Source organism: Rhodococcus sp. SGAir0479 (assembly GCF_005484805.1).
Classification (GTDB): domain Bacteria; phylum Actinomycetota; class Actinomycetes; order Mycobacteriales; family Mycobacteriaceae; genus Prescottella.
In genome coordinates this window covers 2804081-2860479 of sequence record NZ_CP039432.1, presented here as the reverse complement: position 1 = coordinate 2860479, position 56399 = coordinate 2804081, and the positions used below count along the sequence as shown (strand labels likewise).

The following is a 56399-nucleotide window of genomic DNA, read 5'->3' as shown; positions in this document are numbered from 1 at the left end:
ACGATCTTCCCGCGCAGGTCGGTGGGGGCCGGCGGGCCCGTCAGCCCGTCGGTGAACTGCCGCAACCAGGTCCGCCGGGCGGGGCGGGGCACTGAGCCCAACGGGATGTTCGACTGCACCGCAGGAAGATCCGTGGCCGTCGTGGGGGTGAGGCGGCGCCGCGGAACGATCGTCGCCGGCGCCGAACGGTAGGCCCAGTTGGGCACGACCCCGTCGGAGGTCTTGACGGGCTCGCCGATGAGGTGGCCGGCCTTGCCGACGCCGTTCGAGCCCAGCGCGACGGCGGCGAGCGCGTCCCGTGCCTGCGCCATCGTGGGCCGGCGCGCCGGGTCGGGCTCGAGCATGTGCAGCAGGGTGTCGGTCAGCGGACCGCCGAGGCTCGGGCGGTAGATCTCCGCGGCCGCGACGCGGTGCAGCAGCGCGATGGGATCGCTGTCGAGTCCGAACGGTGGTTGCCCCTCGACCACGGTGTAGAGGGTCGCGCCGAGCGAGAACACGTCGCTCGCCTCGGTGGGGTCGTCACCGCGGGCCACCTCGGGTGCGAAGTAGGCGGGGGTGCCGGTGACGACGCCGGTCTTCCCGCTGGGAGCGTCCCCCTTGGCGCGCGCGATGCCGAAGTCGCTGATCTTCACGACGCCGAGGGCGGCACCGCGATCGGCGACGAGGATGTTGCCGGGCTTGATGTCGCGGTGGAGGATGCCGGCCGCGTGCGCCTCGGTGAGAGCGGCCGCGATCTGCGCCCCGATCTGCGCGACCTCGAGCGGGGGCAGGGTGTCGACGAAATTCATGGCCTCGGCGAGGCTGCGGGACGGCAGGTACTCCATCACCAGCCACGGCTCCCCGGACTCGACCGCGACGTCGTACATCGCGATGGCGTGCTCGTGGGACAGCTGCGCGGCGTTGCGGCCCTCGCGCAGGACCCGCCGCCGGGTCTCCCGGGCGTCGGCCTCGGCCATCCCGGTGGTCGAGGTGACCTGTTTCACGGCCACCTGGCGGTCGAGGAGGGTGTCGTGGGCCAGCCACACCGCACCCATGCCGCCGCCACCGAGCTTGGAGCGCAGCCGATACCTGCCTGCCATCAGGTAGTCGGGCCCGATCGCCGCGTGGCTGCGTCGGCCCGGACGGGTGCGTTCCTGCTCTGTCACACGTTCGAGGTTAGTGGATCGGCGGGGCCCGTCTTGACGAGCTGAGCCGGGCGAGCTTTACTGGAAGGGATTCGAAAGCGTGTTCGAATCACTGTCGTATGTCGCGTCTTCCCCGCGCGTGTCGAGATCGAAGAAGAACACCGCGTGCAGCCGGGGAGCAGAGATGACCGAACCAGCCCGAGCGTCCACCCCGTCGACGGCCCCGACGGCCCCGACGGCCCCGACGGCCGAGTCCGCTCCACTGTCCGGACTGACGCGGCAGCAGCGGCTGGACTACCTGCGCCGACGGATCGCGGGAGTGCCGGCGCGCGGCGAGGCGGTCGCCGGACGGGCACCCCGGGATGAGGCCGCCACCGCGGAGTCGGTGTTGCCGGTCCCGGCGCCGGTGGCCGCGCTGCTGCCGCGGGGTGGGCTCTCGCGAGGGTCGGTGGTGTCCGTCTCCGGAGCGACGTCGCTGCTGCTGGGACTGCTGGCGGCGGTGACCGAATCGGGCGGGCACGCCGCGGTGATCGGTCATCCCCGACTCGGGGTGCTCGCGGCCACCGAGATGGGCGCGCAGTTGCAGCGGCTGGCCTTCGTGCCGGACCCCGGCCCGGATCCGGTGGAGGTCGCCGCCGTGCTGCTCGACGGCATGGACCTCGTGGTGCTCGGGCTCGGTGGGATCTCGGTGTCGCCGTCGCGGGCCCGGGCCGTGGTCGCGCGGGCCCGCAGCAAGCAGTCGACGCTGGTGGTGACCGACGGGCACTGGGGCGGGGCCGAGATGCGGCTGGAGGCCCGGGTGCAGGGTTACGGCGGGGTGGCCCGCGGCGCCACCGGCGGCGGGGGCCGGTTGCGTTCGGTCCGGCTGGCGGTCCGCGCCCAGGGCCGGTCGTTCCAGCCGCGGAGCGCGTGTCTGGACGTCCGGTCGGCCTGCGGGCGGGTCGAGTGGGTGCCCGAGGCCGTGGCGCTCACGTCGGCGGCGGCGGCCCGATGAGTGCCCGGGTGCTGGCGGTGTGGTGTCCGGACTGGCCCGCGGTGGCGGCCGCGGCCGCGGCGGATCTGCCGGCCACCCATCCGGTGGCGGTGTTGCACGCGAACAGGGTGGTCACGTGTTCGACGACGGCGCGGGCCGCGGGGGTGCGGCGGGGACTGCGTCGACGGGAGGCGCAGGCGCGCTGCCCGGAACTGCATGTGGCGCAGTCCGATCCGGAACGTGATGCCCGATCGTTCGAGGCCGTGGTCGCGGCGGTGGACGACGTGGTGCCCGGGGTGGAGATCCTGCGACCCGGACTGCTGGTGCTGGGGGCGCGGGGTGCGAGCCGCTACTTCGGTTCGGAGGAGGCGGCGGCCGAACGACTCGTCGACGTGGTGGCCGCGGCCGGGGTCGAGTGTCAGATCGGCGTCGCCGACGAGCTGTCCACTGCGGTGATCGCGGCCCGGCGCGCAGCATTGGTACCGGCCGGGGAGGGGGCGTCGTTCCTGGCCCCGCTGGCCATCGCGGAACTCGCGGCCGAGCCCAGCCTGGCGGCGGCGGGCCGCCGCGACCTGGTCGATCTGCTGCGCCGCCTCGGGCTGCGCACCGTCGGGGCCTTCGCCGCGCTCTCGGCGGTCGACGTGGCCTCGCGGTTCGGTACCGACGCCGTCCTCGCGCACCGCGCCGCCCGCGGTGAATCGGAACGTCCGCCGTCGGCCCGCGTCCTGCTCCCGGAGTTGGAGGTGGAACAGCAGTGCGATCCGCCGATCGATCGTGTCGATGCGGCGGCCTTCGCGGGCCGCGCCATGGCGGAACGGTTGCACGCGAAGCTGTCCGGTGCGGGTGTGGCGTGCACACGGTTGCAGGTGTCGGCGGGCACCGGCAACGGGGAGCGGCTCACGCGGGTGTGGCGGTGCGCCGAGCCGTTGACTCCGGAGGGCACCGCCGACCGGGTGCGATGGCAACTGGACGGGTGGCTCACCGGGCGCAGCGAGTCCCGGCCCACGGCCGGGATCACCGTGCTGCGTCTCGAGCCGGTCGAAGTGGTGGCGGCCGGCGCCTTGCAACTGGGGCTGTGGGGCGGTGTCGGGGAGGGAGACGAACGGGCCCGTAGGGCCCTGGTCCGGGTCCAGGGCCTCCTCGGTGGGGAAGCGGTCCAGGTGGGAGTCCTCAGTGGCGGACGGGGGCCGATGGAGCGGATCACCCTGGTGCCCTTGGGAGACGAGTTGGTGCCGGCCGCCGACCCCGCGGCGCCGTGGCCGGGGCGGTTGCCGGAACCGGCGCCGTCGACGGTGTTGCCGAACACCCCGGCGGTGTCGCTCGAGGACCACTCGGGCGGTGGGGTGGGCGTCACCGAACGAGGGGAGTTCACCGCCGCGCCGGTGCGGCTTCGGTGGGGGAGCCGGGAATGGGAGGTGCAGGGCTGGGCGGGGCCGTGGCCGGTGGACGAGCGCTGGTGGGACACCGCGACCGCGCGGGACGCCTCACGGGTGCAGGTCCTGCTCGCCGAATCGCGGGCCTTGCTGCTGATCTGTGAGGGAGGAAGGTGGGGAGTGGAAGGCATCTACGAATGACTGCGATCGAACCTTGCCAGATACCCATAGGGGGTATAGGTTCGACCCTATGAACCCACACGGAGAAGCAGTTCACGATCACCACGTGGCGGACACTCCCGGTCACCACGCGGAACATGCCGGTGACCATGCCGGTCACGAGGGGCACACCGGGCATCAGGGGCACACCGGTCATCAGGGGCACGGGGACCACGTCGCCCAGTTCCGGCAGCTCTTCTGGATCATGCTGGTTCTGTCGGTCCCGGTCGTCGGCGCGAGCATGATGTTCGCCGACCTCGTCGGCTACACGCTGCCGGAAAACGCTGCCGTGGAATGGATTTCACCGATCCTCGGCACGGTCATGTTCGTGTGGGGCGGGCGCCCGTTCCTGACCGGGGCGGTGAGCGAACTCCGGGCCCGGCAACCCGGCATGATGCTGCTCATCGCGCTGGCGATCACGGTGGCCTTCGTCTCGTCGTGGGGAGCGAGCCTGGGGGTACTCGGGCACGATCTGGACTTCTGGTGGGAACTGGCGCTCCTCATCGTGATCATGCTGCTCGGCCACTGGATCGAGATGCGGTCGCTGGGACAGGCGTCGAGCGCGCTGGACTCGCTCGCAGCACTGCTCCCGGACGAGGCCGAGCGGATCGGCGACGACGGGGCGCTCACGACCGTCGCCACCACCGACCTGGTGACCGGCGACGTCGTCATGGTCCGGCCGGGTGGGCGGATCCCGGCCGACGGCCGCATCGTCGAGGGCGCCGGCGACCTGGACGAATCGATGATCACCGGCGAGTCGCGCACCGTCCGCCGCGAGCTCGGCGATCCCGTGGTGGCGGGCACCGTGTCGACCGACTCCGCGCTGCGTGTCGAGATCACCGCGGTCGGCGAGGACACCGCGCTGGCCGGCATCCGACGACTGGTCGCCGAGGCGCAGAACTCGTCGTCGCGCGCCCAGGTGCTCGCCGACCGCGCCGCCGCGCTGCTGTTCTGGTTCGCGCTCGGCGCCGCGATCGTCACGCTGCTGGTGTGGTCGATCTTCGGAACGCCGGACGACGCGATCACCCGCACCATCACCGTCCTCGTCATCGCCTGCCCGCACGCACTGGGTCTGGCGATTCCCCTCGTCGTGTCGATCGCCACCGAACGTGCGGCCCGGGCCGGGGTGCTCGTCACCGATCGGCGGGCGCTCGAGGCCATGCGCACCGTCGACACCGTGCTGTTCGACAAGACCGGCACGCTCACCAAGGGCGAGCCCGCGGTGGTCGCGGCCGAGACCGTGCCGGGAGTGGGCGAGGACACGCTCGTCGCGCTCGCGGCGGCCGTCGAACGCGACAGCGAGCACCCCCTCGGCCGGGCGATCGTGGCCGCCGCCGAACACCGCGAACTACGCATTCCGCAGGCCGCCGCATTCCAGGCCCGTAACGGCGTCGGGGTCACCGCGACCGTCGACGGCACCGAGATCAGTGTCGGCGGTCCCGGCATGCTCGACAGCCACGGCGCCTCCGCGCTGCCGGCGTCCGAACGGTGGGCGGCGCAGGGATCGACCGTGCTGCACGTGCTGCGCGACGGTGCGGTGATCGGGGCGCTCGCGCTGGCCGACGAGATCCGGCCCGAGTCCCGGGACGCGATCGCGGCGCTGCACGCGCGCGGTGTCCGCGTGGTGATGTTGACCGGTGACGCGTACGCCGTCGCCCGGGCGGTCGGCGACGACCTCGGCATCGACGACGTGATCGCCGGTGTGCTGCCGCAGGACAAGGGCGCGAAGGTTCAGGAACTGCAGTCGGCGGGACGGACCGTCGCGATGGTCGGCGACGGGGTGAACGATGCGCCCGCACTCGCGCAGGCCGACGTCGGCATCGCGATCGGGGCGGGTACCGACGTGGCCATCGCATCGGCCGGTGTCGTGCTGGTCAGCGACGATCCGCGCGCGGTCGTGTCGGTGATCGAGCTCTCCCGCGCGACGTACCGGAAGATGGTGCAGAACCTGGCGTGGGCCGCGGGCTACAACGTGATCTCGGTACCGCTCGCGGCGGGTGTGCTCGCCCCCGTCGGGTTCGTACTGCCGATGGAGATCGGCGCGATCCTGATGTCGGCGTCGACGGTGGTGGTGGCGGTCAACGCGCAGTTGCTGCGCCGGCTGCACCTCGAGCCGCAGCGGGTGACCCGCGCGGCCGTCGAACGCGAGCACGACTACGCTCGGTGACCGTGCAGTTCACCGAGACGACAGTCACCCGCAGCGGTCACACGATCTCCTTCCGTGACAGCGGCGTCGCCGCATCCGCGGTGGCAACCGAAGCGGTGCAGTCGATTCCGGTGATCCTGGTGCACGGCATGGGCGGCGACAACCGCACGTGGGACCGGTTCGCACGCTCGATCACCGCCCGTGGGCGCCGCGTGCTGGCGGTGGACCTGCGGGGCCACGGGCGCAGTGCGCGCGCCCAGTCCTACCAGTTCGGTGAATTCGGTGACGACGTGCTGGGGCTGTGCGAGGACCTCGGTTTCGACCGGGTCGACCTCGTCGGGCATTCGCTCGGCGGGCACGCGGTCTCGTTGGTGGCGCAGGAGCGCCCGGCGCTGGTCCGTCGCCTCGTGCTCGAGGAGGCGCCGCTGCCGCTACGCCCGGGTGACCCGGTGCCCAACTTCGGCGGCCGGCTGCCGTCGCCGGTGGAGCTGTGGCACGCGGCCACCAGCATGCTCCGCAGCCCCCGCGCCGTGTGGGCGTTCGACCGGTCCATGACGGCGTCGGCGCTCACCCAGTTCCACGAGCCCAACCCGCTGTGGTGGCAGCGGCTCGCGGACATCGAGGCGAAGACCCTGATCCTGCGCGGCGGCCCCACCGGCATGGTCGACCCGCGGCTGCTCGAGGTGGCGGTCGCGGCCATCCCGGACTGCGAGGTGGTCTCGTTCGCGTGCGGCCACAGCATCCACCGCGACCGGTTCCGGGACTTCGAATCGACGGTGCTGCCCTTCCTGATGGCGCCCTGAACCGCGCTGCGACGTGGCAGTATGCGGAACATGGGTTCTCGGGTGGATTCTGTTCGCGCGAACGCCGAGCTCGTCGCCTGGTCGGCGGCCTTCGTTGTCTCGCAGGCCAACATCATGCGTGTGCTCGGACCCGTCGGCGTCCGGGTACTGATGACGCAGACGGCCACGTCGGCCCAGGCGTACCGGGCGGTGCTCGACCGGATGGACGCGGGGGAGATCGAACGCTATCGCAGCCACTTCTACCCGGACTTCCTGCACCCGATCGTCTACGCGGCGACGTTGCGGGCCGGGGCGCGACGGCTCGACGCGCTCGCACCTCTGTCTCCCGCCGCCAAGCGGGTGCTGTCGGCCGCCCCGGTCGTCGCGGCCGCCGGCGACTACGTCGAGAACGTCGCCGGTCTGTATCTGCTCGATCACCGGTACCGCATCACCGACCGCACCGTCCGCCTCACCACTGCAGTCAGCACCACCAAGTGGGTGCTCGGGCTCGGTGCCCTGGCCTACCTCGTCCGCGGTTTCCTGCGCGCGGGAAAGCAGGGATGACGTGGCGGACGACCTGCCGGTGCAGTACTTCGCGGACCAGTCCGAGTTCCGGGAGTGGTTGCGCGCCAACGTGTCGTCTTCACCCGGGGTGTGGGTGAAGCTCGCGAAGAAGGGATCTCCGCACACATCGGTCACCTATGCCGAGGCGGTGGAGGTGGCGTTGTGCTTCGGTTGGATCGACAGTCAGGCCCGACGACTCGACGACGACTTCCGGGTGCAGCGGTTCACGCCCCGCCGCGCCCGCAGCCCGTGGTCCAAGCGCAACCGCGAGGCGGTGGAAGCGCTCCTCGCGCGCGGAGCGATGGAGCCGTCCGGACTGTCGGCGGTGGAGGCCGCCAAGGCCGACGGACGGTGGGAGCGCGCCTACGCGGGGCCCAAGGACGCGCAGGTGCCGCAGGACCTGCGCGAGGCGCTGGCGGCGAACCCTGCCGCGGAGGCCTTCTTCACCACCCTGGACAGCCGCAACCGGTTCGCGGCGCTGTACCGCATCCAGGACGCCAAGCGTCCCGAGACCCGCGCCCGCCGGATCGCGACCTTCGTGGCGCAGTTCGCCGAGGGCCGGAAGTTCTACGAATGAGGGTCGGGACACAATGGCGGGGTGAGTGAATCGCCTTCCCGGACCGACCCCGCCACGTGCTCGGTACTCTCCGCGGCCGAACCGCTGCCCGGCACCGCCGCGCACGTCACCGGGTGGGTGTGCGTCGAGTTCCCCGGGGCGTGGGGCAGGGACGTGCTCGACGGCACCGCACTGGGCACCGAACTCGCGGAGGCCCTCGCCGAGCGCGCCGATGCGGCGGGCGTCCGCATCATGTTCATTCGCCGTCCGGGACGCACCGAGCAGACCGGGGAAGCCCGCACGGTGCTACTGGCCAACTCCGATCCCGCACACGCGTGGTGCGAACGGTTCGAGATCGACGACGTTGCCGGCCTGCTGGGCCTCGACTTCGCGGTGCTCGCCGGCTCCGCCCCCGGGCTGGGCGAACGGGTGGACGGCCCGATCGTGCTCGTCTGCGCGCACGGCAAGCGGGACCGGTGCTGTGCGGTGCTGGGGCGTCTCGTGGCGGCAGCACTGGCCGCCGAGTTCGCCGACGACGTCTGGGAGTGCTCGCACACCGGCGGACACCGGTTCGCGCCCTCGATGATTCTGCTGCCGAGTGGGTACACCTACGGCCGGCTCGATCCCGACGAGAGCGTGCGCGCCGTGCAGGCCGCCGCGCGCGCAGAGGTGTACCTGCCCGGACTGCGCGGGCGCAGCTACTGGGGGCCGGGCGGACAGGTCGCCGAGGTGGCGGTGCGTCAGGACGTGCGTGCCGGAATCGACGACCTCACCGTCGACGACTCCGAGGGCGGTCCGGTGGTGGTCCATCGTGACGGCCGGCGCTGGCAGGTCGGCCTCACGCGCCGGGAACTGGAGCCGCGGCCGGCCAGTTGCGGCGCCGCCGCCAAGGCGGTCCGGCCGGTGGTCGCGGTCGACGTACGAGAGCTCCCCGCCGAGATTCCGGCGGGGAGCTCCGTGTAGCCCTGGTTCGGGGGACTGCCTCCGGCGATCCGTTCAGGGTCAGCTCGAGCGCTCCACGCGCGCCGCGGGACGCGTGTGCGGCGAGCCGATGGGCGTCACCTTCCGGGGCGCGCCCGTCCGTTCCTCGATTCCGAAATTGTTGTCGAGGAACGATTCCGCCGAATCGTCGAGGATGTTCATCCACTCGTCGTGCAGCGGGGGAGCGACCGTCCCGGTGAGCGTCGAAACGTAACTGCAGTTCCGGTAACCCATGATGTCGTTCTTCTTGTCCTTCTTCCACTTCTTGAACAGCTCGCCCTGTTTCTCGACGTGGAATTCGGGATAGTCGGTGCGATCCACCAGGTCCCGAATGTAGGCCGCCTGGAAATCGATCTCCTCGACGGCGGTACGCAGTTTTTCCTCCCGTGCGCGCCACGACTCGATGTCCCGTTCGCGCGTTTCGTGGTCGGGCAATTCGATGCGTCCGAGAATCACGTCGCGGGCGTACCAGGCCTGAGCGTCGAACATGTTGAATGTGAAGTACTGGTCCTGCATTCCCAGGAACAGCAGCTGCGAATTCGCCTGGGAGACGACACCCTTGTACATGCCCCGCGGGTAGAGCCGGTTGTTCGTCCGCAACGTCAACTCGTCGGGCAGGAACGGGAAGTGGTGCCGGTAGCCGGTGCACAGGACGATGGCATCGACCTCGCGCTCGCTGCCGTCCTGGAACCGGACGGTGTTGCCGTCGATCTCGGTGAGCAACGGCACCTCCGAGAAGCCCGCGGGCCAGTCGTGACCCATCGGGTTCGAGCGGTAGCTGAAGGTGATCTCGGCGGCGCCGTACTTGAAGCACTGCGTGCCGATGTCCTCGGCGGAATAGCTGCTGCCGACGAGCAGGAGGCGCTTACCTGTGAATTCCCGCGCATCGCGGAAGTCGTGCGCGTGCAGGACACGGCCCGGAAAGTCCTCGATACCGTCGAAATGCGGCACGTTGGGGGTCGAGAAATGTCCGGTCGCGACCACCACGTGGTCGAACAACTCGGTTTCGAGCACACCCCTGCGGTGGTCCGCCACGGTCACCGCGAAGCGGCCCGGGGTGCCGTCCTCGGTGGGGACGTATTCGACCCACCGGACGGCGGTGTCGAAGCGGATGTACTTGCGGACGTCGTCCTGGTCCACTCGTCCCATGATGTAGTCGTGCAGCACGGCACGCGGTGGGTACGACGGAATCGGTCGGCCGAAATGTTCTTCGAAAGAATAGTCGGCGAACTCGAGGCATTCCTTCGGCCCGTTCGACCAGAGGAAGCGGTACATGCTTCCGTGTACCGGTTCGCCGTGTTGATCGAGACCCGTGCGCCACGTGTAGTTCCACATGCCGCCCAGATCGCTCTGCTTTTCGTAACAAACAATTTCGGGCATCGACCCAAGACCTGATTTACGCGCCGACTCGAATGCCCTCAGCTGTGCGAGGCCACTCGGACCGGCTCCCAAAATCGCGATCCTTGGCGTCAAAGTTTTCTCCCTATTTTCGTTGGTCCCTCCTATCTTGCTTAGCACAGCGAAAGACGGTTTGGCCAATTCGCGGACCCTCCGCGAATGGAGATTCTGTGTGATCCAGCGTCCGAAACAGGGCGCTTCACCAGTGCAAACGCGTCACCAGTGCGCGCCGGGGACGAGCCGGGTCAGACGACGGCCGAGACGGGCCGCGGAAGCGATCGGACCGGTCGGCTTCGGGGCGGGGGAGGACGGCTGAGGCGCGGGTTCGTCCACCGGGTCGGCCTCACCGCGCGCCGCCGGGGAATCGGGAAAGGCGTGATACATCTGCGACAGTGCCCGGTCCTTGAGCCGCGGCGCGAAGATACCGCCGAATTCGGCGAGAGTCCCCACGGGGACGTCGATCCGTTTGGGCTTTTCGATGAGGGCCCGCACCACCATCGCGGCCGCTTTCTCGGGGCTGGCGGCGGGGCCCGCGTTGTACTGGCCGGTGGGCGCGATCATCGGGGTCCGGACGAGCGGCATGTGGATGGTGGTGAACGTGATGCCGTCCGACAGTGTCTCGGCCGCGGCGACGTCCGCGAAGGCGTCGAGTGCGGACTTGCTCGCGACGTAGGCCGCGAAGCGGGGGGTGCGGGCCTGCACACCCGCGGTGCTGATGTCGACGATGTGACCGAATCGGCGTTCGCGCATGTGCGGCAGCAGCGCCAGCACCATCCGCACGGCGCCGAAGTAGTTCACCGCCATGGTGCGCTCGAAGTCGTGCAGCCGGTCGGTCGAGCGGTACAGCCCGCGTCGGATGGAGCGGCCCGCATTGTTGACGAGCATGTCCACGTGGCCGTGTTCGGTGAGGATCGACTTCACGGTGCGGTCGACGGCCTCGCCGTCGGTGACATCGCACTGATAGGCGTACGCCGACCCGCCGGCCCCGCGGATCAGGGACACCACCGCATCGAGTTCGTCGGCGCGGCGGGCGAGGAGCAGCACCGTCGCGCCCTTGGCTGCGGTGGCGATCGCGGCCGCCCGGCCGATCCCCGACGACGCGCCGGTGATGACGACGTGCCGACGCACGAGCGGTCCCGCGGGGTCGTCGCGACGGGCACGGTCCGGGTCGAGGTTATCCCGCCAGTACGCCCACAGCTTGTCCGCGTAGGACCGGAACGACGGTACGGCAATACCGCTGTCCTGCAGTGCTTCCCGTGTTCGGTCCGCGGTGAACCGGGTCGGCAGCGTGAGGTGGTCGAGCAGCACCGGCGGGATCCCCATCCGGCGGAGGGCGACGTCTCGCACCCCCCGCAGGCGGGCCGGTGGAGACAGCAGCGGTGCGGCCACCGCTCGCGGCAGATCAGCGACCGGGGTGGGAGCGTGCGCGGCCTCGGCGAGCGCCGCGAAGATCTCGCGGACCGGCTGGGCGGCGGGCGAGACGAGGTGGAACGTCCGACCGTCGAGGCCCGGCCGCAGCATCAGTTCCACGATCGCGGCGGCGACGAAATCCACGGGCACCACGTTGGTGTAGCCGAGTTTCGGGACGGCGATCGGCAGTGCGGACGGCAACGTCGCGAGCGCGGCCAGCGCGGGAAAGAAGTAGTAGGGGCCGTCCACCTTGTCCATCTCGCCGGTCACCGAACTGCCCACGACCGCCGCCGGCCGGTAGACGCGCCACTGCCCGCCGGACCGGCGCACCAGTCGTTCGGCCTCGAACTTGGTGCGGTGATACGGCGTCGGGAACCCTTGGCCCAGGTCGAAGTCGTCCTCGGTGAACCGGCCGCGATGATCGCCCGCCACCGCGATCGACGAGACATGGTGCAGCGTCGCGCCCAGGCGGTCGGTGAGGCCGATCACCGCGCGCGTGCCGTCGACGTTGGTCGACGCCTGCTCGTCACCCGCGGTGAGGTCGTAGACCGCGCCGAGATGCAGCACGTGGTCGGCGGCCGGGGGCGCGGTCTCGAGTCCCAGGTCCGGTTCGGTGAGGTCGCCGACGAGGGCGTGGACCCGGTCGCGGTCCGGCCAGCGATCGGCCAGACGCTCGAACTTCGACAGCGATGCGGGCCGAACCAGGACGTGCACCTGCGCCGACGGGTCCCGCTCGAGTAACCGTTCGATCGTGTGTCTGCCGAGGAATCCTGTGCCGCCCGTGACGATGTACGTGGCCATACCTCCGGAACTTACTCTGAAGTAAGGAGTGCCACCAGGGGTACGGGAACCTCAGTGCCCGAGGCCGACGCGCTCGTGCACCCGCCGCATCCAGGCCGGGGCCCACCAGTTGGCCTCGCCCATGAGTTTCACCAGCGACGGCACCAGCAGCATGCGCACCACCGTCGCGTCGATGATCAACGCGAGAATCATGCCGACGCCGAGGAACCGCATGATCGACAGCCCCGACACGGTGAAGGCGCCGGTGACGACGATGAGCAGCATCGCCGCCGCCGTGACCACGCGGCCGGTGCGCTCGGCGCCCACCCGGACGGCCTCTTCCGTGGTGGCGCCGGCGGCCCGGGCCTCCACCATGCGTGACATCAGGAACACCTCGTAGTCGGTGGACAGTCCGAACACCACCGCGAGGATGAGCACCACGAACGTGGCCTCGAGCGGTGCCGGGGTGACGCCGAGGAGTTCGGCACCGTGCCCCTCCTGGAACATCCAGGTGAGGACACCGAACGTCGCGGCGAGGCTCAGTCCCGCCATCGCGACGGCCTTGACCGGCAGCACCACCGACCCGAACGCCAGGAACATCAGCACCAACGTCGAGACCACCATGATCGCGATCATCGCGGGCAACCAGCGCACGATCGCGGCATTGCCGTCGTCGACGGACGCCTGACCACCGCCGACGAGCAGCCCCGTGCCGGACGGGGCGTCGATCGCCCGCAGGCCCTGCACGGCGTCACCGGCCGCTGCGCCGTCGACACCCTCCGCGTAGAGCGCCTGGATCGCGGTGACGTCGTTCTTCGTCGCGAGGACCACAGCCTGGGAGATGCCGTCCACCTGCCCGGCCGCCGCGACGACCTTCGACAGGTCGCCCGGCGAGGCGGGCGCCCCGTCCGGGCCGCGCAGCACCAGCGTCGCGCCCTCGCCGGTCGACGGGAACTCGGTCGCGAGTGTCTCGGTGGCGATGCGGGCCGGATCGTCACCGGGCAGCGCGGTGTAGGTGATCTCCCCGAGCGTCGCCTTCGTCAACGGCGCGGCGAGCACGAGCAGTCCGGCGGTGATGCCGACCGCGACGACCGCCGGTCGCGCCATCACCTTGGTGACGACTGCGCCCCAGAAGCGCCGGGCCCGTTCCTCGCCGCGCTGCGCCGCGCCCTTGCGCCACGACAGCGCGTCGATGCGGCGTCCGAGGATCGCCAGCAATGCCGGCAGGGCGGTCAGCGACAGCACCGCCGCACCCGTCACGGCCGCGATGGCACCGAACCCGAGCGAGCGGATCACCGCCTGCGGGAACACCAGCATGCCGGCGAACGCGCACACCAACAGCAGGCCCGAGAACATGACGGTGCGTCCCGCGGTGAGCACCGTGCGGCGGGCCGCGTCGGCGGGCGCGGATCCCGCCGCCAGCTCCTCCCGGAAGCGGCTCACGATGAACAGGCCGTAGTCGATCGCCAACCCCAGGCCGATGAGCGATGCGACGTTGAGCGCGAAGGAACTGACCTCGGTGACGTCGGTGAGCAGACGCAGGATGCCCAGTGAACTGAGGACCGAGAGCAGGCCGACGAACACCGGGACCGCGGCCGCGGCCAGTCCGCCGAAGACGAACACCAACAGCACCAGCGTGATCGGGATCGCGATGGCCTCGGCGCGCACCAGATCGGCCTGCAGCCGATTGCTGAGGGAGACGCCCACCACGGCCCCGCCCGCGAACTCGGTTTCCACGCCGTCGATCTCGAGCTTCGGCAGGAGATCGCCGAAGTTGGCGACGGTCACGTCCGCGTCGGGTGAGAGCACGATCGACGCGGCCACTTTCGTCCCGTCGTTCGAGAGCAGCAACTGTTTCGCCGGCGGGACGGCGGTCCAGTACGACGTCACCGACTGGGTCGGCACGTCGGACGCGAACCGGTCGAGTGTCTCGGTGACGACCGGCTCCAATTCGGCGAGGGTCTGCCCCGTGGGCACCGTGTAGAGCGCGACGATGTCGGGGTCCTGCCGGCCGAAGTTGTCGTCGACGATCCGCGACACCTCGGCCGACTCGCTGCCCGGATCGGTGTAGCCGCCCTGGCTGAGTTTGGAGAACACCCCGGTGCCCCAGACTCCGGCCACCACGGCGGCGATCAGGACGACCGCCAGAACCCACCATTTGCGTGCAACGACGATCGAGGACCAGCGTGTCATTTCCGCGACTCTAGCGACCTGCCCGGCCCGTCATCTCGGTCCATGGGCACCGCCCGTCGATCCCCTGCGGCGTCCACTGAGACGATCGTGGGCATGGATGACGTTCGAGTGTGCTTCGTCGGTGACTCCTTCGTTGCGGGAGTAGGCGATTCCGAGTTCCTCGGCTGGACGGGCCGACTCGCGGCGGGTGTCTCGGAGACGGCGCTGACGGCGTACAACCTCGGGGTGCGACGACAGACGTCGAGCGACATCCGGGGCCGATGGCGGAACGAGTGCGCGCAGCGCCTGCCCGCGGATGTCGACCGGCGCGTGGTGTTCTCGTTCGGCGTCAACGACACGACCGTCGAGGGTGACGGGCCGCGTGTCGACCCGGAGGTGTCCGTGGAGAACCTCGCCGCGATCCTCGCGGAGTGCGCGGCGAGCGGTTGGCGGGCACTGGTCGTGGGACCGCCGCCGATCGACGACGTGGACCAGAACGCCCGCACGGCCGCGCTCGACCGCCGGTTCGCCGCGGTCTGCCGGTCTGCCGGAGTCGCGTACGTCCCGGTCGTGGACGCCCTGGTCGCCGACCCGGTCTGGATGCAGCAGGTGCGGGACGGGGACGGAGCCCACCCGGACAGCGGTGGTTACCGGGCGCTCGCGGAACTGGTCCGCCCCACGTGGGAGAAGTGGACGGCCCACCCCGCATCGCCCGAACGCGAAGCGGCTGCCCCTCGCACTCCGGAGTCGTAGAGCCGCCACTGCTCGGCCGGGAGATGCGCGCGTTGACCCTGCCGCACACGCGTGGCACACTCGAACACGAGTTCGAAAGATGCGTCTTCCCCTCCGCGTCTTCCTGTACGCGCGGGCGTCTGTCCTGCGGGAAGGTGACTGCTGGATGGGTTGGGGCAACGGTCCGCCGACGTGGGCGGAGATGGAGCGGGTGCTGTCCGGGCGCCCGGGACGCGACGGCCAGTTCCCGGGCGACGGCGGCGACAGCCCGGCTTGGTCCCGCAAGCGTGGCGCGTACCTCGCGGAGGGCGCCGCGCGCCCGGTCGGCGTCACCGTGCCCTACGCGGAACTGCACACCCACTCGTCCTTCAGCTTCCTCGACGGCGCCAGCTCGCCCGAGGAACTGGTGGAGGAGGCGGTGCGTCTGGGGCTCGACGCCGTCGCTCTGACCGACCACGACGGGATGTACGGCGTGGTCCGGTTCGCCGAGGCGGCGAAGGAACTGGGCATGCGAACGGTGTTCGGGGCCGAATTGTCGCTCGGCGGCGCCCCGCGCACCGGCACACCCGACCCCGACGGCGCGCACCTCCTCGTACTCGCCCGGGGGCAGGAGGGTTACCGGCGGCTGTCCCGACAGATCGCGGCCGCCCACCTTGCGGGCGGGGAGAAGGGCAAGCCCCGATACGACTACGACGCGCTCACCGACGCGGCGGGCGGGCACTGGCAGATCCTCACGGGCTGCCGCAAGGGGCACGTGCGCCGCGCGCTCGCGACGGGCGGGATCGAGGCCGCGGAGGCGGCGTTGCGCGACCTCGTCGACCGGTTCGGCGGCGAGCGGGTCGCCGTCGAGCTCACGCACCGCGGGCTGCCCGAGGACGACGAGATCAACGCCCGACTCGCGGAACTCGCGTCCCGCCTGAAGCTTCCGGTCGTCGCCTCCACCGCGGCACACTTCGCCGGACCGTCCCGGCGGCGGCTCGCGATGGCGATGGCCGCGGTACGGGCGCGGCAGAGCCTCGACGAGGCCGCCGGCTGGCTCGCGCCCACCGGGGGAGCGCACCTACGGTCCGGGGCGGAGATGACGCGCCTGTTCGCGCGCTACCCGGAGGCCGTCGCGGGGGCTGCCGAGTTGGGCCTCGAGTGTGCCTTCGACCTGCGGCTCATCGCGCCGGCGCTGCCGCCGTTCGAGGTGCCGGACGGACACACCGAGGCGAGTTGGCTGCGCGAGCTGACCATGCGGGGCGCGCGCCGACGCTACGGCCCCCCGTCGTCGAATCCGGCGGCCTACGCCCAGATCGAGCACGAGCTCGAGATCATCGAACGGCTGACCTTCCCCGGCTACTTCCTCGTCGTCCACGACATCGTCTCGTTCTGCAAGGACAACGACATTCTCTGTCAGGGAAGAGGATCGGCCGCCAACTCGGCGGTCTGCTACGCGATCGGCATCACCAACGTCGACCCCGTCCGCAACCAGCTGCTGTTCGAACGGTTTCTCTCGCCCGAGCGGGACGGCCCGCCCGACATCGACGTCGACATCGAGTCCGATCGACGCGAGGAGGCCATCCAGCACGTCTACACCAAGTACGGCCGCGAGTACGCCGCGCAGGTCGCCAATGTGATCACCTATCGCGGCAAGTCGTCGGTGCGGGACATGGCCCGGGCGCTGGGGTTCTCGCAGGGGCAGCAGGACGCATGGAGCAAGCAGGTCAGTCGTTGGACCGGGGTGGGCGCCGAGACCGGCACCGACATCCCGCCCGCGGTGCTGGAGCTGGCCGCGCAGATCGAGGGGTTTCCCCGGCACCTCGGAATCCACTCCGGCGGCATGGTGATCTGCGACCGGCCCATCGCCGACGTGTGTCCCGTCGAGTGGGCGCGCATGGAGAACCGCAGCGTCCTGCAGTGGGACAAGGACGACTGTGCCGCAGTGGGTCTGGTGAAGTTCGACCTGCTGGGGCTCGGCATGCTCTCGGCACTGCACTACATGATCGATCTGGTCGCCGAGCACAAGGGGATCGAGGTGGACCTGGCGCAGCTCGACCTGTCCGAACGGGCGGTCTACGAGATGTTGCAGCGGGCCGACTCGGTGGGCGTGTTCCAGGTGGAGTCGCGGGCCCAGATGGCGACGCTGCCGCGCCTGAAGCCCCGCAACTTCTACGACCTCGTCGTCGAGGTCGCGCTGATCCGTCCCGGCCCCATCCAGGGCGGTTCGGTGCACCCGTACATTCGCCGCCGCAACGGGCGCGAACCCGTCACCTACGACCACCCCTGTCTGGAGAAGGCGCTGGCGCGCACGCTGGGGGTGCCGCTGTTCCAGGAACAGCTCATGCAGATGGCCGTCGACGCCGCCGGATTCAGCGCCGCCGAGGCCGACCAACTGCGGCGGGCGATGGGCTCCAAACGGTCGCCCGAGAAGATGGAACGCCTGCGCGGGCGGCTCTACGACGGCATGCGGGAGTTGCACGGCATCACCGGCGTGGTGGCCGACCGCATCTACGAGAAGCTGCACGCGTTCGCGAATTTCGGTTTCCCCGAGAGCCATTCGCAGTCCTTCGCATCACTCGTCTTCTACTCGTCGTGGTTCAAGCTGCACCACCCGGCGGCCTTCTGCGCCGGACTGCTCCGAGCGCAGCCGATGGGGTTCTACTCGCCGCAGTCCCTCGTCGCCGACGCCCGGCGGCACGGGGTGCAGGTGCACGGGGCCGACGTGAACGCGAGCCTCGCGCACGCGACCCTCGAGGCGCGTGGCACCGAGGTGCGGCTGGGGCTGGGGGAGGTGCGCGGCATCGGCGACGCCCTCGCCGAGCGCATCGTCTCGGCCCGCGCCGAGGACGGACCGTTCACGTCCATCCTCGACCTGACCGGCCGGATCGAGCTGACCACCGCGCAGGTCGAGTCGCTCGCGACCGCCGGCGCGCTCGGCTGTTTCGGGCTCACCCGGCGCGAGGCGCTGTGGGCCGCCGGTGCGGCGGCGGCCGAACGCCCGGACAGATTGCCGGGTACCGGCGCGTCCACCCGGGCGCCCACCCTGCCCGGGATGAGCGACCTGGAACTGGCCGCCGCCGACGTGTGGGCCACCGGCGTCTCGCCCGACAACTACCCGACGCAGTTCCTGCGTCCCCAGCTCGACGCGTTGGGGGTGATCCCGGCGTCGCGACTGCTGGACGTGCCGGACGGGGATCGGGTGCTGGTCGGCGGGGCGGTGACGCACCGGCAGCGGCCCGCCACCGCGGCCGGCGTGACCTTCCTCAATCTGGAGGACGAGACCGGCATGGTGAACATCGTGTGCTCGGTGGGGCTGTGGGCGAAGTACCGCAAGCTGGCCACCAGCGCCCCGGCGCTCCTGGTCCGCGGGCGGGTGCAGAACGCGGAGGGCGCGGTCACGGTCGTGGCGGACCGTCTCCAGCGCATGGACCTGCGGATATCGAGCACGTCGCGGGACTTCCGCTGAGAGCAGCCTCACAGCACGACCCGCCTCCACCGATACCCCCTGGGGTATAGTCGGTGTCAACATCGAGGAGGTAGACCGTGAAGGTTGTCATCGTCGGGGGTGTGGCCGGCGGAATGTCCGCCGCCACCCGCCTACGCCGGCTGGACGAGTCGGCACAGATCGTCGTCTTCGAGCGCGGCGCCCACGTCTCGTTCGCGAATTGCGGCCTGCCGTACTACGCCGGCGGCGTCATCGAGGATCGCGACGAACTGCTGCTGCAGACGCCCGAGAGTCTGGGATCCCGGTTCCGGCTCGACGTCCGCGTGCGCAGCGAGGTCGTCGCGATCGACCCCGACGACCGCACCGTCACGGTCCGCGACCTGTCGTCCGGTGACACGTACGTCGAGAGCTACGACGAGCTGGTGCTGAGCACCGGCGCAAGCCCCATCGTGCCGCCGTTGCCCGGCGCCGAGCGGGCGCTGGTGCTGCGCGACGTCGAGGACGTCGACCGGCTGGTGGAGCGGATCGAGTCGGCGCAGATGTCCGGGGCGCCCAGCGCCGTCATCGTCGGAGCGGGGTTCGTCGGCGTCGAACTTGCGGAGAACCTGCGCGCCCGCGGGCTCGACGTCACCGTCGTCGAACTGGCCGACCAGGTGCTGGCCCCGCTCGACCCGGAAATGGCCGCCCCCGTCGCGGACCGCATGCGCGAACGCGGCGTGCGCCTCGAGCTCGGCACGCAGCTGTCGTCGATCGGCGTCGACACCGTGGACCTCGCCGACGGGCCCACGATCCCGGCCGACGTCGTCGTCATGGCGATCGGTGTCCGGCCCGAGAACGCGCTCGCGAAGATGGCCGGGGCCGACCTGGGTGAACGCGGTGGTGTCGTGGTCGACGGGCGCATGCGCACCTCGGTGCCGCACATCTTCGCGGTCGGCGACGCCGTCGAGAAGCGTGACGCGGTGGGCGGTGGGGCGACGATGATCCCGCTCGCCAACCCGGCCAACCGACAGGGACGGCTCGTGGCGGACGTCATCGCCGGCCGCGACGTCCACGCGAGATCGTCCACGGGCACCGCGGTGGTCGGCGTCTTCGGGCTGATCGTCACGGCCACCGGCTGGAACGAGAAGCGGCTGCGTGCGGAAGGGCGGGCGCACCGTGTCATCCATACCCACCCGCAGTCGCACGCCGGCTACTACCCGGGCGCCGAGCAGATGTCGATCAAGCTGCTCGTCGATCCCGACACCGACGCCATCCTGGGCGCCCAGGCCGTCGGCGGCGAGGGCGTCGACAAGCGCATCGACGTCATCGCCACCGCGATGGCCGGTGGGCTCACCGCCTCCGACCTGGCCGACCTCGAGCTGGCGTACGCGCCGCAGTTCGGCTCGGCCAAGGACCCGGTGAACATGCTCGGTTACATCGCCGACAACCTGCGCACCGACTCCACCCGCACGGTGCAGTGGCACCAACTCGATACCCTGGTGGACGGCGGCGCGTCGCTGGTCGACGTCCGCACCGCCGAGGAGTTCGCGGCCGGCGCCATCCCCGGCGCCGTCAACGTTCCGCTCGACGAGCTCAGGGACCGGGTCGGGGAGCTGCCGGCCGGCGACCTGATCGTGCACTGCCAGGTGGGCCAGCGTGGGCACACCGCGACACGCCTGCTCGGACAGCTGGGCCGCCCCGCGGTCAACCTCGACGGCGGGTACAGGACGTGGGAAGCCGGGCAGCGTGCGAACGCCACCGCCAGCATGTCCCGAGCCTGACGCAACAGCCCGACGACAACACAGCATCTCCGGAAGGAACCCCTATGCGCGAAATCGACGTGACCGAACTCGAAGCGGTGCTCGCCACCGGCGCCCCGCTCGTCGACGTCCGCGAGGCGGACGAGTTCGCCGACGTCCGCGTACCGGGCGCGGTCTCGATCCCGCTCAGCGAGTTCGTCGCCCGCGTCGACGAGGTTCCGGCCGACGACACCGTGTACGTGATCTGCGCGGCCGGCGGCCGCAGTGCCCAGGCCGCGCAGTACCTCGAGGCCCGCGGCGTCGACGCCGTCAACGTGGCCGGCGGCACCATGGCCTGGTTGCAGTCCGGCCGCGCCGTCGAGTCCGGCAGCTAGGTCACCCGAACCCGGTCGAGGCCCGCGGTCGTCGACCGGGTTCTCTTTTTCCCTCCCATATACCCCCACCCGTATTTTTCCTCCTGCAAGACGCAGGGATACCGGACCCGAAGACCCACGATCTCGAAAGGCAGCTCCCATGACCACCACCGGACAGCGGCAGGATTCCCCGCCGCCCTCCACTGCACCCGCCGGCGGACCGCTCGCCCGGCTCGGTGCCGTGATGGCCGACAACTTCAAGTGGGTGATCACCGCGTGGCTCGTACTCGTCGTCGCTCTCGGCGCCGCAGCCCCGTCGGTGTTCAGCTCGCTGGCCGGCGCCGGCTGGCAGGCCAACGGCTCCGAGTCGGTGCAGGTGCGCGAACTCGCGCAGGAGCACTTCGGCGGCAACGCGTCGTCGGCGGTCCAGGTCGTCGTCCACTCCGACGACAAGCCGCTCGACGACCCGGCCGTCCAACAGGTGCTCGGCGAGGCGACGTCGGTGCTCACCGCCGACGCCCGCATCGGCCAGGTGATCCCGCCGCAGCCCGGCATGACGATCAGCCCCGACGGACACACCGGCATCCTCGTCGCCGGCGCGAACGCGAACACCGACGACATGGTGCGCGCGGTGGACGACCTGGGCGGCGAACTGAAGGCGCTCTCGGGTGACGGCATCGACGTCTACCCGACCGGTGCGTCGGCGCTGTGGAGCGACTTCAACAAGGCCAACCACGATGCGATGATCAAGGCCGAGATGATGTCGTGGCCGGTGACGCTGGCCGTCATGGTGCTCGCGTTCGGTTCCCTCGTCGCGGCGGGGCTGCCGCTGCTGCTGACCCTGGCCGGTCTGGTCGCGTCCGCCGGCGGCCTGGTCCTGCTCAACGAGATCACCCCGATCTCGGTGTGGGCCATGAACTTCGCGATGATGTTCGCGCTCGCCCTCGGTATCGACTACGCCCTGTTCCTCGTCGTCCGGTTCCGGGACGCGCTGCGCAAGAACGCGAACGCCCGCCTGGCGGTCGCCGAGACGATGGACACCGCCGGCAAGGCCGTGCTGCTGTCCGGCTTGACCGTGCTGGTGAGCCTGTCGGCGGTGCTGCTGGTGCCCGCGCCCGCGGTCCGCACGATGGCGGTCGGCATCATGCTCGCGGTCGTGTTCGTCCTGGCCGCGACGCTCACGCTGCTGCCCGCGGTACTGGGCAAACTCGGACGCAAGGTCAACGCCGGCTCGCTGCCGTACGCCAAGAAGCAGCAGACCGAGACCGACGGCTCCCCGGTGTTCACCAGGTGGGGCGCATTGCTCGACCGGCACCCGTGGCCGTTCGCGGTCGCCGCGGTCGTGATCCTCGTCGGACTCGCGGTCCCGGTGCTCGGACTGAAGGTTGCGATGCCGTCCATCCAGGTGGTCCCGGAGGACGCGGCCGTGCGTCAGGGCTACGAGCTGGTGCAGGAGCAGATGGGTGTCGGTGCGCCGGGCGCGCTGCAGATCGTGGTCCCCGAGGCCGATGCACCCGCAGCGGCCGAGACCGCGGCGACCGTCGACGGTGTGGCCGCGGTGACCCCCGCCATGCCGGCGTCGGACGGGTCGGGTCTGGTGATGATGCAGGCGCTGCCGACGGTCGATCCGTCGGACCCCGCACTCGGCGGGACACTCGACACGCTGCGCGCGGACCTGCCCGACAGCGCCCTGGTCGGCGGGGCGCCGGCGGAGAACCTGGACCTGCAGCAGGCGCTGAACGACTACCTGCCGCTGGTCGTCGGCGTCATCCTGGTGCTGGGCTTCCTGCTGCTGCTGGTGGCGCTGCAGGCCCCGCTGGTCTCCCTGATCGGCACCGTGGTGAGCCTGCTCTCGACCGGTGCGGCGTTCGGTGCGTCGAAGCTGATCTTCCAGGACGGTCACCTGTCCGACCTGCTCGGGTTCACCCCGCAGGGCTTCCTGGACGGCTGGGGGCCGGTGTTCTTCTTCGCGATGATCTTCGCGATCGCGATGGACTACACGGTGTTCCTGCTCTCGACCGTCAAGGAGCAGTACGAGACGACGGGCAGTGCGCGCGGCGCCCAGATCGCCGGCATGGCGCACTCCGGGCGGGTCATCTTCGCGGCCGCGGCCGTCATGGTGGGTGTGTTCTTCAGCTTCGCGCTGGCCGAACCGCTGCCGCCCAAGGAGATGGGCATCCTGCTGGGGATCGCGGTGCTGCTCGACGCCGTACTGATCCGGCTGGTGTTGCTGCCGGCGCTGCTGCGGCTGACGGGCAACGCCGCCTGGTGGTCGCCGAACTGGCTGCGCCGCGCGCTGCCGAAGATCACGTTCTCCCACGGGTGATTCCGGGGCCGGATCCGGCTGATGACAGTGGTCACAGCCGGATCCGGCCGGATACCCCTGCGGGTAATCTGGACGAAGAACGAGGAGGTCTCATGACCGGAGACGAAGAGAGCATCGCCCTGGTGCTCAACCGCCTGCGCCGTGCGCAGGGACAGCTGGCCGGAGTCATCTCGATGATCGAGAACGGCCGTGAGTGCAAGGACGTCGTCACGCAGCTGGCCGCGGTGTCCCGTGCACTCGACCGGGCCGGCTTCAAGATCGTCGCGACTGGGCTGCGGGAATGCCTGTCGGGCGACGGCACGGCTTCCGAGCCGCTCACCGAGGCCGAGCTGGAAAAGTTGTTCCTGGCGCTCGCCTGATACCGGGCGCGACCGGGAACCGAACGGACAACCGTGAGGAGTCAGTGATGGAACTGGGAATCTCGACCCGCCTGGACACCGAATTCGACGACGCCGTCGCCAAGACCCGAGCCGCGCTCGGGAAGCAGGGATTCGGTGTGCTCACCGAGATCGACATGCAGGCCACGTTGAAGGCGAAGATCGGCGCCGAGATGGAGCAGTACCTGATCCTGGGGGCCTGCAATCCGCAGCTCGCCCACCGCGCCGTCGGCGTGGATCGCCAGATCGGGCTGCTGCTCCCGTGCAACGTCGTCGTGCGGTCCGACGGCGACGGTGTCGTGGTCGAGGCGATGAACCCGGCGCTCATGGTCGAGGTGACCGGCGAGCCGGAGCTCGAGGCCGTCGCGGCGGAGGCGACGACGCGTCTGCAGGCCGCGATCGACGCGCTCGCCTGACGGACACCCTCACGCCGGGGCCGGCAGCGTCCTGGTCCGAACCCGGTGCGCGGTGTGCCCTGCCACCACGCACCAGGCGACGACCAGGGCGCCCAGCAGTCCGGCCGACAAGAGCCGCGGAATCTCGAAATCGCCCGCGACACCGAACGCGCCCATCCCGACCGCACATGCCCCGACCGGGAACGTGAAGCTCCACCAGCTCATCGTGAAGGTCAGGCCCCGCCGGAAGGCGCGCACCGTCACGACCCCGACCCCGGCGAGCGCGACGATCATGATCGTGCCCATGCACAGCCCGTAACCCAGCCCGAACACGTGCAGGGTGTGGGCGGCGCCGGCGGCGACGGCGGACGGCGCCGCGGTGCCCAGCAGGTTCGCGGCCGCGACGGACTGTCCGACGATGCCGAGCGGAATCCACAGCGTCGGCAGCGCCTGCAGTGGCGGCAGCCCGCGCTCGCCGATGTCCCGGGCGACCATGGCGACGACGAACAGCGCGAACACGAGCGCGAGCGTGAACAGCGCGTAGCAGCCGGCCAGTAGCGCGACGCGCGGCCACCCGACCGGCAGATGGTTCACCAGGGCAGCGCCGGTCGCGGCCGACACCATGGGCGGGACCACCGGCATCAGCCACGCCGGCGTCGGCGTCCCGCGCTCGGTGACCGCGCGCAGTCGTCGGCCCATCACGCTCGCGGTCATCAGCCCGCCGCCCGTGCCGACGGCCCACAGCGTTCCCGCGACTCCGAAGGCGACGCCGGGTGCGAGGACCGTCGAACCCACCGCCGCGGTGCCGGCGCCCACCGTGAGCACGGCCATCGGCAACGCCCCGTAGAACGGGAACATCGCGGCGCTGCGCGCGTAGCCGCGGGCGTGCTCGGTGTGCCGGATCCAGTGCCCCACGAAGGCGGTCGCGAGCACCGCCAGCAACACCACGGCCAGGCCCCAGAAGGCCAGCGCGATCGCGCGCCGACCCGGCACGTTCACCGGCAGCGACGAGGTGGCGACGGCGACGATGCCGGTGCCCATCACGACGGCGAACCAGTTGGGTGTCAGGTGTGCGAGGCGGGGAGCGGTGAGCATGTAGACAACTCTGGCGCGGCGGCGTTCTTCCCGGTAGAAGCCTCGGTGTGGACGGCCTACAAACCGCGTTTGTGGGTCTAGCCTTGGCAGTATGCCGCTTTCGAACCGTGTCCCCGAACTCGCTGCACTCGACGTGCTGGTCGCGGTGGGCCGGCTCGGGAGCATGGGCGCCGCCGGCCGCGAGCACGGGCTCAGTCAGCAGGCCGTCAGCGCCCGCGTGCGGTCGGCCGAGCGACAGCTGGGGATCCGCATGTTCGACCGCGGTGCCGGCGGGGTCCAGCCCACCGCCGAGGGGGCGCTCGTGCTCGAGTGGGCGTCCGCGATCCTCGATTCGGCGGAGGAGCTGGCGTCCGGCGTCGCGGCACTGCGCGGTGAGATGGACGCCAACCTGACCGTCGCCGCCAGCATGACCATCGCCGAGTACCTGGTCCCGGGGTGGACGGTCGCGATGCGGCGCAAACACCCGAACGTGGTGACCTCGGTGCGACTGCTCAACTCCACCGACGTCGCCGCCCAGGTCCGGGCGGGGGAGGCCGACCTGGGCTTCGTCGAGGGGCCCGTCGTCCCGAACGGGCTGCGGTCGGTCGAGGTCGCCCGCGACGAACTCGTCGTGATCGTCCCGCCCGGCCACGAGTGGACCCGGCGCGCACCCATCGCCGCAGCCGAACTCGCCACCACCCCGCTCATCCAGCGCGAGCCCGGGTCCGGCACCCGCACGACGCTCGAGCACGCCGTGCCGGGCTGCGTCGAGCCGCTGCTCGAGCTGACGTCGTGCACGGCCGTGAAGGCCGCCGTGGTCGCCGGCAACGCGCCCGCGGTGCTCTCGTCCCTCGCGGTCGAGGCGGACCTGCACGACGGGCGGCTGGCCGCCGTCGAGGTCGCCGGACTGCGGCTGCCGCGCCGGCTGCTCGCGGTGTGGGACGAGTCGCGCGGACTGCGCGGCGCCGCCCGCGACTTCCTCGAGATCGCCCGCGCGGGCGGGTGATCGCCGGGCCCTAGACGCCCATCGCGCCGGCGAGCGTCGGCCACGACTGGTGCAGATCGTCCTGCCAGTACCGCCACGAGTGCGATCCCGTCGGCGCGAAATCGAACGTGGCCGGAATGTTCAGCTGCTGCAGGCGATTCGCGAGATTGCGGGTGCACAGGTTGGTGGCGGCCTCGATCGCCCCGCCGACGAACACCTGCCGCGCGAAGTCCTTCAGGTCTCCGTCGATCCCCGGCGCGGCCAGGTTGTCGTACGGGCCGGGCAGACCGGAGCCCGACGAGATGTACAGCGCCGTGCCGCGGAGCTTCTCGGCGTTGATCACCGGATCGTTCGCGACCCAGCCCGGACCGCCGCGCGGGCCCCACATGTTCTGAGGATCGGCGCCCTTGGCCGACCGCACCACCAGGTCGACGAACGCCGAACCCATCGGACTGCTCGTCTCGGCGCACCCGCTGTAGGAGCCCACGGCCCGGTACAGGCCGGGCGCCGAGATCGCGAGATTGAGTACCGACGTCGCGGTCATCGAGATGGCCGCGATGGAGTTGACGCCGTTGCCGCCGAACCGGCCGTCGATGATCGGCGGCAGCTCGCGCGTGAGGAAGGTCTGCCACTTGCTGCGCCCCAGCGCCGGGTCGTCACGCTCCCAGTCGGTGTAGTAGCTGGCGGCGCCGTCCATCGGGGTCACGACATTGACGTTCTTGTCGGCGAAGAAGTCCACGACGTCGGTGTTCTGCTGCCACGTCGCGTTCGTCTCACCGCCGCCGGCGCCGTTGAGGAGGTAGAGCGTGGGCCGCACACCCGAGTCCGCGGGTCGCTGCACGCGGACGGGCACGACGCGATCCATCGACGCCGAGTAGACCTGCGCGGTGACCGCGAGGGGCCCGGCGTCGTCCACCCCGACCAGGTGTGACGCCGGTCGGGCGCCGGCGGTGGACGCACCCCCGACCACGCCGGCGGCGAGCACCGCCATCGACAGCGCCGCGAGAAACACGCGGCCCGGACGTCCAATAGACATAGGTGATCCCTCTCGATCCCGAGGGGGTTTGGCGCCCCGACTGGACCGCACCCGCTGTCACACGCATTTCCCCTGCTCATCAGCCATTCGAGGGGACTCTAGCGGGTTCGGAGCGCGCTGGATACACCGGATCTGGTCAACCGTCCGAGTGGGGTCACACCCCGCCGGCGAAACCGTGCTGCCGCCAGGCCTCGTACGTGACGACAGCGGCCGCGTTCGACAGGTTCAACGAGCGGCGCCCCGGCACCATGGGGATGCGGACCTGTGCGGTGACGTGCGGGTCCTCGAGAACCGCCGGCGCGAGCCCGGTGGGTTCGGGACCGAACAACAGGACGTCACCCGGCTGGTACGCGAGGTCGGCGTACGACGTGGTCGCGTGCGCGGTGAACGCGAACACCCGGTCCGGTTGCAGCGCCGCCCAGGCCGCCTCGAGATTCTCGTGCACGGTCACCGACGCGAGGTCGTGGTAGTCGAGGCCGGCGCGGCGCAGTTTCGGCTCGGACAGGTCGAAGCCGAGCGGTCCGACGAGGTGCAGTTCGCATCCGGTGCCGGCGACCATGCGGATCGCGTTCCCGGTGTTGGGTGGGATGCGGGGCTCGTGGAACATCACTCGGAACACGGCCTTCAGCTTGCCAGGCCGCGGCCGCCCGCCGCCCGCCGGAGGGCGGGCAGTCGTAATTGTCGGACTCCGAGGGGACCATGGGGACATGGCCGAGCTCGTCGAGATCGTGGGGGAGGACTTCGCGGGTGCGCGCCTCGCCGGGCAGCACTGGAACCGGCAGCACTACACGCGGTGCACGTTCCGGGGCGCCGACCTCAGCGAGGTGCGCACCGAGTCGTGCGTGTTCACCCAGTGCGACTTCACGGGGACCGACCTGAGCGCCTCCCACCACCACTCGACTGCGTTCCGGTCGTGCACGTTCGCCCGGACGACGCTGTGGCACAGCAGTTTCAGCAGTTCGAGCCTCATCGGATCGGTATTCGAGGACTGCCGGCTGCGGCCGCTGCGGATCGACGAGGTGGACTTCACGTTCGTCTCGTTCGGCGGGGCCGATCTGCAGGGCGTCGACTTCACCGACTGCCGCTTCCGGGAAGCGAACCTCGTCGACGCGGACCTGCGGGGCGCGGTGCTGCGCTCGGTGGATCTGTTCGGTGCCCGCGTCGAGGGGCTGCGCCTGGAGGGGGCCGACCTGCGCGGGGCCCACGTCGGCCCCGGACTGTGGACCGCCGCGGAACTGCGCGGCGCGCAGGTGGAACTCACCCAGGCGGTGGCCTACGCGACCGCGAACGGCCTCGTCGTCGAGCCGTGGTGACCGCGACTCGCTCAACGGATCAGTTCGCGGGCGAGCAGATCCATCATGAGTCCGTCCCGCCACCCGCCGTCGGCGCCCCGGCAGTACTCCCGCATGACGCCGACGTCGCGGAATCCCACCCTGCGGTAGCACGCGATCGCCGCGGAGTTCGCGGCCTCCGGGTCGATGACGAGGCGATGGAACCCCCGCTCGTCGACGAGGTGCGTCGCCAGCAGCCGCACCACCTCCGTGCCCAGCCCCTGTCCGTGCACCGCGCCGTCGAGGAACAGGTCGATGCCGGCATGCCGGTACTCGGGGTCCGACTCCTGGTACCACTGCGCGAAACCCACGACGCGGTCGTCCAGGACCACCGCGTAGGCCACCGTGTCGGGGTCCGCGGACGGCCAGTCCGCGGCCGGTTCCTTCCACCATCGGCTCACTTCGGGGAGCCGATGGATCTCGCGCAACCGCTCGTGGTGGGCGGGCTGGACGGGTGCCAGCACGACACGTGGACCGCGAAGTTCCGGAGCCGATGTCACGCAGCGACCCTAGCCTGGAACAATGGTCGCCGTGACTGCAACGATCCTGGACGGCAAAGCAACCCGCGACGAGATTTTCACCGACCTCGAGGCCAGGGTGGCGGCCCTGAAGGAGAAGGGCATCACGCCCGGTCTGGGCACCGTCCTCGTCGGTGAGGACCCCGGTTCGGCGGCATACGTGCGGGGCAAGCACAACGACTGCGCCAAGGTCGGCATCACCTCGATCCGCCGTGACCTGCCCGCGGACATCACCCAGGCCGAGCTCGAGGCCACGATCGACGAACTCAACGCCAACCCGGAGTGCACCGGCTACATCGTGCAGCTCCCTCTGCCCAAGCACCTCGACGAGAACGCCGCCCTCGAGCGCATCGATCCCGAGAAGGACGCCGACGGTCTGCACCCGGTCAACCTGGGCCGGCTCGTGCTGGGCAAGGAAGCCCCGCTGCCGTGCACGCCGCGTGGCATCGTGCACCTGCTGCGCCGCTACGACGTTCCGATCGCCGGCGCGCACGTCGCCGTCGTCGGCCGCGGTGTCACGGTCGGCCGTCCCATCGGCCTGCTGCTGACCCGGCGTTCGGAGAACGCGACGGTCACGCTGTGCCACACCGGTACTCGGGACCTCGCGGCGCAGGTTCGGCAGGCCGACATCGTGATCGCCGCAGCGGGTGTGCCGGGCCTGATCACCGCCGACATGGTCAAGCCGGGTGCCGCGGTGCTCGACGTGGGTGTCAGCCGCACCGCCGACGGGCTGCGCGGCGACGTCGCCGACGACGTCCGTGAGGTCGCCGGATTCGTCTCCCCGAACCCCGGTGGTGTCGGACCGCTGACGCGCGCGTTCCTGCTGACCAACGTCGTGGAGCGGGCCGAGCAGCTCGCCGGTTCGCGCGGCTAGGTTCTCGCGCGTGACGCAGTTCGTGCGCAGGAACCTGCCGATGGTGCTCGTCGTCCTCGTGGTGGCGGGCGCCTTCGGGCTGGTCCTGGCCGACCGCTGGCGGCGCGGCGCCCTCGTTCTCGGGGGCGCCATGCTGGTCGCCGCGTTCCTGCGTGCCGTGGTCTCACCCGATCGGGTGGGTTTGCTCGCGGTGCGAGGCCGAGGCTTCGACGTGACGGCGATGACCGTCGTGGGGGCCGCGATCATCGCGCTCGCGACGTCGATCGATCCGCTCGGGACCGACTGACCCGGGTGTACTGACGCGGGCGTGGGCCGGCTAGTTGCGGCGCGCCGCCCGCGACAGCTCCATCGTCTCCTTCAGCAGCTCGGCCACCGCGTCGGCCTCGGTGAGGAAGCCGTCGTGGCCGTCCTTCGACTCGAGCACGCGCAGTCCGTCGCAGCCGGGCAGCCCGTCCGCGAGTTCCTGCTGCAGCCGCAGCGGGTACAGCCGATCGGAGTCGACACCGCCGACGACCACCGGCACGTCCGTCGAGGCCAGCGCCGCGGCCACACCGCCGCGGCCGCGACCGACGTCGTGCCGGTTCATCGCCTCGCTCAGCAGCACGTAGGTGCCGGGATCGAACCGGCCGACGAGCTTGTCGGCCTGATGGTCGAGATAACTCTGGACGGCGTAACGGCCACCGCTCCAAGGGTTCTCGCCGTCCTGATGGGTGTTGGCGAAGCGCGAATCCAGTTCGCCCTCGGTGCGGTACGTCAGGTGCGCGATCCGGCGGGCCAGGCCCAGTCCGGTGCGCGGGACCCGGCCCGTGCCGTGGTAGTCGCCGCCCTGCCAGTCGGGATCGCTCTTGATGATCTGCATCTGGGTGGTCTGGGTGCCGATCTGGTCGGCGGTGGCGCGGGCGCCCACCGCGAGAACCAGGGCCGCGGCGACCCGGTCGGGGTACCCGATGATCCACTCGAGGGTCCGCATGCCGCCCATCGATCCGCCGACGACGGCGGCGAGACGCTCGATGCCGAGCAGATCCGCCAGCGCGACCTCGGCGGTCACCTGATCGCGGATCGTGATCTCCGGGAATCGCGAACCCCAGTAGTTGCCGTCCGCGGCCAGCGATCCGGGGCCGGTGGAGCCGCGGCAGCCGCCGAGCACGTTGGTGGCGAGCACGCACCACTCGTCGGTGTCGATCGGCGCGCCCGGCCCGATCATGCCGTCCCACCAGCCGGGGGAGGGGTGCTCGTCGTCGGCGGGACCGCTCACGTGCGAGTCGCCCGTGAGGGCGTGCTCGATCAGGATCACGTTGTCCCGCTCGGTGGACAGCTCACCCCACCGCTGGACGCCGAGCGTGACGTCGGGCACCACCGCACCGTTCTCGAGTTGCACCGAGCCGATGTGGACGAAGCCCAACTGCCCGTCCGGCGGAGGGAATCCGGCCGGACGGGCGTTGCGAACGGAGCTGACGGTCAAGATGCCGCCGCCGCGAAACCGGCTTCGAGGTCGGCGATGATGTCGTCGAGTCCCTCGATGCCCACGGCGAGGCGGACGAGACCCGGAGTCACACCCGAAGCGAGCTGCTCCTCGGGGGTGAGCTGCGAGTGGGTGGTCGACGCCGGGTGGATCACCAGCGAGCGCACGTCACCGATGTTGGCGACGTGGCTGTGCAGCGTGAGCGCGTTGACGAACTTCTTGCCCGCGTCGACACCACCGGCGAGCTCGAACGCGACGATCGCGCCGGTGCCGCGCGGAGCGATCGTCTTGGCACGCTCGTGCCACGGCGACGACGGCAGACCGGCGTACGAGACCGACGCGACCTCCGGGCGGGCCTCGAGGTACTCGGCGACCGCCTTCGCGTTGGCGACGTGGCGCTCCATCCGCAGGCTCAGCGTCTCGATGCCCTGCGAGATGAGGAACGCGTTGAACGGCGAGATGGCCGAGCCGAGATCGCGCAGCAGCTGCACGCGCGCCTTGAGTGCGAACGCCGGCGCGCCGAGGTCGGCGTAGACCACGCCGTGGTAGCTCGGGTCGGCGGTCGTGAAGTTGGTGTGCCGGCCCTGGGTCCAGTCGAACGTGCCGCCGTCGACGATCACACCGGCGACCGCGGTGCCGTGGCCGCCGAGGTACTTGGTGGCCGAGTGGACGACGATGTCGGCGCCGTGCTCGAACGGACGGATCAGGTACGGGCTCGCGACGGTGTTGTCGACGATCAGCGGGATGCCGTTCTCGTGCGCCACCTGCGCGATCCCCGGGATGTCGAGGATGTCGTTGCGGGGGTTGGAGATCGACTCGCCGTAGAACGCCTTGGTGTTGGGGCGGACGGCGGCGCGCCACTGCTCGATGTCGTCCGGGTCCTCGACGAACGAGACCTCGATGCCCAGCTTGCGCAGCGAGTAGTGGAACAGGTTGTACGTGCCGCCGTACAGGCGCGGGCTCGACACGATGTGGTCGCCCGACTCGGCGAGGTTGAGGATCGCGAAGGTCTCGGCGGCCTGGCCGGACGCGAGCAGCAGGGCCGCGACGCCGCCCTCGAGCGCGGCGATACGCTGTTCGACGGCATCCTGCGTCGGGTTCATGATGCGGGTGTAGATGTTGCCGGGCTCGGCCAGGCCGAACAGTGCGGCCGCGTGGTCGGTGCTGTTGAACGTGTACGACGTGGTCTGGTAAGATCGGCAGTGCACGCGCGTTGGTGGTGCCGTCGGGCAACTGGCCGGCGTGGACCTGCTTGGTCTCGAAGCTCCAGTCGGCCGTCGGGTCGGTCGCGGCGTCCGTGATTTCGGTCATGAGTCGTCTACTCCAGGTTCGGGAAGTGTTCGGCAGATGAGAGGGTGCGCAGCGGCAGGCGCGCGCTCGGGGGACCGGCTACTCGTGACAACAACACATGATGAACCTCCGGTGGGGCATGGCCCGGTCAGTGGGTCCGTCCCAGCGGACCCGCGCTTGTCCTCCGGCTCTCGCCGGAAGACCTGGTCATCACCCGGGGCACCCCACCGCGGTTGGAGGGTTGCCGACCAGCGAGCCGGGGCTTGACGCTGGCACTCATGACCTCCGCCGATAGTAGCGGTATCGACCGTGCGGTTGGAAGGAGGGCGGGCAGGAAGGTCGAAAAGGACGTGGCAGGCAAACTCGGTGGGCACGCACAGACAGGGAGTTCGATCGTGAAAGACACCACCTCGGTGCTGACCCGAGGTCTCACGGCCCGCCACATCCGTTTCATCGCCCTCGGGTCCGCCATCGGTACCGGGCTCTTCTACGGTTCCGCGGAGGCCATCGACCGGGCGGGGCCGTCGGTGCTGCTGGCCTATCTGATCGGCGGGGCGGTGATCTACATCGTGCTCCGTGCGCTCGGCGAGATGGCCGTCAGCGACCCGGTGTCGGGCTCGTTCGGGGAATACGCCACCCGGCACCTGGGCCCGCTCGCCGGCTTCGCGACGGGGTGGACCTACACGTTCGAGATGGTCGTGGTCTGCCTGGCCGACGTGACGGCATTCGGCGTCTACATGGGGTTCTGGTTCCCGGACGTGCCGCGGTGGATCTGGGTGCTGGCCGTCATCTTCTTCGTCGGCGCCGTCAACCTGCTGAGCGTCAAGGTGTTCGGCGAGGTGGAGTTCTGGCTCACGATCGTCAAGATCGTCGCCATCGTGGCGATGATCGCGGCCGGTGTCGCCGTCCTCGTCTTCGGGTTCGGCCTGCACGACACCGGCGAGGGCGTGTCGAACCTGTGGAGCGAGGGAGGCTTCTTCCCGACCGGGCTCGGCGGCTTCGTCGGATGCTTCGCGATCGTGATGTTCGCATTCGGTGGTACGGAGATCATCGGTATCACCGCGGGCGAAGCCGAGGATCCCGAGCGCACGATCCCTCGGGCGATCAACACGGTGCCGGTCCGGATCATCGTGTTCTACGTGCTCACGCTGGCGGTGATCATGGCGATCAGTCCGTGGCAGACGATCGGTTCCGAGGGCAGCCCCTTCGTGCAGATCTTCGAGGGCCTCGGTCTCGGGCCGGCCGCGGCGGTGTTGAACGTGGTCGTCATCTCCGCCGCACTGTCCGCGATCAACAGCGACATCTTCGGCGCCGGCCGCATGATGTACGGCATGGCGCAGCGCGGCCAGGCGCCCGCGGTGATGGGACGGGTCTCGCGCAGCGGGGTGCCGTGGATGACGGTCATCGTCATGATCGCCGCGCTGCTGCTCGGTGTCCTGCTCAACTACGCGATACCCGATCGGGTCTTCCTGGTGATCGCGTCCATCGCGACCTTCGCGACCGTCTTCGTGTGGCTGATGATCCTGCTCGCGCAGTACCGCTCGCGCCGGCGGATGGACCCCGCGGCGGCCGCCGCGCTGAAGTTCCCGGTGCCGTTCTGGCCGTACGGACAGCTGGTCGCGATCGGCTTCCTGGTGTTCGTGATCGCGCTGCTGGCGTTCGACGCCGACAGCCGGGTGGCGCTGGTGGTGGGCGCCGTGTGGCTGGTGCTGCTGGCCGTGGCCCACCGCCGCTGGGCGCGGCCGGCGCACGCGGCGCGGACCCGGACCCCCTCGCCGCACCGGCCCGAGGTTACCGAGCGGTAGGGTGAGCGGTTTTCGGCCCAGTGGTTGCCTCCGTCTCGGATAGCAGTACGCTCGTCATGTTTGGGTCGGCCTGACAGGGGCGATCCGAACCGGATACGTTTGATAATTGAACCGTTGGCGGGGTCACTCACAAAGTGATCTGCGCACCCCAGTACGCAGGGAACGGAACCAGGGAAACTTCCTAGGAGGACGCGAAGCCCCCATGTCCAAGATCAAGGTCGAAGGCAAGGTCGTCGAACTCGACGGCGACGAGATGACTCGCATCATCTGGCAGTTCATCAAAGACAAGCTGATCCATCCGTACCTGGATGTCGATCTGGAGTACTACGACCTGGGGATCGAGCATCGCGATGCCACCGACGACCAGGTGACCATCGACGCTGCAGAGGCGATCAAGCGGCACGGCGTCGGCGTCAAGTGCGCGACGATCACCCCGGACGAGGCCCGGGTCGAGGAATTCGGCCTGAAGAAGATGTGGCGTTCCCCGAACGGCACCATCCGTAACATCCTGGGCGGCACCATCTTCCGTGCCCCGATCCTGATCTCGAACGTGCCGCGTCTGGTGCCGGGCTGGACCAAGCCGGTCATCGTCGGCCGTCACGCGTTCGGTGACCAGTACCGCGCCACCGACTTCAAGGTCCACCAGGCCGGCACCGTCACCCTCACCTTCACGCCGGAGGACGGCTCCGAGCCGATCCAGCACGAGGTCGTGCGCATGCCCGAGGACGGCGGCGTCGTCATGGGTATGTACAACTTCAAGAAGTCCATCCAGGACTTCGCGCGGGCCTCTCTGTCCTACGGCCTGCAGCAGAACTACCCGGTCTACCTGTCGACCAAGAACACGATCCTCAAGGCCTACGACGGCATGTTCAAGGACGAGTTCCAGCGCGTGTACGAGGAGGAGTTCAAGGCGGAGTTCGACGCCGCGGGCCTCACCTACGAGCACCGCCTCATCGACGACATGGTCGCCTCCTCGCTCAAGTGGGAGGGCGGCTACGTCTGGGCCTGCAAGAACTACGACGGCGACGTCCAGTCCGACACCGTCGCGCAGGGCTACGGCTCGCTGGGCCTGATGACCTCCGTGCTGATGACGCCGGACGGCAAGACCGTCGAGGCCGAGGCCGCGCACGGCACCGTCACGCGCCACTACCGTCAGCACCAGCAGGGCAAGCCGACGTCGACCAACCCGATCGCGTCGATCTTCGCCTGGACCCGTGGTCTCGAGCACCGCGGCAAGCTGGACAACACCCCTGAGCTGATCGAGTTCGCGCAGCAGCTCGAGGACGTCGTCATCAAGACCGTCGAGAACGGTCAGATGACCAAGGACCTCGCACTGCTGGTGGGCCCGGACCAGGGTTGGCAGACCACCGAGGAGTTCCTCGCGACCCTCGACGAGAACCTGCAGAAGGCGCGCGCGTAAAGCGTCGCTCCGCACGGTAAACGGGACGTTCCCCTCACGGGAACGTCCCGTTTCCCTTTCTCCACTACCCTCGGGCGTCGCGCGTTCGACTCGCGCCCGCTCGATCGTCGTTCGTTTCGTACCGTGCTCGGAAGGCTCCACTGCTCTTGACCGTCTCGGCCACCGCTCCCTCGTCCGTCGCCGCAGACCTCCCGTCCTCCGGGCGCCGGCGCGCGATGCTCGCGCTCGCCATGGGCGGGTTCGGCATCGGCACCACCGAGTTCGTCGCGATGGGACTGCTGCCGCAGATCGCCGGGGGCCTGGACATCTCCGAGCCCACCGCGGGACACGTCATCACCGCGTACGCCCTCGGCGTCGTGGTCGGCGCCCCGGTGATCGCGGCACTGACGGCGAGGATGCCGCGTAAGACGCTGCTGATCGCGCTCATGGTCGCGTTCACGGTGGGCAACGCCGCCACCATCGTCGCGCCGAACTACGGCGGACTGCTGGTGGCCCGCTTCGTCGCCGGCCTGCCGCACGGCGCCTACTTCGGGGTGGCGTCGCTGGTCGCCGCCCACCTCGCCGGGCCCGGGAGGCGGGCCAAGGCCGTCGCGACGGTCATGAGCGGGCTCGCGATCGCCAACGTCGTGGGAGTGCCGGCAGCCACCTGGATCGGGCAGGGACTCGGCTGGCGCAGTGCATTCGCCGTCGTCGCCCTGATCGGGGCGCTCACCGTCGCGGCCGTCACGGCGTGGGTGCCCGCACTGCGCGACGTCCGCACCACCGATCCGCGGACCGAACTCGCGGCGCTGCGGCGCGGGCAGGTGTGGCTCACCCTCGTGATCGGCACCGTCGGATTCGGCGGAATGTTCGCCGTCTACACGTACGTGGGCTGGACGATGACCGACGTCGCGGGACTGCCCGAGGCGCTGATCCCGGTCGCCCTCATGGTCTACGGCCTCGGCATGGTCGTCGGCAACGTGCTGGGCGGACGCCTGGCCGACCGGGCGCTGACGTCCGGACTGTTCACGATGCTCGGGGCGCTCGTCGGACTGCTCGCCCTCTTCGCGGTCGCCGCGCACAACCCGTACACCGCGATGGTGGTGCTGTTCCTCGTCGCCGCCGCGGGCTCGGCGTTGGTGCCGGGTCTGCAGACCCGGCTGATGGACGTCGCGGCGGACGCGCAGACCCTGGCCGCCGCGCTCAACCACTCGGCGCTCAACATCGCGAACGCGTTCGGCGCATGGATCGGCGGCGCGGTCATCGCGGCCGGGTTCGGGTACACCGCGCCGGCGCTGGTCGGGTCGGCGCTCGCGGCTGCGGGCCTGGCGGTACTGGCCGTCGCGGTGGTGACGGCGCGTCGGTAGCGTCCGCTACGGTTCTCCGCGTGCCGCACATCATCACCACCGTCAACGTCAACGGCGTCCGCGCCGCCGCCCGCAAGGGCCTGCTCCACTGGCTCACCGGCTCCCAGGCCGACGTCGTCTGCCTGCAGGAGACGCGGGCGTCCGACAAGCAACTGCACGAGACCCTGGCGCCCGCCCTCGACGCCGGCTGGCACGTGGCGTCGGCGGAACCGTCGGCGAAGGGCCGCAACGGCGTGGCGGTGCTGTCGCGGCGCCCCGCCGACGCGGTGCGCATCGGCTTCGGCGACGACGAGTTCGCCGACGCGGGCCGCTACATCGAGGCGGACTTCGACGCGCTCACCGTCGGCAGCCTCTACCTGCCGACCGGCGAGGCCGAGACGCCCAAGCAGGAGCAGAAGGAACGCTTCATGGCGTCGTTCGCGGCGCACCTGACGCGCAGCGCCGAGGCCGCCGGCGCCGCGGGCCGTGACGTGCTGGTGTGCGGCGACTGGAACATCGCGCACACCGAGCGCGACATCAAGAACTGGAAGGGCAACCTCAAGAAGTCCGGGTTCCTGCCGGGCGAGCGCGAGTGGGTCGCGGCGCTGCTGACCGGCGGCGCTTGGGTGGACGTGGTCCGGGAACTGCACCCGGAGACCGACGGGCCGTACTCGTGGTGGTCGTACCGCGGCAAGGCGTTCGACACCGACGCCGGGTGGCGCATCGACTATCACCTGACCACGCCCGCACTGGCGGCCCGCGCGAAGGAGGCCCGCGTCGAACGCGCCGCCACCTACGCCGAGCGCTGGTCGGACCATGCGCCCGTCACCGTGCAGTTCCGCTGATGGCGTCGCAGCGCAAGAGCCCGATCGTCGCGCTGCTGGTGGCCCTCGCCGGTCTCGCGGTGGCAGTGTTCGTCGGAACGCAGGCCGGCGGTGACGACGCGTCGTCTGCCGCATCGCCGGTCTCGGTGACGAGCAGCGCCTCCGTCTCGGTGTCGAGCAGCGCCTCCGTCTCGGTGTCGCCGACGCGCACCACGGAGCAGGCGACCGGGATTCCGCAGGCGAGCGGGGTGCCGCAGGCGGCGTGGGCCACGCTCGCCGCGATCGACGCCGGACGCTGGCCGCCGTCCGATGCGCCGGGCACCGAGGGCGGCCGCACGTTCGGCAACCACGAGGGCCGGTTGCCGGCCACCGGCAGCGGACAGCAGATCCGGTACCAGGAGTGGGACGTCAACCGGAAGCAGAGCGGTCGCGGGCGCGACGGGCACCGCATCGTCACCGGCAGCGACGGGTCCGCGTGGTACACCGACGACCACTACGAGACGTTCACGAGGATGCGCTGATGACACCGCAACCGGCCCTCCCACGCGGGCTGTCGCTGCTGGTCGCGGAGCCCGGGCGGACCGCCGGCGTCGAGGAGGAGCTGCGAGCTACCCGGCCCGTACGGCACGTGCGCGGCCGCCGGATGCCCACCGCCGCGGCACTGTTCGACGAGTTCGCCGCCGCCCTGCAGTTCCCGTACTACTTCGGCCGCAACAAGGACGCGTTCGACGAGTGCTTGCGCGAGCTGGGCGACACCGTCGGCGCGGACCCGGTGGTGCTGGTGCTCGACGCGGACGCCCTGCTCGCCGATCAGCCGGCCGAGCTGGCGTGGTTCGCGGCGGCGGTCGGTCACACGGACGCGTCGATCGTGCTGCAGGTGCGGCCCGGACGCGCCGACGCCGTCACCGACCGGTTCGCCGCGGTCGGCGTCGACCTCCCTCGCATCGCCGTTTCCGACGCGTGAAAGTATCGGGGATTATGTCGAGCACTGCAGAGAACCCCACCACGTCGCCGACCGCGAAGCCGCGCGTCCTGTCGGGTATCCAGCCCACCGCCGATTCGTTCCACCTCGGCAACTTCCTCGGTGCGCTGCAGCAGTGGGTGCCCCTGCAGGACGACTTCGACGCCTTCTACTTCATCCCCGACCTGCACGCGATCACGGTGCCGCAGGACCCCAAGGAGCTGCGTCAGCGCACCCTGCGGGCCGTCGCGCAGCTGCTCGCGCTCGGCATCGATCCCGAGCGGTCGACGCTGTTCGTACAGAGCCAGGTGCCCGAGCACGCCGAGCTGGCGTGGGTCCTCAACTGCATCACCGGCTTCGGTGAGGCCAGCCGCATGACGCAGTTCAAGGACAAGGCCGCCCGGCAGGGCAGCGAGCACGCCAGCGTGGGCCTGTTCACCTACCCGGTGCTGATGGCCGCCGACATCCTGCTCTACCGCCCGCAGCGCGTGCCGGTGGGCGAGGACCAGCGCCAGCACCTCGAGCTCGCCCGCGACCTGGCCGGCCGCTTCAACACCCGCTTCGGCAAGACGTTCGTCGTCCCCGAGCCGCAGATCATCAAGGGCACCGCCAAGATCTACGACCTGCAGGACCCCACGTCGAAGATGAGCAAGTCCGGTCCCACCCCGGCCGGTCTCATCAACCTGCTCGACGACCCCAAGGTCTCGGCCAAGAAGATCCGGTCCGCCGTCACCGACAACGAGCGCGAGATCCGGTTCGACCCGCAGAACAAGGCCGGCGTCAGCAACCTGCTCACGATCCAGTCGGCGTTGTCGGGCAAGAGCATCGACGACCTCGTCGCCGGCTACGAGGGTAAGGGCTACGGCGACCTCAAGGCCGACACCGCGGAGGTGCTCGCCGAGTTCGTCACCCCGCTGCGCGAGAAGGTCGACGGCTACCTCGCCGACCGCGCGGAGCTGGACCGCATCCTCGCCGGCGGTGCCGATCGCGCCCGCGACGTCGCTGCCCGGACGCTCGGCCAGGTCTATGAGAAGGTGGGGTTCCTGACGACCAGGAGGTAATCCGTACATGGCCGACGACGCACCGGGCTTCCTCGACAGGCAGCGTGCGGGCCGGCCGTGGCTCGATCACCTCGTCCGGGCGGGCGGGCGCTACCAGACGCAGAAGGGCGACTACTACGCCGCCGGGATCACCTACTTCACGATCCTCGCGATCGTCCCGATCCTCATGGTCGCGTTCGCCGTCGCGGGTTTCGTGCTCGCCGGTCATCCGGAGTGGCTCGTCGAGATCCGGGACCAGGTCAGCCAGAACATGCCGGGCGGGCTCGGGGACACCGTCAACGACCTCATCGATGCGGCGATCTCGGCGCGCACCAGCGTCGGCGTGTTCGGTCTGCTCGGCGCCGTGTACGCGGGCCTGGGGTGGATCACCAATCTGCGCGACGCGTTGACCGCCATGTGGGAGCACACCCACCAGGCCGGGAACTTCGTGGTCACCAAGGTCAAGGACTTCGGCGCGCTGCTCGGCCTCGGTGTGGCGATGCTGGTGACCTTCGGGTTGTCGGCGCTCAGCAACGGCCCGGTCGCCGGATGGGTGGTCGAACGGCTCGGTGCCGAGCACCTGACCGGTGTCGGCGTGCTGCTGCGGATCGTGTCGTTCGCGATCGGGCTGCTGGCGACGTGGGCGCTGCTGTCCTGGGTCATCGCGCGACTGCCGCGGGAGCCGGTGACGCTGCGCAGCGCACTGCGGGCCGCGTTCGCCGCGGCCATCGTGTTCGAGATCTTCCGCCAGGTAGGGGCGATCTACCTGGCGGCGGTCAGCCGGGGCCCTGCCGGTGTCGCGTTCGGTCCCATCATCGGTCTCCTGGTGTTCAGCAATGTGACCGCGCGGCTGATCCTGTTCGCGACCGCGTGGGCCGCCACCGCCCGGGAGAACCTCGAGAAGGCGTTCGTCCCGCCGCCGGAGTCGGCCGTGATCCGACCCCGCGTGCAGGTGCGCGAGGGGATGTCGGCGAAGGAGGCCGCGGCCCTGACCGGTGCCGGGGCGCTCGCAGCGATCGGACTCGCCGGCCTGTGGCGGCGACGCGGCGACTGACCGTCAGCGCCGGCGTCGGCGGACGAGCACCCGCGCCCACACGAGCAGCCCGACCACGACACCCGTTCCCACCAGACCGACCGCGACGCGGCCGGCGAGATCCTTGTCCGGCAGGTCCGAGCCCGACGCCAGGTCCATGCCGCCGGGGCCGTGGGTGTCGGGTCCGGCCACCTCGGCGGCCGGTTCCGACGTCGCGGTGTCCGGCTCGACGAGCGTGCCGACCGCGGTCGCGGGATCGAGCCCGTACCCGTAGTCGAGCAGGCGGGCGACCTGCTCCCACGGCCGGATCGGGAGGACGTCCGCGGCCATCAGCGTGACCCCGAGTCGGCGGCCGTCCCGGACGGCCCCACCGACGAATGTCTGCCTGGCGTCGTCGGTGTACCCGGTCTTGCCGCCGAGCGCGCCCGGATAGTTCATCAGCAGCTGGTTGTCGTTGAAGATCGGGTACGGCTCGACCGGCTTGTCGTCGGGCTTGGCGGGATCCGCCGGGTGCCCCGGGTAGAGGACCGACTCCGTCGTGATCAGTTGCGCGAAGGTCGGGTTCCGCATCGCGGCGCGGAAGAACAGCGCCAGGTCGTACGCCGACGTCGACATTCCCGGGCCGTCCAGGCCGGACACCGACGCCGTCCGGGTGTCCAGCGCGCCCAGGGATGCGGCTTCGGCGTTCATCTTGGCGACGGTCGCGTCCTCCCCGCCGAGTTGCGCTGCGAGGGCGTGGGCGGCGTCGTTGCCCGAGCGCATCACCAGCCCCTGCATCAGCTGCAGAATGGTGTACGTACCGCCGGCGCCGAGCCCCACGGAGCTGCCCTCCATCGCCGCGTCCTCCGAGGTGGCGGTGACGGTGCGGTTCAGATCGAGCTCGTCGAGCGCGACGAGCGAGAGCAGCACCTTGATGGTGCTGGCGGGCCGGTAGCGGCCGTGCGGGTCCTTGGCCGCGAGCACGTCCCCGGTGTCGAGGTCGGACAGCACCCACGCGGTCGCGGAGATGTCGGCGGGCAGCGGCGGCGTGCCGGGGGCGGTGACCACCCCGCAGCTGCCGAGGGCTGCACCGCCGACGGGGGAGTCGGGGACCGGGACGGGCGCCGGTGCGTCCTGTCCCGGGCGCGGTACCTCGGAGAGGTCGATCGCCGGGGGAGGGGACTGCCGGTGCGGGCACGCGTCGGTGTTCGGGGTGCTGAACGGGGGAGTGGTGGTGGGCGCGACGGGCTGGTCGGCCGCGAGGGGAGCCTGCTCCGGGAGGGGCAGGGCCACGGCGGGAGCGCCCCCGGCACCGAGGACGAGTGCGGAGGCGGTGGCGGTCAGGAGGATTCGTCGCCGTGCGGTTTTCGGGAGAGCAGCCATATCGACTCTCCAGCGTATGGAAGGCCGATCACCGTGTCGTGGCGGGCCTCGTCACAGGTGTGTCGCGCCGCCACCGCACGACCGTCCTGGAAACGCGTTTGCGCACTTGCCGAGCGCCCGAACCGGTCGGGAGCTGCGACAAGTGCGCAAAACGGGGTGCTGTGTGCTTACGAGAGCATCACTTGCGGGCGAACAGCAGCGCGCGCTTGACTTCCTGGATCGCCTTCGTCACCTGGATGCCACGGGGGCACGCGTCGGTGCAGTTGAAGGTCGTGCGGCAGCGCCACACGCCGTCCTTGTCGTTCAGGATGTCGAGACGCTCGGCGGCGCCCTCGTCACGGCTGTCGAAGATGAAACGGTGCGCGTTCACGATCGCGGCCGGGCCGAAGTAGCTGCCGTCGCTCCAGTACACCGGGCACGAGGTGGTGCAGCAGGCGCACAGGATGCACTTGGTGGTGTCGTCGAACCGGGCACGGTCCGCCTGCGACTGGATGCGCTCGCGGGTGGGCTCGTTGCCGGTGGTGACGAGGAACGGCTTCACGGCGCGGTACGCGTCGAAGAAGGGCTCCATGTCGACGACGAGGTCCTTCTCGACCGGCAGACCCTTGATGGGCTCGACGGTGATCGTGAGCGCGCTGCCGTCCTTGGGCAGCATGTCACGCATGAGGACCTTGCAGGCCAGACGGTTGACGCCGTTGATGCGCATCGCGTCCGAGCCGCACACGCCGTGCGCGCAGGAGCGACGGAACGTCAGCGTGCCGTCGAGGTAGCCCTTCACGTACAGCAGCAGGTTCAGCAGACGGTCGGTCGGCAGGGTGGGGACCTGGAAGCTCTCCCAGCGCTGGCCCTCGCCGTCCTCCGGGTTGAACCGGGCGATCTTGAGGGTGACCATGACGGCGCCCTCGGGAACGGGCGGCAGCGTGGGTGCGTCCTTGTCCATGACAGGTGCGGACATCAGTACTTACGCTCCATCGGCTCGTAGCGGGTCTGGACCACCGGCTTGTAGTCCAGACGGATCGGCGAGATGAGCTCCGATCCCTCCTTGTACGCCATCGTGTGCTGCATGTACTCGGCATCGTTGCGATCCGGGTAGTCCTCGCGGGCGTGGCCGCCGCGCGACTCCTTGCGGTTGAGCGCACCGACGACCGTGACCTCTGCCATCTCGAGCAGGAAGCCCAGCTCGACGGCCTCGAGCAGGTCGCTGTTGTAGCGCTTGCCCTTGTCCTGGACCGTGATGTGGTTGTAGCGCTCCTTGAGGGCGTGGATATCCTTCAGCGCCCGCGTCAGGGTCTCCTCGGTGCGGAACACCGACGCGTTGTTGTCCATCGACTGCTGCAGCTCGGTGCGGATGTCCGCGACACGCTCGTGACCGTGGTCGGACAGGATGACCTCGAGCCACTTCTCGACCTTCTCGGCCGGGTTCTCGGGCAGCGGCACGAAGTCCGTCTTCTCGGCGTGCTCCGCGGCGGCGATGCCGGCACGGCGCCCGAAGACGTTGATGTCGAGCAGCGAGTTGGTGCCGAGACGGTTGGCGCCGTGGACCGAGACACACGCGCACTCGCCGGCGGCGTACAGGCCGGGCACGTGGTCCTCGTTGTTGCGCAGCACCTCACCGTTGATCTTGGTGGGGATGCCACCCATCACGTAGTGGCACGTGGGGTACACCGGCACCAGCTCGGTGACCGGGTCGACGCCCAGGTAGGTGCGGGCGAACTCGGTGATGTCGGGGAGCTTCTCCTCGAGCACGTCCTCGCCGAGGTGCGTGACGTCGATGTAGACGTAGTCCTTGTTCGGACCGGCACCGCGACCCTCGAGCACCTCGAGCACCATCGAGCGGGCGACGATGTCGCGCGGCGCGAGGTCCTTGATGGTGGGGGCGTAGCGCTCCATGAAGCGCTCGCCGTCGACGTTGCGGAGGATGCCGCCCTCGCCGCGCACGGCCTCCGAGATGAGGATGCCCAGGCCCGCGAGTCCCGTCGGATGGAACTGGTGGAACTCCATGTCCTCGAGCGGCAGGCCGTTGCGGAAGATGATGCCCATGCCGTCACCGGTGAGGGTGTGCGCGTTGGACGTCGTCTTGTACATGCGGCCCGAGCCACCGGTGGCGAACACGATCGACTTCGCGTGGAAGACGTGGAGCTCACCGGTCGCGAGCTCGTACGCGATGACGCCGGTGGCAACCGGACCCTCGGGGGTCTCGGTCAGCGCGATGTCGAGCGCGTAGAACTCGTTGAAGAACTCGACGTCGTGCTTGACGCAGTTCTGGTAGAGCGTCTGCAGGATCATGTGGCCGGTGCGGTCGGCGGCGTAGCACGCACGACGAACCGGGGCCTTACCGTGATCGCGGGTGTGACCACCGAAACGACGCTGGTCGATCTTGCCCTCGGGGGTGCGGTTGAACGGAAGACCCATCTTCTCGAGGTCCAGCACCGCGTCGATGGCTTCCTTGGCCATGATCTCGACCGCGTCCTGGTCGGCGAGGTAGTCGCCACCCTTGACGGTGTCGAAGGTGTGCCACTCCCAGTTGTCTTCCTCGACGTTGGCGAGCGCCGCGCACATACCGCCCTGGGCGGCGCCGGTGTGGCTACGCGTGGGGTACAGCTTGGTCAGGACCGCGGTGCGGGCGCGGGGGCCGGCCTCGATGGCTGCGCGCATGCCAGCGCCACCGGCGCCGACGATGACGACGTCATAACGATGTTCCTGCATGAAGTCTCTGCTCCCCTAGCTCGCCGAGATGTTGGGGTCGAAGGTGAAGATGACGTAGGTGCCCAGGCCCATGATCAGGATCATCGACACGACCAGGATCGTGTTGAGCCAGAACCGGGTGGAGTCCTTACGCGAGTAGTCCGCGATGACCGTCCGCAGACCGTTGCCACCGTGCAGCTGGGCGAGCCAGAGCATCGCCAGGTCCCAGAACTGCCAGAACGGGCTGGACCAGCGACCCGCGACGAACGCGAAGTTGATGCGGTGCACACCGTCGTCGAGCATCAACATGATGAACAGGTGGCCCAGGACCAGGATGATCAGCGCCAGGCCCGAGAAACGCATGAACAGCCATGCGTAGAGCTCGAAGTTGTTCTTGGCGGCGCGGCGCGGGGAGCGCGGGTTGTCCAGGCTGGCCGGGCGGTCGAACGCCTTGCCGAGAGTCTTGGCTTCTGTCGTCATGTCAGTGCCCCGCAAACATGTTGTAGAAGATGCGACCCGCGCCCGGGATCATGACCACGAACCAGACCGCGATGATGACCCAGAGCATGACGCGCTGGTACTGCGGGCCCTTCGACCAGAAGTCGATCAGCATCACGCGCACACCGTTGAGGGCGTGGTACAGCACCATGGCCACGAGCGCGAGCTCCATGAGGCCGACGACCGGGTTCTTGTAGGTCTCGATGACCCGGTCGTAGGTGTCCGGGTTGACGCGCACGAGCGCGGTGTCCAGGACGTGGACGAAAAGGAAAAAGAATGTTGCGACGCCGGTGATCCGGTGTAGAACCCAGGACCACATGCCGGGGTCGCCCCGGTAAAGCGACCGGGTGCGCTCCTTCGCGGGAGCGGCTTCCGTCGTGCTGCTCATCGAGTGCTGTGCCTCCAACGTCTTTGGTGGGCGCGTCGAGCCTGCACAGCATTTCGGATTTACCGCAGCTCGGGCTCGACGAGGACCTGAACCGACTTCTGTGAACTCTAAACCCAACCGAATCCGGGAACTAATTCCCGTTGCGGTTCGTACGGCTCCGAAAATGCATGTTAGGTTTGCCTTCCCATAACGGTCGGTGATCCGGCCGTCGGTCCCCACTGCCGTTCCGGGGTGCCCGATCGGGTGGGGACCAAGGGCCCTGTTCGGGCGGAAGATGTTGCGCGACAATGGTGGTCGGCTCGCCGAATGGCTCCGCGCGTGACAGTCGGGGCGCGCGGAGCTCCGGGTCGCACGCACGGACGATCTCCGCTCGGGCGCAGGATGCAATGTGGAAAATGTCTCATGGGTCCGACGCCGTGTAGGGAGTGTGTACCCGCCGGTAACTTCATTTTGCGTGGTGGTGACCGGTCACTGGGCACCGGCTCGGTCGTACACCCGGGCGTCGTCCGCGGTTCCGACACCCGGCCCCGGAGTGACGCACGTTCGACGCATTCCACCGCTACCGTCGATCCATGACAGCGCCGTTGGATCTCGAATACCTGCGCCGGGCACCCAAGGTCCTGCTGCACGATCACCTCGACGGGGGACTGCGCCCGGCCACCGTCGCAGCGTTGGCCACCGAGTGCGGATACGCCGATCTGCCGGCCGAGGACCCGGACGAGCTGGCCGAGTGGTTCCGCGCCGCCGCCGACAGTGGGTCGCTCGAGCGCTACCTGGAGACCTTCGCGCACACCGTCGCCGTTATGCAGACGCCGAACGGCCTGCGCCGGGTGGCGCGTGAGTGCGCCGAGGACCTCGCGGACGACGGCGTCGTCTACGCCGAGGTGCGGTTCGCCCCCGAGCAGCACCTCGAGGACGGGCTGAGTCTGGACGAGGTGGTCGACCACGTCCTCGCGGGCTTCCGGGAAGGCGAGGCGGCGGCCCGTGCAGCCGGCCACGAGATCCGCATCGGATGCCTGCTCACGGCGATGCGGCATGCCGCCCGTTCCCGTGAGATCGCCGAACTCGCGGTCCGGTTCCGTGATCGCGGAGTAGTCGGTTTCGACATCGCCGGAGCCGAGGCGGGCTACCCGCCGAGCCGGCACCTCGACGCGTTCGAGTACATGAGGAACTGCAACGCGCATTTCACTATCCACGCCGGCGAGGCCTTCGGACTGCCGTCGATCCACGAGGCCATCGCGTTCTGCGGCACCGACCGGCTGGGGCACGGGGTGCGCATCACCGACGACATCACCGTCGGCGCGGACGGCGACGTCACGCTCGGTCTGCTCGCGAACTACGTCCGCGACAAGCGGATTCCGCTCGAACTCTGCCCCAGCTCCAACGTGCAGACGGGCGCCGTGCCGGACCTCGAGTCGCACCCGTTCGACCTGTTGGCCCGCCAGCGGTTCCGGGTCACCGTCAACACCGACAACCGATTGATGAGCGACACGACGATGAGCCGGGAGATGCTCGCGCTCGTGCGGACCTTCGGCTACGGCTGGAGCGACCTCGAACGCTTCACCATCAACGCCATGAAGTCCGCGTTCATCCCCTTCGACCAGCGGCTCGCGCTCATCGACGACGTCATCAAGCCCGGTTACGCGGTGCTGATCGGCTGACCCGGCGCGGCTACTCCGGGCGCAGGCGGGCCTCGAACTCGTGCTCGAGCGCCCGCCATGCCTCGGCCTCCGCCTGGAACGGCGGGCTCGGGGCCAGGCGGCCCGGGGTGGGCTCGAGAATGTACGAGACGTACCAACCCAGGGGGGTCGACGCCGCCAGCGCGGCGTCGGTGGCGTCGTCCCTCGCGAAGTCCGCCGCATCGGTGAACAGCTCGACCGCCAGCTCCAGCTGATCGGCGTCCACCGCGTCGGGGCCCTCGGCGAGGTCATCGGCCAGCCCGGGGAGAACGTAGATGTTCTCGTCGGTGACCTCCACCTCCAGGGAACCGTCGACGGCCGCGGTCTGCACCTGTTCGTACGTGCTGACGCGGGCCAGGTCGTGCTCGTGGTTGTCGGCGAGGTAGCGGGCCAGTGCGCGCTCGGAACCGAAAACCGAGATCTGCCCGCCGCGGCCCAGGAACACCGCATGGTCGTCGAGGTAGCAGCGCAGTGAGTAGTAGGTCGTCTCGGAGGTGATGATCTTGATCGGGTCGATGCCGACGCCGGTCCAGAAGGTCTCCTCGGCCTCCTCGTCCTCGTCGGTGTCGAGGTCCTCGAAGTCCTCGTCGGTCTCCGCGTCGTCGTCCGCGTCCACCACGTTCTCCTCGGCGGCGAGGATCTCCGCCTCGGCGACCGCCAGGGCCTCCGCATCGACGTCCGGGGTGGTGACGATCGCGTCGATGGCGTCGAGCACCGCGTCCCAGTCCTGGGCGACGGCGCCGCCGATCCGGTCCCACAGCGCTTCGCCGTCGCGGCCGACGAACTGGTCGACGCCCCCGCGCAGGTAACCGATCTCGGGATGGTTCTCGAAGAACTTCACCACCGGTTCGAGGTCGCAGACCTCCCCGATGCTGCGCACCATGTCCAGGGTGGCGTCAAGTTCGGCGATCGTGAGCGGCTCCGGATCACCGGCGGCCAGTTCGGGAACGCCGATCAGGTCGAACGAGTCGTCCTCCTCCGGCTCGAGTTCCGGTGCGGCCAGCTTGGAGAACACCGGCCACGACGGGTGCTCGACGAGATCGTTGTCGTCGTCCGTGCGCAGGAAGGCGGCCAGCGCGGCGACCGAGCCGAACCCGTAGAGGTCCTCCTCGTGGCCGAGGAACGCCTCCCACTCGTCGTCACCCTCGCGCCAGCGCGGGGCCCACAACGTGACGAGGTCGCCTCGGGTCAGACCGAGTTCGATCGGGACGATGTCTCCAGCCATGGCCGGAAGCCTAGCCACGTCGCGGCCGAAGATATAGCCGGACACCGGTCAATGTCGGTCGGGTGTGTCGAACAACGCGCTCGTGATCCGTGTCCGCTCCGCCGCGGCCTCCTCCGCGGCGCGGTGAGCGGTGGCGACCACCGATCGGGCGAGGACACGCGGGTCGAGGTCGTGGAGGGATTCGCTCAGCCACAACGCGGTCGGGCTGCCGTGGCCGTCGACCTCCACCCGGACCCGGCCGTCGTCACTGACCGCCTCGGCCCGGATCGCGTGCAGCGCCGCGAGCGCGTCGTCGAACAGATTCAACTGTGCCGCCGCGCGTTCCACGACGGCGTCCATTTCGTGCGCGCTCACAGCGGCCGCATCCAGCTGGCGGGGGCGTCCGTGTCCTCGGCCGCGGCGTGCTCCGCGGCAGCGATGTCGTCGCGGGTCGGCAGGCCCAACCGGTCGAGTACCTCGCCGGACAGGCCCGCCCGGGCGAGTTCGTCGCGCCGGCGGGCGCCGGCCTCCCGCCCGGCCTCGCGGCAGAGCCGAAGGATTTCGCGCGCAAGATGTTCGCCACCGAACCGCATCTCGCGGCGGTCGATGCGGATGTCGACCGGCAGTCCGGTCTCGGTGGCGCGGATCGCCACGGTGCGGGTGTGGTTGACGGCGGCGGCGACGGTCGCGGCGGCCAAGGGGGTCTGTTCGGTCGTCATGATTCTCCGGTCATTCGGTCGGTCGGTAGAAGCCGTGGAAGCCCATGCCGCTGTTGCTGGTTCGGATCGAGCTGACGCTGACGGGGTCCCCGGCCTCGATCATCTGGCCGTTCCCGATCACCATCGCGACGTGGCCGTCCCACACCGCGAGATCGCCGGGTAGCAGATCCTCCTGGCCGACCGGAACGCCGACGCTCTGTTCCTGTGCCAGGCGGGGCAGGCCCACCCCGGCCTCGCCGTACGCCCACTGCGTCAGGCCGCTGCAGTCCAGCCCCTGGCCCGGCGTGGTCCCGCCCCACTGGTAGGGCACACCCTGCTGACTGAGGGCGGCGCGGACGGCGTTCGCGGCCTCCTGGTTCGGCGCGACCGCGGTGCTGCCGTCCGGCAGCAGGATCTCGACGCCGCGGCCGCCGAACCGGGGGTCGTAGGAGCTCGATCCACCCGCGCTGCCCACCTCGGCGGTGGACCCCGCCGACCCGAAGTCGACTGCCGTGGCGGCGCCCGAGCCGTCGAAGACCGCCGTCGAGGCCGCCGGGTGTGCAGCCGACACCGCCGACAGCACGCGGCCGGCCACCTCCACCGGCCGGGACTGCGCAGGCACCGGATCGGGCGCGGTGAGCTCGACCATCCGTGCGGTGTCGGCGGCGAGTTCCCCCCGTACCCGCTCGACGACCGCCAATGCGCGCCCGACGTGATCGACCGCCGCGGTGATCAACATCGTCTGTCCCGCGGGGGTGCCCAGCAGCGGCAGCGCCGACGCCGCGAGCGAGAGGAAGGACTCGAGGATCGTCTGCAGTTCGGCAGTGCCCACCCGGACCGTCTCGGAGGCGGCCTCGACGACGACCGCGATCTCGCGGCCCCGGTCCGACAGTTCGACGCTCGCCGCTTGTGTGTTCCGGGCCCTGCCGATCGCTGCGTCGGCGGCGACGCCGGTCCAGCCGGCGTCGAGTTCGCCGATGGCGGTGCGCGCGAGTGCGTATCCCGCGTCGAGCGCGTCCGACGCGGCGCGCAGGGCGTCGGCCGGGGAGCCGGCGGGCAGCAGGCCGGTGCCGAACACCCCCAGCAGTTCGACGAGGGGGCGGGCCATGGTGTCGATCACCGCGAGCCCCCCGGCGATCCGGCGGCACCCAGACCGGCCACGATGTCGGCGTCGGTGGCGTCGTAGGCGACGGCGGTGGTCGCCGCGGTGGTGCTCATCGCGTCCCACGTGGAGGCGAGACGGTCCAGCTCGCGCAGATGCGCGCCGCGGGCGTCGGTGTAGGCCGCGACGAAGCCGCCGCCGATGATCCCGAAGACCGCGCCCAGGATTCCGGCATCCGCCGTCACGCCCGCACCCGCCGTCTGCACCCGCCGGGCCATCTCCGCCGCGGTGTCGGCGAACGCGGCGATACCGGTCGTCTCGGCAGCGAACTCACTCATGCATCCCCCTCGATACTTCGTTCGTCGATGGGTTGGACGCACGAAACGGGCGTTCGGTTCCCGCCGGGTCTCGGGGCGTGGCCGGGGGCCGGTGCGGTCGCCACTATCCTGTGCAGTCATGGAAACGCACGTGGTCGACCATCCTCTGGCAGCAGCACTTCTGACGAGGATGCGCGACGAACGCAGCGACAACGCCACGTTCCGGTCGGCGTTGCGGCAGCTCACCCAGATGCTGATCTACGAGGCGATCCGGGACGCGCCGATCGAGAAGTTCGAGGTGAAGACACCGGTGGCCGTCACGGACGGGTTCCGGTTGGCGAAGCCGCCGCTGCTGGTGCCGGTGCTGCGTGCCGGGCTCGGGATGATCGAGCAGGCCAGCGCACTGATCCCGCAGTCCCAGGTCGGGTTCGTCGGCATGGCCCGCGACGAGGAGACGCACCAGCCGGTGCCGTACCTGGAATCGCTGCCGGCCGACCTGTCGGGGCTGCCGGTGTACGTGCTGGACCCGATGCTCGCGACCGGCGGCTCGATGGTCCACACGATCGACCTGCTCGTCGCCCGCGGCGCATCCGACGTCACCGCGGTGTGCGTCGTCGCGGCCCCGCGCGGGGTCGACACTCTCGCGAACTCGGGCCACCCGGTGCGCCTGATCACGGCGTCCGTGGACGAGGGACTCGACGAGAACGCGTTCATCGTTCCCGGCCTGGGCGACGCCGGGGACCGCCAGTTCGGCCCCCGCTAGAGCCGCCTCTCAGCGACCGGTGGTGTTCGCCAGCACCTGACCCGTGGCCGCGTCGATCGTGACCTCGTGCTTGGTGCCGGAACCGTCGATCACGTCGGCCTCCCACACCGTGACACCGTTGTCCGAGTCGAGGTCGAGTTCGGTGACGGCGCCGCCGGGGACCTCGGCGCGGACGGCATCGGCCGCCGCGGCGTAGTCCAGCACCGCGGCCTGCACCCGCTCCCGATGCTTGGCGCGGTCGGACTCGTCCTCCTCGTCGACGCGCGGCGCGCCGAGGACGGTCGCGCCGTCGGGGGACACGTCGACGTGGTGCTCGACGCCGTCGGGCGTGACGACCTGGGCCTCCCACGTGCCGTCGTGCTCCGTCTCGATCGACACGAGGGTGCCGCCCGGCACCGCGGCCACGGCGGCGGCGCCGGCGCGTCCGAGTGCCTGCCCGTCCGGAGACGGCGCGCCGGTGGCGCCGGCCGGCGTCGACGACGGGGATGGCGAAGGGGAGGTCACCGCCGGGGTCGGGGCCGGCTGCGAGTCGTCGCCGTCGCCGCAGCCGGCGAGGAGGACGAGCGCGCTGCCGGCGAGTACGAGGACTGCCGTCCTCCGGTGCGGTGGGGCGAGGGTCCTGGAAGCCATCGGGTTCTCCGTCCGCGGTCGGCCGTGACGAGGGGCGCGTCTCTCAGGATGTGCCGGGGCCCGGGCCGCGGGCAAGTGCCCGGGCGCCGGTCACCACGTCTCGATCGTCTCCAGCCGGGCACGCACCCGGTCGGCGCGCGCATGGGCGGCCGCCTCGGCGGCGGGCAGCCCGCCGGCCCCGGCCACCGGTTCGATCACCTCGAAGTAGGCCTTGAGCTTGGGTTCGGTGCCGGAGGGGCGGATCGTGACGCGCAGTCCGGCCCCCGCGCACGCCACCGCGTCGGTCCGCAGCGGACCGTCGACCGCCGCCAGATCGGTCGTCTCGACCGCCGTCCCGGCGATCTCGGTCGGGGGATGCGTGCGCAGCCGGCCCATGACGTGCGCGATCCGGTCGAGGTCGCCGAAGCGGCGCGACACCTGCCCGGTGAGATGCACACCGAACTCGATGGCGAGCTCGTCCAGCGCGGTCCTCGGTGTCCGGCCCGCCGCCCGGAGATCGGCCACCAGATCGGCGATCAGCACGGCGGCGGAGATCCCGTCCTTGTCCCGCACGACGTCGGGGTCCACGCAGTGGCCGACGGCCTCCTCGTACGCGTACACCAGGCCGGTCCCGGCGCGGACGAGCCACTTGAACCCGGTGAGGGTGCGCGTGGACCGGAATCCCCGCGCCTGCGCGATCCGGCCGAGCAGCGTCGACGACACGATCGTCGTCGCGACCAGCGCGCCGTCGGCGGCGTGCGCGAGGATCCGGTCGCCCAGCAGGGCCCCGGTCTGGTCGCCGGTGAGCATTCGCCAGCCGCCCGGCCCGGGGACCCCGACAGCGCAGCGGTCGGCGTCGGGATCGAGCGCGATCGCGACGTCGGCGTCCACCGCCGCGGCGAGCGCGAGCAGTGCATCGGTGGCTCCGGGTTCCTCGGGGTTCGGGAACGCGACGGTGGGGAAGTCGGGGTCGGGGTCGAATTGGGTTGCCACCGTGTGGATGTCGGTGAAGCCCGCCGCCCGCAGCGCCGCGACCGCGAGCGCTCCGCCGACGCCGTGCAGGGCCGTCAGCGCGATGCGGACGTCGCGCCGATGGCCGAACGGCAGGGTCGCCACGCGCTCGAGGTACGCGGTGACGATCGCGTCGTCCGCCGGGGTGACGGGGCTGCGCCGGATCGACCCGACGCGCGCGATCGCGTCCTCGATCTCGCGGTCGGCGGGCGCGGCGAGCGGTTCGCCGCCGTGCACGTACACCTTGTAGCCGTTGTCGGCGGGCGGGTTGTGCGACGCGGTGATCTGGACACCGGCGGCCGCCCCCGACCGGCGAACCGCGAAGGCGACCACGGGCGTCGGCAGTGGGCGCGGCAGCAGTACCACCTCGAAGCCCTCGGCGGCGAGCACCTCCGCCGCCGCGGACGCGAACTCCTCCGAGCCGCGGCGGGCATCGCGGCCCACGACCACGACGCCCCCGCCCGCGTTCCGGTCGCGCAGCCACTGCGCCAGCCCCGCCGTGGTGCGCTCGACGACACCGACGTTCATGTGACCGGGTCCGTCACCGACGGGACCGCGCAGGCCGGCGGTGCCGAATCGCAGATCCGTCACAGCCGGGCCAGCAGCTCGCGCAGCAGTTCACCCATCCGGGCGGCCGACGCCTGCCCGGCCGCGAGTACCTCGGCGTGATCGAGGTGCTCGCCGGTGATGCCGGCCGCGAAGTTCGTCACGAGCGAGACGCCCAGGACCTCCGCGCCGAGTGCGCGCGCGGCGATGGTCTCGTGGACGGTCGACATGCCGACCAGGTCGGCGCCCAACGTGCGGAGCATCCGGATCTCCGCGGGGGTCTCGTAGTGCGGTCCCGGCAGCCCCGCGTACACGCCCTCCGTGAGCGTCGGATCGATCTCGTGGGCGAGGGCACGCAGCCGGGGACTGTAGGCGTCGACCAGGTCGACGAACTGCGCGCCGGCGAGCGGCGAACGCGCCGTGAGGTTGAGGTGGTCGCTGATGAGCACCGGCTGTCCCACGGTCATGTCGGCGCGGATCCCGCCGGCTGCGTTGGTGAGGACGATCGTTTCGGCGCCGGCCGCGATCGCGGTGCGCACGGGATGCACCACGCGCGCGAGGTCGTGCCCCTCGTACGCGTGGGTACGCCCGAGCAGGACCAACACCGGGGTGTCGTCCACCCGGAGCGATCGCACCGTGCCGGCGTGCCCGACGGCGGACGGTGTGGCGAAGCCGGGCAGGTCCGCCATCGGCACGGTGGTGAGTGCGTCGCCCAGCGCGTCGGCGGCGGCGTGCCATCCCGATCCGAGGACGACGGCGGCGCGGTGCTTCGCGATTCCGGTGTGCTCCGCGAGGACGTCCGCGGCCTGCTGCTCGAGTGTGCCCATGAACCGACACAGTAGTGGCGACACCCGATGTTACTCGCGGGTAGTATCGCGCCATGCCATACCTGAATCGCCAAGGCGACGTCTTCGTCCTGTACCTCGGCAACGAGGGGGAGACGGACAACGAGAATCGGTTCCACCCCGACTGGATCGACGCCACGCACGCGTTGCTGGACGAGGTCGAGGCGCACGAGGGACCGGCGGCGCTGGTCACCACGGCGACCGGCAAGTTCTACACCAACGGCCTCGACACCGACTGGATCTTCGGCAATCTCGACCGGCTGCCCGGCTATCTCGATCGCGTCCACACGGTCTTCACCCGGCTGCTCGAGTTCCCGATGGCCACCGTCGCGGCCGTGCAGGGCCACGCGTTCGGCGCCGGCGCGATGCTGGCGATCGCGCAGGACTTCCGGGTCATGCGGGGCGACCGGGGCTACTACTGCCTGCCCGAGGTCAACCTGAACATGCCCTTCACCGTCGGGATGTCGACGCTGCTCACGTCCCGCCTGACGCGACAGACGGCGGTCGAGGCGATGACCACCGGCCGACGCTACGGCGGACCCGACGCGCTCGCGGCCGGGATCGTCGACGACGCCGTCGACGGTGACCGGGTGCTCGACACCGCCGTGGCCCGCGCCTCCGCACTCGTCTCGACGCGCGGTGCCAACCTCACCGGAATCAAGCGGGGCATGCACCGCGACATCCTCGACGCGCTCGCGACCAAGACCGACGAGAGCAACTTCAAGTTCGGTTGATCGGGGCCCGGCTCGCAGGAATGAGACACTGGGGACTGTGAGATCAGGATCCCCCACTGTGCCGGACAGGGTGCTGGCCGCGCGATCGGACCTGATCGCGCTGTCGCACTCGATCCATGCCGAGCCGGAACTAGCGTTCGAAGAGCACCGCAGCGCCGCGAAACTGGTCGAGTTCCTGCGCGGTCGGGGTTTCGACGTGCGCACGGGGATCGCCGGGCTGCCCACGGCGTTCGAGGCGCGCTACGGCAGCGGCGAACTCGTCGTCGGCATCCTCGCCGAGTACGACGCCCTGCCGGAGATCGGGCATGCCTGCGGCCACAACATCATTGCCGCGTCCGCCGTCGGTGCGGGTCTCGCGCTCGCGCCGATCGCGGACGAGTTGGGGATCACCGTCCGGATCATCGGTACACCTGCGGAGGAGACCGGCGGCGGCAAGATCGTCATGCTCGAGCGGGGTGTCTTCGACGACGTCGCCGTCGCGCTGATGGTGCATCCCGGGCCGTTCGACATCGTGGGTGCGACGTCGCTCGCGCTCGCGGATCTGGCGATCACGTTCGGCGGCCGGGAGGCGCACGCTTCGGCCGCACCGGAGTTCGGGCGCAACGCCGCCGACGCGGTCATCGTCGCCCAGGTGGCGCTCGCGCTGCTCCGTCAGCAGCTCTCGCCGGGGCAGCAGCTGCACGGCATCGTGAGCGACGGCGGCACCGCGCCGAACATCATCCCCGCCCGGGCCGAGATGCTGTACTACCTGCGGGCCCGCACCGCGGAGTCGCTCGACGAACTCTCCGTCCGGGCGGAGGCGTGCTTCGCGGCCGGAGCGCTCGCCACCGGGTGCACTCACGACGTCCGCACGGTCTCACCGCCCTACACCGAACTGCGCCCGGATCCGTGGCTCGTCGACGTCTTCCGCGAGGAGGTCGTCGACCTGGGCCGCGTCCCGCTGCCGGTGGAGCTGGAATCGACGCGCCCGCTGGGCAGTACGGACATGGGTAACGTCACCCACGTGCTGCCGGGCATCCATCCGGTCATCGGACTCGACTCCCGCGGCGCGGTGACGCATCAACCCGAGTTCGCGGCCGCCGCGGTCTCGGAGTCGGCCGACGTCGCGGTCGTCGACGGCGCGATCGCGCTGGCACGCACGGTGATTCGAGCG

The 56399-nt window shown here is 70.4% G+C and carries 52 protein-coding genes, 1 pseudogene and 1 riboswitch (2 of these 54 running past the window's edge); of the genes and pseudogenes, 30 read left to right on the top strand and 23 right to left on the bottom strand.

Going from position 1 to position 56399, the window contains the following annotated elements:
• Nucleotides 1-1145, bottom strand: the 5' portion of a protein-coding gene (locus tag E7742_RS13385; RefSeq protein ID WP_137799390.1) for a serine/threonine-protein kinase. The gene continues 88 nt to the left of window position 1, outside the view; the window shows 1145 of its 1233 coding nt (coding positions 1-1145); its start codon is at nt 1143-1145; its stop codon lies beyond the left edge, outside the window.
• Between the two features lie 163 nt (nt 1146-1308).
• On the opposite strand from E7742_RS13385, the gene E7742_RS13380 reads away from it, so the two are divergent.
• From E7742_RS13380 to E7742_RS13350, 7 genes are read left to right on the top strand one after another with little or no spacing between them, the layout of a single operon-like run.
• Nucleotides 1309-2118 (top strand): hypothetical protein, encoded by an 810-nt coding sequence (locus tag E7742_RS13380; protein WP_254699001.1) that lies wholly within the window; start codon nt 1309-1311, stop codon nt 2116-2118.
• On the top strand, nt 2115-3671 hold the full coding sequence (locus E7742_RS13375; protein ID WP_137799389.1) for a DNA polymerase Y family protein: 1557 nt from the start codon (nt 2115-2117) through the stop codon (nt 3669-3671). The genes E7742_RS13380 and E7742_RS13375 overlap by 4 nt, the downstream gene beginning before the upstream one ends.
• 49 nt (nt 3672-3720) lie before the next feature.
• Nucleotides 3721-5856: a heavy metal translocating P-type ATPase gene (locus E7742_RS13370; protein ID WP_175420484.1), complete on the top strand. Its 2136-nt coding sequence runs from the start codon at nt 3721-3723 to the stop codon at nt 5854-5856.
• On the top strand, nt 5853-6638 hold the full coding sequence (locus E7742_RS13365; protein WP_137799387.1) for an alpha/beta fold hydrolase: 786 nt from the start codon (nt 5853-5855) through the stop codon (nt 6636-6638). Before E7742_RS13370 ends, E7742_RS13365 begins: the two co-directional genes overlap by 4 nt.
• 21 nt (nt 6639-6659) lie before the next feature.
• On the top strand, nt 6660-7181 hold the full coding sequence (locus E7742_RS13360; protein ID WP_137799386.1) for a hypothetical protein: 522 nt from the start codon (nt 6660-6662) through the stop codon (nt 7179-7181).
• A gap of 1 nt (nt 7182) precedes the next feature.
• Nucleotides 7183-7758: a YdeI/OmpD-associated family protein gene (locus E7742_RS13355; protein WP_137799385.1), complete on the top strand. Its 576-nt coding sequence runs from the start codon at nt 7183-7185 to the stop codon at nt 7756-7758.
• A gap of 21 nt (nt 7759-7779) precedes the next feature.
• A complete protein-coding gene (locus E7742_RS13350; protein ID WP_254699000.1) occupies nt 7780-8700 on the top strand; it encodes a sucrase ferredoxin in 921 nt (306 codons plus the stop codon).
• A gap of 39 nt (nt 8701-8739) precedes the next feature.
• Here the strand turns inward: E7742_RS13350 and E7742_RS13345 are convergent, their stop codons facing one another.
• From E7742_RS13345 to E7742_RS13335, 3 genes are all read right to left on the bottom strand, one after another.
• A complete protein-coding gene (locus E7742_RS13345; protein WP_137799384.1) occupies nt 8740-10191 on the bottom strand; it encodes a flavin-containing monooxygenase in 1452 nt (483 codons plus the stop codon).
• Between the two features lie 141 nt (nt 10192-10332).
• Nucleotides 10333-12327 (bottom strand): SDR family oxidoreductase, encoded by a 1995-nt coding sequence (locus E7742_RS13340; protein ID WP_137799383.1) that lies wholly within the window; start codon nt 12325-12327, stop codon nt 10333-10335.
• A gap of 51 nt (nt 12328-12378) precedes the next feature.
• A complete protein-coding gene (locus tag E7742_RS13335) occupies nt 12379-14499 on the bottom strand; it encodes an MMPL family transporter (RefSeq protein ID WP_137799382.1) in 2121 nt (706 codons plus the stop codon).
• A gap of 93 nt (nt 14500-14592) precedes the next feature.
• On the opposite strand from E7742_RS13335, the gene E7742_RS13330 reads away from it, so the two are divergent.
• From E7742_RS13330 to E7742_RS13300, 7 genes are all read left to right on the top strand, one after another.
• Nucleotides 14593-15231 carry a DUF459 domain-containing protein gene (locus E7742_RS13330; RefSeq protein WP_254698999.1) on the top strand — a complete coding sequence of 213 codons (639 nt, stop codon included), beginning with the start codon at nt 14593-14595 and terminating at the stop codon, nt 15229-15231.
• A gap of 145 nt (nt 15232-15376) precedes the next feature.
• Nucleotides 15377-18658: an error-prone DNA polymerase gene (locus E7742_RS13325; protein WP_137801202.1), complete on the top strand. Its 3282-nt coding sequence runs from the start codon at nt 15377-15379 to the stop codon at nt 18656-18658.
• Nucleotides 18659-18735: 77 nt separating this feature from the next.
• Nucleotides 18736-20397: an FAD-dependent oxidoreductase gene (locus E7742_RS13320; RefSeq protein ID WP_137799380.1), complete on the top strand. Its 1662-nt coding sequence runs from the start codon at nt 18736-18738 to the stop codon at nt 20395-20397.
• Between the two features lie 44 nt (nt 20398-20441).
• Nucleotides 20442-20750, top strand: a complete 309-nt coding sequence (locus tag E7742_RS13315) for a rhodanese-like domain-containing protein (RefSeq protein WP_137799379.1) — start codon at nt 20442-20444, stop codon at nt 20748-20750.
• A gap of 139 nt (nt 20751-20889) precedes the next feature.
• Complete coding sequence (locus tag E7742_RS13310) at nt 20890-23055, top strand: MMPL family transporter (RefSeq protein ID WP_137799378.1); 2166 nt, start codon at nt 20890-20892, stop codon at nt 23053-23055.
• 92 nt (nt 23056-23147) lie between these two features.
• Nucleotides 23148-23414: a metal-sensitive transcriptional regulator gene (locus tag E7742_RS13305; RefSeq protein WP_137799377.1), complete on the top strand. Its 267-nt coding sequence runs from the start codon at nt 23148-23150 to the stop codon at nt 23412-23414.
• A gap of 47 nt (nt 23415-23461) precedes the next feature.
• Nucleotides 23462-23848, top strand: a complete 387-nt coding sequence (locus E7742_RS13300; RefSeq protein ID WP_175420482.1) for a DUF302 domain-containing protein — start codon at nt 23462-23464, stop codon at nt 23846-23848.
• A gap of 9 nt (nt 23849-23857) precedes the next feature.
• Here E7742_RS13300 and E7742_RS13295 read toward each other — a convergent pair whose 3' ends face one another.
• Nucleotides 23858-24922 (bottom strand): TDT family transporter, encoded by a 1065-nt coding sequence (locus tag E7742_RS13295; RefSeq protein WP_137799375.1) that lies wholly within the window; start codon nt 24920-24922, stop codon nt 23858-23860.
• A gap of 91 nt (nt 24923-25013) precedes the next feature.
• Here E7742_RS13295 and E7742_RS13290 point away from each other — a divergent pair, with 91 nt between their 5' ends.
• Entirely contained in the window at nt 25014-25907 is an 894-nt protein-coding gene (locus E7742_RS13290; RefSeq protein WP_137799374.1) for a LysR family transcriptional regulator, read from the top strand.
• A gap of 10 nt (nt 25908-25917) precedes the next feature.
• Here the strand turns inward: E7742_RS13290 and E7742_RS13285 are convergent, their stop codons facing one another.
• Both E7742_RS13285 and E7742_RS13280 read right to left on the bottom strand, forming a co-directional pair.
• Nucleotides 25918-26922 carry an alpha/beta hydrolase gene (locus tag E7742_RS13285; RefSeq protein WP_137799373.1) on the bottom strand — a complete coding sequence of 335 codons (1005 nt, stop codon included), beginning with the start codon at nt 26920-26922 and terminating at the stop codon, nt 25918-25920.
• Between the two features lie 154 nt (nt 26923-27076).
• Nucleotides 27077-27541 carry a tRNA (cytidine(34)-2'-O)-methyltransferase gene (locus tag E7742_RS13280; RefSeq protein ID WP_137799372.1) on the bottom strand — a complete coding sequence of 155 codons (465 nt, stop codon included), beginning with the start codon at nt 27539-27541 and terminating at the stop codon, nt 27077-27079.
• An 88-nt stretch (nt 27542-27629) separates the two neighbouring features.
• Between E7742_RS13280 and E7742_RS13275 the strand changes: the two genes are divergently transcribed.
• Nucleotides 27630-28235: a pentapeptide repeat-containing protein gene (locus E7742_RS13275; protein WP_137799371.1), complete on the top strand. Its 606-nt coding sequence runs from the start codon at nt 27630-27632 to the stop codon at nt 28233-28235.
• An 11-nt stretch (nt 28236-28246) separates the two neighbouring features.
• Here E7742_RS13275 and E7742_RS13270 read toward each other — a convergent pair whose 3' ends face one another.
• Entirely contained in the window at nt 28247-28753 is a 507-nt protein-coding gene (locus E7742_RS13270) for a GNAT family N-acetyltransferase (protein WP_137799370.1), read from the bottom strand.
• 31 nt (nt 28754-28784) lie between these two features.
• On the opposite strand from E7742_RS13270, the gene E7742_RS13265 reads away from it, so the two are divergent.
• Nucleotides 28785-29645, top strand: a complete 861-nt coding sequence (locus tag E7742_RS13265) for a bifunctional methylenetetrahydrofolate dehydrogenase/methenyltetrahydrofolate cyclohydrolase (protein WP_175420481.1) — start codon at nt 28785-28787, stop codon at nt 29643-29645.
• Nucleotides 29646-29685: 40 nt separating this feature from the next.
• Complete coding sequence (locus E7742_RS13260; RefSeq protein ID WP_175420619.1) at nt 29686-29931, top strand: DUF3017 domain-containing protein; 246 nt, start codon at nt 29686-29688, stop codon at nt 29929-29931.
• A 30-nt stretch (nt 29932-29961) separates the two neighbouring features.
• On the opposite strand, the gene metX is transcribed toward E7742_RS13260, so the two are convergent.
• Nucleotides 29962-31107 (bottom strand): homoserine O-acetyltransferase MetX, encoded by a 1146-nt coding sequence (gene metX, locus E7742_RS13255; RefSeq protein WP_175420480.1) that lies wholly within the window; start codon nt 31105-31107, stop codon nt 29962-29964.
• A pseudogene (locus E7742_RS13250) lies at nt 31104-32418 on the bottom strand (bifunctional o-acetylhomoserine/o-acetylserine sulfhydrylase). Before E7742_RS13250 ends, metX begins: the two are co-directional and overlap by 4 nt.
• A gap of 147 nt (nt 32419-32565) precedes the next feature.
• Nucleotides 32566-32681: riboswitch (SAM riboswitch) on the bottom strand.
• Between the two features lie 111 nt (nt 32682-32792).
• On the opposite strand from E7742_RS13250, the gene E7742_RS13245 reads away from it, so the two are divergent.
• From E7742_RS13245 to yhjD, 8 genes are all read left to right on the top strand, one after another.
• On the top strand, nt 32793-34202 hold the full coding sequence (locus E7742_RS13245; protein ID WP_175420479.1) for an amino acid permease: 1410 nt from the start codon (nt 32793-32795) through the stop codon (nt 34200-34202).
• 202 nt (nt 34203-34404) lie between these two features.
• Nucleotides 34405-35622, top strand: coding sequence for an NADP-dependent isocitrate dehydrogenase (locus tag E7742_RS13240; protein ID WP_137799366.1), 1218 nt, complete (start codon nt 34405-34407; stop codon nt 35620-35622).
• A gap of 215 nt (nt 35623-35837) precedes the next feature.
• Nucleotides 35838-36968: an MFS transporter gene (locus E7742_RS13235; RefSeq protein ID WP_175420618.1), complete on the top strand. Its 1131-nt coding sequence runs from the start codon at nt 35838-35840 to the stop codon at nt 36966-36968.
• Nucleotides 36969-36988: 20 nt separating this feature from the next.
• Nucleotides 36989-37792 (top strand): exodeoxyribonuclease III, encoded by an 804-nt coding sequence (locus E7742_RS13230; RefSeq protein WP_137799364.1) that lies wholly within the window; start codon nt 36989-36991, stop codon nt 37790-37792.
• Nucleotides 37792-38292 (top strand): ribonuclease domain-containing protein, encoded by a 501-nt coding sequence (locus E7742_RS13225; protein WP_137799363.1) that lies wholly within the window; start codon nt 37792-37794, stop codon nt 38290-38292. The genes E7742_RS13230 and E7742_RS13225 overlap by 1 nt, the downstream gene beginning before the upstream one ends.
• Nucleotides 38292-38735: a barstar family protein gene (locus tag E7742_RS13220; protein WP_137799362.1), complete on the top strand. Its 444-nt coding sequence runs from the start codon at nt 38292-38294 to the stop codon at nt 38733-38735. The genes E7742_RS13225 and E7742_RS13220 overlap by 1 nt, the downstream gene beginning before the upstream one ends.
• 14 nt (nt 38736-38749) lie before the next feature.
• Nucleotides 38750-39793 carry a tryptophan--tRNA ligase gene (gene trpS / locus E7742_RS13215; protein WP_137799361.1) on the top strand — a complete coding sequence of 348 codons (1044 nt, stop codon included), beginning with the start codon at nt 38750-38752 and terminating at the stop codon, nt 39791-39793.
• A 7-nt stretch (nt 39794-39800) separates the two neighbouring features.
• Nucleotides 39801-40826, top strand: coding sequence for an inner membrane protein YhjD (gene yhjD, locus E7742_RS13210; RefSeq protein WP_137799360.1), 1026 nt, complete (start codon nt 39801-39803; stop codon nt 40824-40826).
• Between the two features lie 3 nt (nt 40827-40829).
• Here yhjD and E7742_RS13205 read toward each other — a convergent pair whose 3' ends face one another.
• The 5 genes from E7742_RS13205 to sdhC form a co-directional block, all read right to left on the bottom strand.
• Nucleotides 40830-42167: a D-alanyl-D-alanine carboxypeptidase family protein gene (locus E7742_RS13205; protein ID WP_137799359.1), complete on the bottom strand. Its 1338-nt coding sequence runs from the start codon at nt 42165-42167 to the stop codon at nt 40830-40832.
• Between the two features lie 178 nt (nt 42168-42345).
• Nucleotides 42346-43122 (bottom strand): succinate dehydrogenase iron-sulfur subunit, encoded by a 777-nt coding sequence (locus E7742_RS13200; RefSeq protein ID WP_137799358.1) that lies wholly within the window; start codon nt 43120-43122, stop codon nt 42346-42348.
• The gene (gene sdhA / locus E7742_RS13195; protein ID WP_137799357.1) at nt 43122-44873 is read right to left on the bottom strand and encodes a succinate dehydrogenase flavoprotein subunit; all 1752 of its coding nucleotides are present in this window, start codon (nt 44871-44873) and stop codon (nt 43122-43124) included. Before sdhA ends, E7742_RS13200 begins: the two co-directional genes overlap by 1 nt.
• Nucleotides 44874-44888: 15 nt before the next feature.
• The gene (locus E7742_RS13190) at nt 44889-45332 is read right to left on the bottom strand and encodes a succinate dehydrogenase hydrophobic membrane anchor subunit (RefSeq protein WP_137799356.1); all 444 of its coding nucleotides are present in this window, start codon (nt 45330-45332) and stop codon (nt 44889-44891) included.
• A 1-nt stretch (nt 45333) separates the two neighbouring features.
• Nucleotides 45334-45738 (bottom strand): succinate dehydrogenase, cytochrome b556 subunit, encoded by a 405-nt coding sequence (gene sdhC / locus E7742_RS13185; RefSeq protein WP_137799355.1) that lies wholly within the window; start codon nt 45736-45738, stop codon nt 45334-45336.
• A 572-nt stretch (nt 45739-46310) separates the two neighbouring features.
• Between sdhC and E7742_RS13180 the strand changes: the two genes are divergently transcribed.
• Entirely contained in the window at nt 46311-47399 is a 1089-nt protein-coding gene (locus E7742_RS13180) for an adenosine deaminase (RefSeq protein WP_137799354.1), read from the top strand.
• Between the two features lie 10 nt (nt 47400-47409).
• Here the strand turns inward: E7742_RS13180 and E7742_RS13175 are convergent, their stop codons facing one another.
• The 5 genes from E7742_RS13175 to E7742_RS13155 are packed head-to-tail and all read right to left on the bottom strand — an operon-like array spanning nt 47410 to nt 50759.
• Nucleotides 47410-48642, bottom strand: a complete 1233-nt coding sequence (locus E7742_RS13175) for a primosomal protein (RefSeq protein ID WP_137799353.1) — start codon at nt 48640-48642, stop codon at nt 47410-47412.
• Between the two features lie 48 nt (nt 48643-48690).
• Nucleotides 48691-48996, bottom strand: a complete 306-nt coding sequence (locus E7742_RS13170; protein WP_137799352.1) for a YbaB/EbfC family nucleoid-associated protein — start codon at nt 48994-48996, stop codon at nt 48691-48693.
• A complete protein-coding gene (locus tag E7742_RS13165) occupies nt 48993-49340 on the bottom strand; it encodes a hypothetical protein (protein WP_137799351.1) in 348 nt (115 codons plus the stop codon). Before E7742_RS13165 ends, E7742_RS13170 begins: the two co-directional genes overlap by 4 nt.
• Before the next feature lie 10 nt (nt 49341-49350).
• Nucleotides 49351-50439 (bottom strand): C40 family peptidase, encoded by a 1089-nt coding sequence (locus E7742_RS13160; RefSeq protein ID WP_137799350.1) that lies wholly within the window; start codon nt 50437-50439, stop codon nt 49351-49353.
• A complete protein-coding gene (locus tag E7742_RS13155) occupies nt 50436-50759 on the bottom strand; it encodes a hypothetical protein (protein ID WP_137799349.1) in 324 nt (107 codons plus the stop codon). Before E7742_RS13155 ends, E7742_RS13160 begins: the two co-directional genes overlap by 4 nt.
• A 118-nt stretch (nt 50760-50877) precedes the next feature.
• On the opposite strand from E7742_RS13155, the gene upp reads away from it, so the two are divergent.
• Nucleotides 50878-51501 carry a uracil phosphoribosyltransferase gene (gene upp, locus E7742_RS13150; protein ID WP_137799348.1) on the top strand — a complete coding sequence of 208 codons (624 nt, stop codon included), beginning with the start codon at nt 50878-50880 and terminating at the stop codon, nt 51499-51501.
• Nucleotides 51502-51510: 9 nt separating this feature from the next.
• On the opposite strand, the gene E7742_RS13145 is transcribed toward upp, so the two are convergent.
• From E7742_RS13145 to E7742_RS13135, 3 genes are all read right to left on the bottom strand, one after another.
• Nucleotides 51511-52131 (bottom strand): PepSY domain-containing protein, encoded by a 621-nt coding sequence (locus E7742_RS13145; protein ID WP_137799347.1) that lies wholly within the window; start codon nt 52129-52131, stop codon nt 51511-51513.
• Nucleotides 52132-52221: 90 nt separating this feature from the next.
• On the bottom strand, nt 52222-53712 hold the full coding sequence (locus tag E7742_RS13140; protein WP_302660004.1) for a phospho-sugar mutase: 1491 nt from the start codon (nt 53710-53712) through the stop codon (nt 52222-52224).
• Entirely contained in the window at nt 53709-54494 is a 786-nt protein-coding gene (locus E7742_RS13135; RefSeq protein ID WP_137799346.1) for a purine-nucleoside phosphorylase, read from the bottom strand. Before E7742_RS13135 ends, E7742_RS13140 begins: the two co-directional genes overlap by 4 nt.
• A 53-nt stretch (nt 54495-54547) precedes the next feature.
• On the opposite strand from E7742_RS13135, the gene E7742_RS13130 reads away from it, so the two are divergent.
• A complete protein-coding gene (locus E7742_RS13130; protein ID WP_137799345.1) occupies nt 54548-55246 on the top strand; it encodes an enoyl-CoA hydratase-related protein in 699 nt (232 codons plus the stop codon).
• Between the two features lie 58 nt (nt 55247-55304).
• A protein-coding gene (locus E7742_RS13125; protein WP_137799344.1) for a M20 family metallopeptidase crosses the window boundary here: on the top strand, nt 55305-56399 show its 5' portion. The gene runs 54 nt beyond the window's last position; 1095 of the gene's 1149 nt are visible here — the first part of the coding sequence; the start codon lies at nt 55305-55307; its stop codon lies off the right edge, out of view.

What these genes read in the sequence shown, in the direction of transcription:
- E7742_RS13260 (WP_175420619.1), top strand. Translation starts at nt 29,686, where the DNA reads ATGGTGCTCGTCGTCCTCGTGGTGGCGGGCGCCTTCGGGCTGGTCCTG.
- E7742_RS13220 (WP_137799362.1), top strand. Translation starts at nt 38,292, where the DNA reads ATGACACCGCAACCGGCCCTCCCACGCGGGCTGTCGCTGCTGGTCGCG.
- E7742_RS13310 (WP_137799378.1), top strand. Translation starts at nt 20,890, where the DNA reads ATGACCACCACCGGACAGCGGCAGGATTCCCCGCCGCCCTCCACTGCA.
- trpS (WP_137799361.1), top strand. Translation starts at nt 38,750, where the DNA reads ATGTCGAGCACTGCAGAGAACCCCACCACGTCGCCGACCGCGAAGCCG.
- E7742_RS13285 (WP_137799373.1), bottom strand. Translation starts at nt 26,922, where the DNA reads ATGTCTATTGGACGTCCGGGCCGCGTGTTTCTCGCGGCGCTGTCGATG.
- E7742_RS13225 (WP_137799363.1), top strand. Translation starts at nt 37,792, where the DNA reads ATGGCGTCGCAGCGCAAGAGCCCGATCGTCGCGCTGCTGGTGGCCCTC.
- E7742_RS13370 (WP_175420484.1), top strand. Translation starts at nt 3,721, where the DNA reads ATGAACCCACACGGAGAAGCAGTTCACGATCACCACGTGGCGGACACT.
- E7742_RS13190 (WP_137799356.1), bottom strand. Translation starts at nt 45,332, where the DNA reads ATGACGACAGAAGCCAAGACTCTCGGCAAGGCGTTCGACCGCCCGGCC.
- E7742_RS13330 (WP_254698999.1), top strand. Translation starts at nt 14,593, where the DNA reads ATGGATGACGTTCGAGTGTGCTTCGTCGGTGACTCCTTCGTTGCGGGA.
- E7742_RS13290 (WP_137799374.1), top strand. Translation starts at nt 25,014, where the DNA reads ATGCCGCTTTCGAACCGTGTCCCCGAACTCGCTGCACTCGACGTGCTG.
- E7742_RS13300 (WP_175420482.1), top strand. Translation starts at nt 23,462, where the DNA reads ATGGAACTGGGAATCTCGACCCGCCTGGACACCGAATTCGACGACGCC.
- E7742_RS13205 (WP_137799359.1), bottom strand. Translation starts at nt 42,167, where the DNA reads ATGGCTGCTCTCCCGAAAACCGCACGGCGACGAATCCTCCTGACCGCC.
- E7742_RS13130 (WP_137799345.1), top strand. Translation starts at nt 54,548, where the DNA reads ATGCCATACCTGAATCGCCAAGGCGACGTCTTCGTCCTGTACCTCGGC.
- E7742_RS13135 (WP_137799346.1), bottom strand. Translation starts at nt 54,494, where the DNA reads ATGGGCACACTCGAGCAGCAGGCCGCGGACGTCCTCGCGGAGCACACC.
- E7742_RS13375 (WP_137799389.1), top strand. Translation starts at nt 2,115, where the DNA reads ATGAGTGCCCGGGTGCTGGCGGTGTGGTGTCCGGACTGGCCCGCGGTG.
- E7742_RS13340 (WP_137799383.1), bottom strand. Translation starts at nt 12,327, where the DNA reads ATGGCCACGTACATCGTCACGGGCGGCACAGGATTCCTCGGCAGACAC.
- E7742_RS13295 (WP_137799375.1), bottom strand. Translation starts at nt 24,922, where the DNA reads ATGCTCACCGCTCCCCGCCTCGCACACCTGACACCCAACTGGTTCGCC.
- upp (WP_137799348.1), top strand. Translation starts at nt 50,878, where the DNA reads ATGGAAACGCACGTGGTCGACCATCCTCTGGCAGCAGCACTTCTGACG.
- E7742_RS13200 (WP_137799358.1), bottom strand. Translation starts at nt 43,122, where the DNA reads ATGTCCGCACCTGTCATGGACAAGGACGCACCCACGCTGCCGCCCGTT.
- E7742_RS13275 (WP_137799371.1), top strand. Translation starts at nt 27,630, where the DNA reads ATGGCCGAGCTCGTCGAGATCGTGGGGGAGGACTTCGCGGGTGCGCGC.
- E7742_RS13360 (WP_137799386.1), top strand. Translation starts at nt 6,660, where the DNA reads ATGCGGAACATGGGTTCTCGGGTGGATTCTGTTCGCGCGAACGCCGAG.
- E7742_RS13380 (WP_254699001.1), top strand. Translation starts at nt 1,309, where the DNA reads ATGACCGAACCAGCCCGAGCGTCCACCCCGTCGACGGCCCCGACGGCC.
- E7742_RS13325 (WP_137801202.1), top strand. Translation starts at nt 15,377, where the DNA reads ATGGGTTGGGGCAACGGTCCGCCGACGTGGGCGGAGATGGAGCGGGTG.
- sdhA (WP_137799357.1), bottom strand. Translation starts at nt 44,873, where the DNA reads ATGCAGGAACATCGTTATGACGTCGTCATCGTCGGCGCCGGTGGCGCT.
- E7742_RS13305 (WP_137799377.1), top strand. Translation starts at nt 23,148, where the DNA reads ATGACCGGAGACGAAGAGAGCATCGCCCTGGTGCTCAACCGCCTGCGC.
- E7742_RS13315 (WP_137799379.1), top strand. Translation starts at nt 20,442, where the DNA reads ATGCGCGAAATCGACGTGACCGAACTCGAAGCGGTGCTCGCCACCGGC.
- E7742_RS13235 (WP_175420618.1), top strand. Translation starts at nt 35,838, where the DNA reads ATGCTCGCGCTCGCCATGGGCGGGTTCGGCATCGGCACCACCGAGTTC.
- E7742_RS13145 (WP_137799347.1), bottom strand. Translation starts at nt 52,131, where the DNA reads ATGGCTTCCAGGACCCTCGCCCCACCGCACCGGAGGACGGCAGTCCTC.
- E7742_RS13180 (WP_137799354.1), top strand. Translation starts at nt 46,311, where the DNA reads ATGACAGCGCCGTTGGATCTCGAATACCTGCGCCGGGCACCCAAGGTC.
- E7742_RS13175 (WP_137799353.1), bottom strand. Translation starts at nt 48,642, where the DNA reads ATGGCTGGAGACATCGTCCCGATCGAACTCGGTCTGACCCGAGGCGAC.
- E7742_RS13240 (WP_137799366.1), top strand. Translation starts at nt 34,405, where the DNA reads ATGTCCAAGATCAAGGTCGAAGGCAAGGTCGTCGAACTCGACGGCGAC.
- E7742_RS13335 (WP_137799382.1), bottom strand. Translation starts at nt 14,499, where the DNA reads ATGACACGCTGGTCCTCGATCGTCGTTGCACGCAAATGGTGGGTTCTG.
- E7742_RS13165 (WP_137799351.1), bottom strand. Translation starts at nt 49,340, where the DNA reads ATGACGACCGAACAGACCCCCTTGGCCGCCGCGACCGTCGCCGCCGCC.
- yhjD (WP_137799360.1), top strand. Translation starts at nt 39,801, where the DNA reads ATGGCCGACGACGCACCGGGCTTCCTCGACAGGCAGCGTGCGGGCCGG.
- E7742_RS13155 (WP_137799349.1), bottom strand. Translation starts at nt 50,759, where the DNA reads ATGAGTGAGTTCGCTGCCGAGACGACCGGTATCGCCGCGTTCGCCGAC.
- sdhC (WP_137799355.1), bottom strand. Translation starts at nt 45,738, where the DNA reads ATGAGCAGCACGACGGAAGCCGCTCCCGCGAAGGAGCGCACCCGGTCG.